Genomic DNA, 42,069 nt, shown 5'->3' with positions numbered 1-42,069 from the left:
ATGGCAAAACCTTTGGTATTTGAAAATGATTGGCAATGGAAGCAGCTTGGCGACGCGCTGGATGGACTGCACAAAAAAGGGCTGCTGTCCGACTATACTTGGGCTGAAAAAGCATACAAACGGCAGCTTACGGGTGCTGAATTGGCGTACTTGAATATGGTTGTGCAGGCGCGACAGGCTGGTGTTGAAATCTAGCCAACTAGACCTAATAATGGGAAGAGCCGCCTGCAGGCGGCTCTTCTACATTGGTTCGCTTAAATAAAACAGATACTGCAAGCGACGATAACAAGCAGAATGAAAAGAACCAGAATAACACCTGTGGAAGTAAAACCAGCACCGCCAAAACCAGCACCGCCCACTCCTAAACCGCCCATGACCAACACTCCTCTGAATGGGATTGAGTACCGTTTTTAGCCTTCCCGGTAACTCTCATTCTCAAATATTCGATTACAGAGAAAATGTATGGACTGGTGACATGTGGCAATTGACATGTAATTATATATATATACCCATCGGCTGCAGATCCATATCCGGCCGCGGCGCATCGAAAACAGGCGGATTATATCCACTGGCTGGCGAACGAGCTACGGAAAGCGTCCGGGAAGCCGATTACATAGCTTAGCTCAAAAAGTTGGAGGGGATTATTTTTACTGATATTCATAATAAACAAAGCCATTTCCAGCTATCCTTACGTAATCTTCGGGGATACGAATAGAGACTAGATAGTCACCGCTGTCAATAACTCCTGTATAATTAGCCGAATATGACGCTTTTCCAACTTTAGTAAATGTTATTGTTTTTTCTTTGAATTCAGGCGAATCTTCGGATGTTAAGCTAACTTTAACCTTAAGAGGTAAGCTGGAGGGACTATCTATTGAATCTAGTATTAGACCAAAATGAAGATTGATTGTTGGTTTGTTTAAGGAAAGAACAAATTGATCACCTGAACTTGTCTCCGCAAGCCCACCACCTTTGATATTAAATTTGAAATTGTCACTGTGTTGTGCAAGAGTTGTCCCAGATGTAAAAAATATCAGTAAGAAAGCGAGAAGAAGGATAGAGGTTAGTGATTTGAAAACATTTTTCATAAAATAAACCTCCCACATTATGGATTTATAGGTATAATTTAAAACTAACTTATACAGTGGATTTTGTTAATAGTCCTTATTCCCTAAATTGAAAAATACTTTCTCTCAAATAACTACAAAATATCACTTTGTTATGGATTAAATGTCGTTTTTGATCGTTATATGGCTATTTACTGGTTAGACTAGTGGGGGATTTATCTATGTAAACTGGCACGCGCCGCGGAACGGATATCCGCGACCGACCATCCCGGCAGCTTGTGCCGGTAGGTTTCGGCCCGTTCCGCGGCGGGCCATCGTCAGGCCATCGTCAGGCCATCGTCAGGCGGGGTTATTAGAACAAAATTCACATTTTTCATCTGGCAGTGGACCGTCCATAGTAACAATGTTTCCATTTTCTTCTTTGAGGCAGTCAGAACATACATTTCTCAAGATATCTCCGCCATGCGTCATCGAGTGCAAAGTTACAAGGTATACATTATTCTCCATATCCATCTTCCTCGTTTAAAGCCCATCGGCCTATTTTCGTTTCCTATGCACCTGCAGCCGAATCATATTCATCGCGGCCATCCAATCCGACGCACGCTGCTCCGATCCGTCTGGGTAGATCACCTTCACATAGCCGTTCGGATACTTCAACGAGTTTGCTACCGCCCGGAGTTTGAAGCCGTAGCGTGCTGCCAATTCTTTTGCGCGAGCTTTACTCATGATTATTCCTCCTTGAAAGGGGCCGAATCCCCCGAGCTATTTTCGGTCCTCCAGGATCGCCGCCGCAAGCTTGAAGCCATAGCTCACACCCGCGGCATACTGCTGGCCAGCTTCGTCCTGACGGTCGATGGATTCTGCGCCCCAGAAGACTTGAAGGAACTTTAGAACATCTACAGGGTTTCGCTTCTCTTCAGCCATGGTTTCCCTCCTTGTATTTACTTATTTCTGAAAGTCCGAACTAATACCACTACCGAGAGCGCCAATGCCGCCAAAGCAACAATCCAGAATAGTGCGTCCATCGCCGTTCCCTCCGTTCATTTATTTTATTTTTCGCCTGTGTTAAGATTGGGGGAGAAGGTCGGTTCGGGCCGACCTTCTCCGAGGAACCTATTTACGTTTGCCCCGACGGCTGCGTTTGGTTCCTTTTTTCTTTGTCTTACGACCGTCGTTAAGTATAAGAACCTGTGTTATGAATTGCATGATGGCCGTAAGAAGAAGCACCCAATCTTTCATTTTCTCACCCTTTCAGAAAGCTGATCTTTAACTTTCTATCCTCATTATATACTGATATCAGTATACTGTCAATAAATTTTATACTGTTATCAGTATATTCGTTGTGATAAAATGAAGTTAAAAGGGGGCGTAATTTGTGGACAAGAAAGGGAAAGCATCAACACGAGCTAAAGACAAATACAATGCAGCTAATTATGATTCTTTTCTATTGAGAGTCAAAAAGGGCGAGACCCAAGTTATAGATGCGGCGGCGGAGAGATCAGGCAAGAGTCGGAATGCGTTTATCATGGAAGCCATTGAGGAAAAGATAGAACGCGAAAATAAGCAACAGGATTTATCCGATTGAAATAGTGAAAAGAGTCCTTGACCAGTTTAATTAGCTGGCGGGACTCTTTTCACTATTTCAAATCCCCATAGGGCAATTCTTTAACAATCTTTTTCATGGACTCAGTTGCCGCAATATAATGTTCTGTCGACTTTTTTAAATGGTCTGTTTCTTTTACATTATCGAGATGTTGATCCATTTCTTCCATGGATCCGATGAAATTACTAATGGAGTCATCAAGCAATTTGTGAAAAGACTGGTACTCCTCCGGCGCTTTAAGTTCGCGTATAAACTTTAAGAAGTCTTTATATTTTGGAATTCCACCATCATGTATATCTTTTAATGATTTAATATCATTTTTGTTAGTTGGATCAAATTGGCTAATGGCAATACCATATTGACTGATTGTTTCTAATCTACCTGTGAAGCCTGTTGAATTTAATTTTTCAACATACACCTTTTTAGCATCCTTTAGTTTATCCGATGTTGTAATATTTTCCTGAGTTGATGAAGTTGTAGGGCTGCTTTCACTGCATCCGGTTGCAATTGCTACAAAAAACGTGAATAGAAGAGCTAACTTTTTCATCTTACTGTAGCACCTTTTTCATCTCCATCGGCTGGAGTACTTGTTGTTATTGTAAGTTACAGATAATGATACCATCTATAGGAATGGGGTTACAATAGCGGCTCCTTTTTATAATTTACTATGATGGATCAATACAGTATATTAGACCTAGAAGAGATAACCCTAAAAGATGGGATAAGGGGAGAGGTTATGAGTTTCGTTTTTTATATGGTTTTTGGAGTACTTGAAATATTTGCTTTATTTGCTTTAATGCTAAAAACCTTCAGGTTCCCTTACTTTTTATACTTCAAGGAGATAAGCGTTATTGCGACAGTAGTTACTTTTTTGTCATATTTAATCAGAGTTTATTTCGAAATATTCCAAGTATACGATATTTTACTTCATATGGTTCTCTATATACTTTTTTTTCGATACATCTTTAAAATTAAGTATTGGAGAGCAATTATCATATCATTCACTTATTATGGTTACACAGTTTTAGTAATTTTAGTGTTTATGTTCTACACTTCGACAAATATCGTTACGAAAGAGGTATTGGAAGAACCAAATGGGATTTATGCATACATAATACAGTTTACTTCTGCTTTTATAGCTTTCTTAGTCGCGTACATAATTCATAAAATGAATACTGGGTTTAGTTTCATTAGTATACCACCTCATGATTTTATGGTGAAAAACCGACTTAAGAAGCATGATTTAATCGTTATTTTCTCAGTTCTAATTATAGCGATCATAGTGTTTTTGACTCTGTTTTTTATTTTTAGAAGTGCGAATTATATAAGTGTTCCATTATTGATATTATCGTATCTTGTGCTTGTTTATTTAGCGTATAGAAGGGATATGACCTTGTGAACGACCCGATTGAAATAGCAGCAAGCAAATTGGCACATTTGTCCAAAAAGTGGAACCCGGAAATTACGGATCATGTTGAGGACATTAGATATGGCGTGGCCCTCCGAATTAATTACTATTCAGTTGTATTGGGTTGCTTGATTATTGGATTTGTTACCGGGAAAGTGCTAGAAACTATAGTTTCGATGATTAGTTTCATCCTTCTCAGGAGATTTACAGGCGGGTTGCATATGCCCACATTAACATTGTGTTTTTTTGTTAGTTCAGCTTTATTGAGCGGCATTCCGCACATTTCTTTGGCTCAAAACATATCGATCGTGCTTAATATCGTATCACTGGTTCTTGTTTTGTTTTTTTCTGAAAGAAGGCAGCAACATAACTTAATGGGGGCTTGCATGCTGATCGGCTCCAACTTCATTCTGAATTCTGATGTAATCTCGATGTCTTTTTTTGCCCAGTCTGTGCTGCTTATTCGATTTGGGAAGGAGGTGAAACAGCCATGAAAAAGATTATCGCAAACCTTATTGCCTCCTCCGCAAAAGAGGTCCAAACAAAGGAGGGCAAGGAAGTGATCGGGATTCCACAAGCTCCTAAAAAGAGTAATTAGGTCGGTGTTTTGCCTCAATGCAAAAGACAACGATGACAATCCCATTTTACTGCGTTGATGCGAACGGGAACGAGGGCTGGGTAGAAGGATTAGATGCGACTTTCTTTGCGGTGCAATCAAAGACGCTCTACCTTTATAACCCTCAAGGGGTATTTATTTGCTTCGCCAGGTTCACGCACGAAACGCTGGTTAAAATGATGTTGCCATACGGATTCGAGGAACTTGACAACTATAATTCTTGCAAGATGAACAGAATTATTGGGATTGATCGAAAAGAACGCATCGCGCATTTCGACAATAACTTACAAACAACTATCTCTGTTAGAAACCTTAGAAAAGTAAAACACATACCTAACATTTGACTAAAAATCCCGTATTAACGGGATTTTTTTGTTTTTGTGCAATGTCAAAATTCGACAAAATCATATTTTTATATAACGATTTTGTATCGTAATCGTTTATTTTCGACTCTATCTAAATGTGCTATATTGTCCATAAAGCTTTTTAAAATACTTATTTTAGGAAATGAAGGAGGGGCAAAGCCAATGAATCTAAGAGCAGCTGAGAAGAAACTGGAGTCAAAATTTGCCGAGTTAAAAGCTCAATGGTCAAAACAAGGTCCTTATCGAACTATAGTCTCGATCAAGGGGCGGAAGATAGGTTTGGAGTATTACGCGACTTTTACCCCTCTTGAGCTTCATGCATTCAACTTCTTGAGGAAGCAACATCTTTTTGATACCTGGTTTTTCGAAATAAAAATGATAATGAAGGCAGACTTTGAGATGTTATTAAGTTCAATAAATGACGAATTAAGAATCGAAAGTTTCGATTCCAAAATGTCAGAGGATTACGATGTTCAAACAACGATTATTGAGCTGGATAAAGATTTTGAAAAGCTAATTGTTGATGAACAAGTTATCCTAACATAAAACAGAATAGCTGAGCTGAAACTGGGACGGGAAAGAGAACTACAACGCCCTATCGGGACGATGCAAAGTTGCTGTTTGAAAACAGCGGTTTTGTGTCGTCCCTTTTTTATTACCTTGTCAGGAGTTTGTACTAACCGTATTCTTCAAAAGACAGGAGACGATATCCATGCTATCTCAAAATGGAATGCTTACTATTGGAGAAGCTTCAAAATATATAAACATGTCGGAAAACCAACTTTATGATATGTGCTGCATGAAGCAAATAACACATGTCAGAGTGCGGGTAAAAAGTTCCGCAGATTTTAAAATTCTCTTCCGTCGAAAAAATTTAGAAAATTGGTTAATGCGGGAATCCGGAGAAAAGTAATACTCTTTTTCGCCGTATTAGCACAACGGGGAAAGGTCAATCGTCATCAATTCGTCAGCAATATTGATGATAACCATAAAAGTAGTGAATGTGATAGCGATAAAGCCCTTATAGATAGAGGCTTTTCAATAAAATCGGGGCCCGTCTCACGACGAGCCCCTTTCATGGGAGAGGAGAAACCGGACGAAGAGCTTATGGGGAACGTAAGTCTTCTCCACGGTTGTCTACGACATTTTCGGATGTCGATGATATAAGGATGATCCTTTTTGCAGAAAGATATACATCCGCTGGTAAAATTTTTTTGGATTTTTTGTGCAAAAGATTCCGTTTGTGATACGATATCAATATTAAGTTGGCGGAAAGAAGGCTATACAGCATGAGAGTCATTTCGGGAAGTGCCAAAGGGCGGCCGCTGAAGGCGGTACCGGGCATGGCGACCCGGCCCACGACGGACAAAGTGAAAGAAGCGGTATTCAGCATGATCGGCCCTTATTTCGACGGCGGACAAGTGCTGGATTTGTTTGCGGGCACAGGCGGGCTGAGCATCGAAGCGTTGAGCCGGGGGATGGACCGCGCCGTGCTCACGGACGTGGACAAAAAAGCCATCGACACGATTCGTCACAACCTTCAGGCGACTGGGTTAACGGATCGGGCCGAAGTGTACCGCAATGATGCGATGCGCGCGCTCAAAGCGCTTTCCAAGCGGGAAGCGCGTTTTGATCTGGTGTTTTTGGACCCGCCATACAAGCTGAAAGTGATTGGAGAGCTGTTGGAGGAGCTCCAGCAGTGCGGAATGCTGGCCGACGGAGCGCGGATCGTGGTCGAGCATGACGCGGAGGACCGCCATGAGGGGGACTTCGGGAAGCTCGAATGGTTGCGGCGGTCCGAGTATGGGGATACTGCCATTACGATTTACCGTACCCGCTCTGAGGGGAAAGAGACTTAAACTCGACAATAGAGGGAGCTGACTATACCCATGAATCCAATGATCGAGATTGGCGATCAACCCGGGCTGCGGGTGGCCGTGTATCCCGGCAGCTTTGACCCAGTGACGAACGGGCATCTGGATATTATTCATCGCGCGGCTAAGGTGTTCGATAAGCTGATCGTCGCCGTGCTCAACAATACAAGCAAAAATCCGCTGTTTTCAGTAGAGGAGCGGACGGAACTGCTGCGGCAGGCGACCAAAGACATGCCGAACGTCGAGATTGACAGCTTCCGGGATTTGCTCATTAATTATATGAAGCAAAAAAACGCGCACCTCATCGTCAGAGGACTGCGCGCGGTTTCCGATTTCGAATATGAGCTGCAGCTGGCCTCGACCAACCGCAAGCTGTGTGAAGACATCGAGACGTTCTTTATGACGTCGACGCCGAAATACTCGTATTTAAGCTCCAGCATTGTGAAAGAAATCGCCCGTTTCCACGGGCCCGTGGTCGATCTGGTCCCTCCGGAAGTGGAGCGGGCATTACGCGGCAAATACGGCAGCGGAAGCTTGTAGCTCGGAACGAAGGCTTACCGCCGATGGCGGCTGCGATGGAAGAGAAAGGCGGCAAATACCGAGAGCACGAGCAGGACAAGCAGCATCGTGCCGAACTGCAGCATCATCGGGCTGACCAAAGGCCACAGGCTGTCGCGCTCGAAGGACCAGCCGCTGCGGACCGCGGCATAGTGCGCAAGCACGGGCTGCTCACCGCCCAGCGAATCGGTGAGCGGCTTCCAGGCTAAGCAGGTGAGCACAAAAGCAATCCCGCCATGCTCAAGCCGGGAACGCAGAAAGCGCAGGTAACGCAAGTCGGAAGCCGCAGTCAAGCTCTTGACTTGGGCGTGCGTGGACAAGCCTCCCCATGAGAGCAGCAGACTGAGCAGCGCATACAGCAAGGCCGAAGAAGCGGCTTCTGTATATTGCGACAAAGCGTACGCTCCGAGATGCGGCTCGAAGAAGCCGGCCAGCAGCGCTTGGGCAAGCGTTAGAGCGTTGTCGCGGTTAAGGCCGAGCGCGGAGGCAAGGGAAGCGGCTACGGAGACGAGTCCAGAAAGCGAGACGGCGTGAAGCAGTACGGAGAACATCATGATGCACCCGCCGATCAGGAAAAGCTGCTGAACGCTTGACGTCACCGAATCTCCCAGCAGCTTGCCGAACGTCCGGCCGTCGTGCGTCCGGGCTTCTTGAAATGCGTCGAAGCTCCGGCTGAGCCATCCTGCGCCTCCCTTGTCCCGCGATTTCATTTTCGGCAGTGAATAAGGTCCCGGGGCGCTGCGAAAACGGTGGAGCACGGCCAGGAGCAGCGTAGAGGCATAATGAATGACCGCAAGCGCAAGTCCGGCTGTCGCGTTTTGCAGGAAGCCGACGCCGACCACGCTCACGAGGAAAACCGGGCTCAGCAGGTGGGAGGCAGCGAGTAGGCGCTCTCCTTCGTCACGGGTAAGCGTGCCGTCCTTACGAAGCTGGCTCACAGCTGCGGCACCGGCCGGCATGCCCGCCGTGAAGCCGAGCGCCACGATCCAGCCGGCGACTCCCGGAAGCCTGAACAACAGGCGCAGCAGCGGCTCAAGCAGTACGCCAAGTCCGTGCAATACGCCCATTCCGCGCAGCAGCTCAGTTATGATCAGAAAGGGCAGCAGGGCCGGGAAGACCAGCTTCCACCAGAGCTGCAGCCCCTGGAGCGAGGAGCGAAACGCTTCGTCGGGAAATGCGATGATGCTGACGACGAGAGCAAGCGCCGCGGCGCTTAGCAGCAGCGTCGTAAAGCGCGGGGAGAAGAGAACCTGTAACCGTTGCATCCGAATCATCACTCCAGCTTAGGTTAGTGGTACATGTTTACGCTTTGTCCGCATGGAATAGACCTGACAGGCGTACGCTACCTATAGAGATACGACATTTGCGAACGGCTGGGGGGACAGCTACCAATGGGAGAGGCTAGAGACATGAAACGCGCGTCACGCGTCGTTTTATCCGTTTTTATAGCGATAGCGCTTTTGTATGTTGTTTATTTTATGCCTTTGCCGCTCTATATTTTTAAACCGGGGACGGCTGAGGACATTCATCCGATGGTTCACGCCAAGCAGGTTTCGGAGGAAAAAGGCAAGTTTATGCTGACTACGGTGCAGGTGGCCGACGCGACCGTGTTCGGCTATTTGATGTCTTACGTCCGGCCTTACGAAGAGCTGCGGTTGAAGCGGGATTTGCTCCGCAACAACGAGACCGAGGCGGAATATTCGCGGCGTCAGGAAGTGGTTATGCTCACTTCGCAGGCAGATGCGGTTCAGGCGGTGTATAACCGGCTGAAAATGCCTTACCATATCAGCAAGGACGGCGTCGTCATCCAGCAGGTATATCCGGATGTTCCGGCGCATGACGTGCTTCAGGCCGGCGATACCCTCGTGAAAATCGACGATAAACCGATTCAAACGATGGAAGAGGTCCGAGGCGGCATAAAAGGCAAGAAAGCGGGAGAAACCGTCTTGGTCAGCTACAAGCGCAAAGGCGAGATCCGGACCAAGGATATCGCTTTGGCCGCGCTGCCTGTCGACAAAAAAGCACAACCTGCGGATGCTGCACCTGCTGCTTCGCAGGTCGGGCTGGGAGTCGTATTGGCGGAATTGCACAGTGTGAAGGCCGAGTCGGAGGAACAGCAGGTAACCATTAAAGCGGGAGACATTGGAGGGCCGTCGGCGGGCTTGATGTTTTCACTGGAAATCTATAACCGGCTGGCGCCAGGCGATATTACGAAAGGCTACAAGGTGGCGGGAACCGGAGAGATCGATCGGGAAGGCCATGTCGGTGTTATCGGAGGCATTCAGCATAAAATCGTAGCGGCCGACCGGGCGGGCGCCGAAATTTTTTTCAGCCCCGCAGATTATAAAGCTCCGACCGGGCAGACGATCCCCAATTATTCGGACGCGAAGAAGCGTGCCGACGAGCTGGGGACCAAGATGACCGTCGTTCCGGTGGCCACGATGGACGAGGCTTTGGACTATTTGGCGAAGCTGCCGGCGAAAACGGGAAGTTAGGTATTAATCCGTCACAACAACCGGCGGTTCGTAGAAATCCGCGAACCAATCGCGGGGAGCAGGCGTTTCATATCCGAGCGCATAGACAGAGGTAGCGCGAATATCCATCGCGAGTAGCGGCGAAAGCGTGTCCGTTACTTTGGTGACGACGGGCACCTTCGCCGTTGTTTTCATTCGTCGGAGCAGTTCCCGCCCTTTCGGACGAAAGCCAAGCACGCGCAGGTACGGTACGCCTTGGCCCAGCGTTTCGGAGGAGAGCTCCTCCTTGGTATGATTCAGCATAATACGCAGCAAGGTGCGCTGCAGCTTCGTCCGCGTATAGCGCTTCGTTTTGAGCCGGTCCAGCAGCGAAGCGACGCAGCCCTCGCCAAGAGCCGCCGTCTCGATCAGCGCCTGCCGGATGCGGTGCTCCAGCCCTTCCGTAACCTCATGGAACGCCGCCAGTTGCTCCGGGGGATGATTCATGAGCTGCAGCAGCAGCGGCCTCGCGAAGCGCTCCCAATCAACCGGCGCGCGTCCGGCCTGCCATTCCCGCTCCAAAATATCCAGCGTCGCCGCAGGCGCATAAGGGCGGAGGGCATTCAATGTACGTTCCTCAAAGAGCAGCTTGCGCAGAGCGGTAGCGCTTGCAATCCGTCCGTCCGTAATGTCGGTCTGATTGTATTCAGCTTTCGTCCTTGCGATCGTTTGCGGCCGAATGCCGCTTCGAAGCCGCCGCAGGGCGATTAGATAATGCAGTCCGAGCGTATTGTTCGGCTTGGCGAGCTCGCTTTCGTCCGCGCCCGGTACAAGCTGCGCTACGGCGCGGCTATAGGCGGTCGGATACGGTACGCCGGCTTTCAACTCTTGCTGCAGCAGCTCCCGCAGCGGAGCGGGCTCGTCCTGCAAGACATCGGCTGCCGCTTCGAGCCAGCCGATGTCGCCGCTCTCGCTGCCGAAGCAGAGGCTGTCGACGAGCCCGGTAGCGTCGAGCGCGGAGACGGCGCCGAAGGCGAACCATTCTGCCGGCTGGGCGCTATAGGCGACCGGCAGCTCCAGAACGAGGTCGGCTCCCATGCGGAGCGCCATCTCGGCCCGCGCCCATTTGTTCACGACCGCCGGTTCGCCGCGCTGAAGAAAGTTCCCGCTCATGATGCAAATCGCGCTGTCCGCTCCCGTTACCTTTTTCGATTGTTGGTAATGATAATAGTGACCGTTGTGCAGCGGATTGTATTCGACGACAAGACCGACGGTTGACATGCGTATGATTCCTCCCGTTCGGGGTTTCAGGCTTCTTTTGCCATTAACGATTATGTGAATCACTATAGCATGAACATAGCATGAACTGAAAATGTTGACAAAACGGAACCGAAGTCGATATAATAATCTTTGTTTGTTTGGGGTGATACTCATGTTTATACATTTGAAAGATTTGGCATCCAAAGGCATGATCCGGATCGAAGGCACGGAAGATTTGACAGGTATCCTGCCGAAGTCCGGAAGTCTGATCGGGCACGGCCCGCTGCAGGTGCGTTTGGAAGCTCGGAACACGGCCGGCACGGCCGAAGTCACCGGCGAACTGGACATCGACGTGGAGCAATCGTGCTCGCGCTGCTTGTCCCCGGTCGGACAGCATTTGACGATTCCGTTTCATGAGACGTTTGTGAAGGGTGAAAATCAAGAGCTGGAAGAGTCCGAGGATGAGGACCAGGACGAGGAAGACGTGCTGTATGTCTCCGAGGATCGGTTTGAGCTGAAGCCCTTTTTGGCGGAAAGCGTCCTGATGGCGCTGCCGTTCATCCCGCTGTGCAGTGAAGATTGTCAAGGACTGTGTCCCGTGTGCGGAACGAACCGGAACGAGAAGGCTTGCGAATGCAAGACGGAGAAGGTAGACCCGCGTTTGGCCGGACTTGCGGATTTTTTTAAAGACCGATCGTAACCAGGAACGCAGGCTGAATTCGTTGAAGGAGGTGGGAAATATGGCAGTACCTCAAAGGAGAACATCCAAAACGCGCCGCGATATGCGTCGTACTCATTTTAAATTGGAAGTACCAGGCATGGTAAAGTGTGACAATTGCGGTGAATTGAAATTGGCTCACCGGGTTTGCAAGGTTTGCGGTCAATACAAGAAAAGAGAGATTATTAGCCAATAATCTTCCTGCAGACAAAAGAGATAGTACTCCACCTTCGGGTGCAGTGCTATTTTTTTTGTTTGCTTGCGCTTCCCTTTTCTAACAGAATCCAGTATACTTTGCTTTGTGACTTGGTCATAAGAGATAGTGACATGTCATATGCATCAGGGGGGGGACCTCCCTAGTTCAAGCTAAAAAAGGTGGTGCTCGTTATCGAACGCCTTCCGAAACGACAGCGCCAGCAGCAGTTGGCCAAAGCGATCGAAGAAAACCCTTTTATTACGGATGAAGAGCTGACGAAGCTGTTTCAAGTCAGCATCCAGACGATCCGTCTGGACCGGCTCGAGCTCGGCATTCCCGAGCTGCGGGAGCGGATGAAGCTGATGGCGGAACAATCGTACGATCAGGTGCGTTCGCTTCCGCTGCATGAAGTCATCGGGGATGTCATCGATCTGCAGCTCGACAAGAGCGGCATTTCCATGTTCGAAATTCGAGAAGAGCATGTGTTCTCCCGGACGAAAATCGCCCGGGGTCATCATATATTTTCTCAGGCCAATTCCTTGGCCGTCGCGCTGATCAACGATAAGGTGGCGCTGACCGCCGCTGCGGACATCCGCTTCGTACGGCCGGTCAAACTGCAGGAGAAGTGCATTGCCAAGGCTTATGTCCGTTCGATCTCCAAAGGTAAGGCGAAGGTCGAAGTTTTTACATACGTCGGAGACGAAGTGGTATTCCAAGGAAATTTCATCATTTATCATGCGAGCAAAGATCGGCATGAAGGAGGAGAGCTTCATGCGGATAGCGATTGACGCGATGGGCGGAGACCATGCGCCGCAGGCAGCGGTGGATGGCGCGATCGCGGCGGCCGAAGAATGGCTGGATACGACGATTGTGCTGGTTGGAGATACAAGCGTGCTGGAGCCGTTGCTTCAAGGCAAGAAGCTTGCGAATCTGGAGCTGAGACACGCAAGCGAGATGATCGAAGCGGATGACGAGCCGGTTAAAGCGGTGCGACGCAAAAAAGACGCTTCGATGGTCGTCGCCGGCCGTATGGTGAAGGAGCAGGAAGTAGGCGCTATGATCTCGGCGGGCAATACGGGAGCATTGATGACCACGGGTCTCCTGGTTGTCGGCCGAATCAAAGGGATCGAACGCCCGGCGCTTGCGCCGATGCTGCCGACCGTTGACGGGGAAGGCATTCTTGCGCTTGACCTCGGAGCAAATATGGACGCGACGGCGGAGCATCTGGTGCAGTACGCCATCATGGGCAGCTTGTATCGAAGCAAAGTGCACGGAGTGGCCGAGCCGCGCGTCGGTCTTCTTAACGTGGGCACGGAAGCGATGAAAGGCAACGAGCTGACGAAGGCGGCTTTTCCGCTGCTTGAGCAGGCCCCAATCCGCTTCATAGGCAACGTGGAGTCGCGCGACGTGCTTCGGAAGCCTTGCGACGTCATCGTATGCGACGGCTTCGCGGGGAATATTATGCTTAAATCGATGGAAGGAGCGGCCTCGGTCATCTTTTCCGTCTTAAAAGAACAATTTATGCGTACATGGTACACGAAGCTTGCGGCCGCGGCGGTGAAGAAGGGCCTCAGCCACTTCCGCAAAAAAATGGATTACACCGAGCACGGCGCAGCGCCTTTGCTGGGCATTAACGGTCTGGTGCTCAAAAGCCACGGCTCGTCCAACGGCGTAGCTTTTAAAAATGCAGTGCGTCAAGCCAGAATCGTTTTGAAAAACGATTTGGTCCGCAGCATCTCTGCGGAAATCAGCAACGGGAGCGAGTAATGATGAATAGTAGCCTAAAGCCTGTAGGCATTCTCGGAACGGGAAAATATGTGCCTGAGAAGGTACTGACCAATTTCGAGCTGGAGCAAATGGTGGACACAAACGACGAATGGATCGTCACCCGTACCGGTATCCGCGAACGCCGCATCGCTTCCGCGGAGCAAGCGTCGTCGGACTTGGCCTATGAAGCCTCGAAAATCGCGCTGCAGAACGCAGGCATCGCGCCGGAAGAGCTCGATTTAATTATTGTGGCGACCGTTACCCCGGATATGGCGTTTCCATCGACGGCATGTATTTTGCAGGACAAGCTGGGGGCCAAAAAAGCGGCCGCCTTCGATCTGTCTGCGGCTTGTTCGGGATTTATCTACAGCTTGGCCAACGCCGCGAATTTCATCGCCACCGGAACATATAAATATGCGCTTGTCGTAGGCGCGGAATGCTTGTCTAAAATTACGGACTACACCGATCGTAACACCTGTATTTTGTTCGGCGACGGCGCAGGCGCGGTCGTGCTCGGAGAGGTGCCGGAAGGCCGCGGGTTTAAGTCGTTCGAGCTTGGCGCGGACGGTGCGGGCGGACCGCTGCTGAATGTCGCTGCGGGCGGTTCCCGCTGTCCGGCATCGCCGCAGAGTCTGGAAGGCAAGCAGCATTTCATCTACATGGCCGGCAGCGAAGTATTCAAATTCGCGGTACGCATCATGGGAAGCGCCGCGGAAGAGGCGCTGCGCAAGGCGGGAATCGACAAGTCCGAGGTGGATTTGCTTGTACCGCATCAGGCGAATATCCGCATCATTCAATCTGCGCTGCAGAAGCTGAATTTGAGCGAGGACAAATGCATGATCAACTTGCACAAATATGGCAATGTGTCGGCAGGATCGATTCCGATCGCTCTCGCAGAGGCGGCGGAGTCCGGACGGATTAAAGAGGGCGACTGCGTGGTGCTTGTCGGTTTCGGCGGGGGCTTGACTTGGGGCGCTTCCGTCTTGGTATGGTAAATGATCCGGGATAGGCATTGAATCTCGATAGCTTTGTGCAGGACCGGCCGTTTCGGTCCGTCCGCACGGCTTGCAGTTGGTAATAAAGGAGAATCGGATATGGGGAAAATCGCATTCGTATTCCCAGGTCAAGGGGCCCAGGCGGTAGGGATGGGGAAAGACGTTTATGAAGCGGATGCCGCTGCGCGGGGCATTTTCGAATCGGCCGACAAGGCGCTTGGCTTCCCTCTCAGCCGCATCGTCTTCGATGGTCCGGAGGAAGAGCTGAAGCTTACCGCGAATACGCAGCCTGCGCTGCTTACAACCAGCATAGCTTACCTTGAGCTGTTTCGCGCGCGTCATGGCCTTCAGCCGGATTATGCCGCTGGGCACAGCCTTGGCGAGTACAGTGCGCTTGTAGCTGCGGGCGTGCTAAGCTTTGAAGACGCGGTCCGTACGGTACGCGCACGCGGCGAGTTTATGGAGCAGGCGCTGCAGAGCGGACAAGGTGCTATGGCAGCCGTGCTCGGGGCCGAGCGCGAAGCGCTGCGGCAGCTGTGCTCGGATGTCAGCGGGCAAGGAACCGTCGTCGAGCTTGCGAACCTTAACTGCCCGGGACAGATCGTGGTTTCCGGCAGCAAAGAAGGAGTGCAGGCCATCGCCGAACGCGGCAAAGAAGCCGGCGCGAAACGCGTGATTCCGCTTGAGGTTAGCGGGCCGTTTCATTCCTCGTTGATGAAACCCGCTTCCGAGCGTCTCGGCGGCGTGCTGGAGTCCGTTGCAATGAAAGCGGCGGCCGTTCCGGTCGTTGCCAACGTGACGGCGCTGCCAGTGCAGGAGCCGGCGGAAATAAAGCAGCTGTTGATCGATCAGGTGCATTCCTCCGTGCTGTGGGAAGATAGCGTTGCATGGCTGCTCGGGCAAGGTGTGGACACGTTTGTCGAAATCGGCAGCGGCACCGTCCTGGCAGGTCTGATCAAGAAGATCGACCGCAGTGTGAAAGTGTATTCCATCAACAGTCTGGAAGCTATCGAGAAATTTCAGCTGGAAACGACGGAATAAACGATTATTCATGGGAGGGATTAGCGCATGCTAACGGGTAAGGTAGCATTGGTTACCGGCGCCTCTCGCGGCATCGGCCGGGCCATCGCCATCGGACTCGCGGAAGCGGGAGCCGATGTGGTCGTCAACTACGCGGGCAGCGAAGCGGCGGCGGCGGAAGTTGTACAGGCCATCGAAGCGCTGGGCCGCAAGTCGTTTAAGGCGAAGGCGAACGTCGGTTCCATGCAGGAAGTCGAAGAGATGTTCAAGCTTGTCCTGGAAGCGTTCGGCCGGATCGATATTTTGGTCAACAACGCGGGAATTACGCGGGATAACCTGATTATGCGCATGAAGGAAGAGGAGTTCGATCAAGTGATTGAGACGAATCTGAAAGGCGTATTCAACTGCGTAAAAGCGGCTACGCGCCCGATGATGAAGCAGCGTTCGGGACGGATTATCAATATCTCGTCCGTCGTCGGAGCGACGGGGAACGCCGGGCAGATCAACTATGCGGCTGCCAAAGCGGGCGTCATCGGGATGACCAAAACGGCGGCGAAGGAGCTTGCTTCGCGCGGCATCAATGTGAACTGCGTGGCGCCGGGCTTCATCGAGACCGATATGACCGACAAGCTGTCGGAAGATCAGCGCTCGCAGCTCATGACACAAATTCCGCTCGCGCGTCTGGGGAAGCCGGAGGACATTGCCAAAGCGGTGGTATATTTAGCGTCCGGCGATTCGTCCTATATGACGGGACAAACGCTTCACGTCGACGGCGGCATGTATATGTAGCCTGGCTTGCGGCAACAATGGGCGGAGGTGCGGGCAGAAGCATACGCACTGCCAGAGTTGCCGCAAAATAGAATTTTTTGGCGAAAATTGTTTTTTTCGCACTCAGCGAGGCTGACTATGGCATTTTGTCCATAAGTTAAGTATAATACCAAAGAGGAGGTGAACCGGATGTCCGAAGTTTTGGATCGCGTAAAACGCATCGTTGTGGACCGCCTCGGCGTTGACGAAGCGGAAGTGACCCTTGAGGCTTCTTTTAAAGATGATTTAGGTGCCGATTCTCTCGATGTCGTGGAATTGGTTATGGAATTGGAAGATGAGTTTGATATGGAAATCTCTGATGAAGATGCAGAGAAGATCACTACTGTAGGTCAAGTAGTTGAGTACATAAAATCTCATACGTAAACGCATAAGTCCCGTTTTTCTTGGATAAACGGGACTTATCTCCATTCCGTGCCTAATTGCGCGCAGTAGCGAGCTTGACTCCTTGCGAATGAAGTACATAACGAAGGTTATTTACAATAGAGGTGAATTACAGCATGAAACAAAGAGTCGTTATTACGGGTCTCGGCGTGATGTCCGCGCTTGGACGCGATCTTGAAACGTTCTGGGGGAATCTGATGTCCGGAAAGTCCGGTGTCAGCGCGATTGAGTCGTTTGACGTCAGCGAATACCCGACACGGATCGCCGCCGAGGTTAAAGATTTTAATCCGGAAGATTATTTTGATAAAAAAGAAGCCCGCCGCATGGACCGCTTCGTGCAATTTGCCGTGGCCGCTTCATTGACGGCCTTGAAGGATGCAGGGCTGAATGTCAAAGAAGATACCGATCCGGAACGGGTCGGTGTTTATGTCGGTTCGGGGATCGGCGGCCTGTCGACTTGGGAAGAGCAGCATAAAATTTTGCTCGAAAAGGGACCGAAGCGGGTCAGCCCGTTCTTTATTCCGATGATGATCGCCAATATGGCGGCAGGGCAAATCTCGATGAACACGGGAGCTAAAGGACCGAACAGCACGGCCGTTACCGCCTGTGCGACAGGTACGCACTCCATTGGAGACGCCTTCAAGACGATCCTTCGCGGAGATGCGGACGTCATGATCTGTGGCGGGGCGGAAGCAACGATCAGCCCTACGGGCGTTGCAGGCTTTTGCGCGCTGCGCGCCATGTCGACCCGCAACGACGAGCCGGAAAAAGCGAGCCGTCCGTTCGATACGGATCGCGACGGGTTTGTCATGGGCGAAGGCGCCGGCATTCTCATTCTGGAATCGCTGGAGCATGCCCAGAAGCGCGGAGCCCGCATTTACGGCGAAGTGATCGGCTACGGCATGAGCGGTGACGCACATCATATGACCGATCCGGACCCGGACGGCGCTGCCCGCTGCATGGTTAAAGCCGTGAAAGACGCCGGCATTCCGTTTGAAGCGATCGATTATATCAATGCGCACGGCACTTCGACGCCGGCCGGCGATAAATCGGAGACGACCGCGATTAAGCAGGCGTTCGGCGAGCACGCTTACAAGCTGGCCGTCAGCTCGACCAAGTCGATGACCGGTCACTTACTTGGCGCAGCGGGAGGCGTAGAAGCGCTCATCTGCGCACTGGCCTTAAAGCATGGCATGATCCCGCCGACGATCAATCTCGATAATCAGGATCCCGAATGCGATCTGGATTACGTGCCGAATACGCCGCGCCCGTTCGATCTGCGTACCGTAATGTCGAACTCGTTCGGCTTCGGCGGCCATAACGCAACGGTCATTCTGCAAAAGTACGAGGCTTAAGAGCATAGATTTCACGGGGCCGGCTAAACTATAACATTGTTTCGTGGAGTTGGCTGCACGTATTCAATCTCCACGAAACAAATTGCTTACACGAAGGTGATTAGATATGCATCGCAACTTAAAACAGCTGCAAGCGGACCTCGGAATCTCGTTCCGGCGTCCCGACCTTCTAAGACAGGCATTTACGCATTCTTCCTACGTGAATGAGCATCGCATCGGCCAACACAAGGATAACGAGCGGCTGGAGTTTCTCGGCGACGCTGTCCTGGAGCTGACCGTATCGGAATATTTGTTCGACAAGTATCCGGACCGCACGGAAGGCGAATTGACCAAATTGCGTGCTTCCATCGTCTGTGAACCCTCGCTCGTCGGCTTCGCCGAGCAGCTCGACTTCGGATCTTATGTGCTGCTCGGCAAAGGAGAGGAGCTGACCGGCGGTAGAACCCGTCCGGCACTGCTCGCAGATGTGTTCGAATCGTTTATCGGCGCGCTTTACTTGGATCAAGGCTTGGAGACGGTGCGCGCTTTTCTGAGCCGTCATATGTTTCCAGGCTTGCCCCAGCAGGGGCGCCTGTTAACGGCGGATTACAAAACGATTCTACAGGAGCATACCCAGCAGCATAATATGGGGCCCTTGGAATACAAAATCGTAGACGAACGCGGACCTGCGCACGAGCGGGAGTTCGTGGCGGAAGTATATCTTCATGAGGAAATGCTCGGTCGGGGACTCGGCCGCTCCAAGAAGGAAGCGGAGCAGCATGCGGCTGCCGAAGCGCTCACGAAGCTGGAGGTCAAGGTGGATCAGCCATAAAGCAAGTTCGCAGAAGGTGACGGCCGTACAGCGGGCCGTCGCTCTTTTTTTTTTCAGGTGGGCGGGACCGTTATCAAAAACCGATATCGTTCCGGTCAAACGACAGCAAGTCAATTGCAGCCAGCGTGTAGATCGCCGGACTGTTGTAAGGGGACGGTATCTACTATAGGTCCGGAATATGGTACAATAGCCGTAAGAGGTGAGCCAAGTTGTTTTTGAAACGTATCGAGCTCTCGGGCTTCAAATCGTTTGCGGATCGGACCGAGCTGGAATTCGTACAAGGAGTTACGGCAGTAGTCGGGCCGAACGGCAGCGGAAAAAGCAACATCTCCGACGGCATCCGCTGGGTGCTTGGCGAACAAAGCGCCAAGTCGCTGCGCGGGGGCAAGATGGAAGATATTATTTTCGCCGGAAGCGATGCCCGCAAAGCCGTCAATTATGGCGAAGTGTCGCTGACGCTCGATAACGCGAGCCAGTTGCTGCCGTTGGATTACAGCGAAGTGACGGTCACCCGGCGCGTGCACCGCAGCGGGGAAAGCGAATATATGATCAACAAGCAGCCCTGCCGGCTCAAAGATATTACCGAGCTCTTTATGGATACGGGAATCGGGAAGGAAGCTTACTCGATTATCGGGCAGGGTCGCATCGAAGAAATTTTGAGCACGAAATCGGAAGACCGCCGAGGTATTTTTGAAGAAGCTTCGGGGATCGTCAAATATAAATCGCGCAAGCGCGAAACGGAAAAGAAGCTGCAGGAAACGGAGCAAAATTTGCTGCGTATCCACGATCTGGTGTCGGAGCTGGAAGACCAGTTGGAGCCGCTGCGCGTGCAGTCGGAGAAGGCGGTGCGCTTCAAAGAGCTGAAAGAAGAGCTCAAATCCAGCGAGATTGCGATGTATGTCCATCAGATCGAGCAAATTTACGCAAGCTGGACGGATACGAACGCACAGCTTGAGAAGCTTCGCGAATCGCAGCGTGAATTGTCCGGCGTGATCAGCAAGCAGGACGCCGAGCTGGAGAAGGAGCGCTGGGAAACGCGGCGGCTGGAGGAAGAGATTGAAGGATTGCAGCAGCACCTGCTTCAGCTCAGTGAGGAGTTTGAGAAATGCGAAGGCCAGGGCGAGGTGCTGAAGGAACGAAAAAAAAATTACGCTTCCAATAAAAACCAGATTCGCCTTGCCGTCGTCCAGCAGGAGCAGCGTGTGCTTGATAAAGAGGCTGAAATTGCCCAACTGCGCGAAAAAATAGCTGCCATCGGAGCGGAGCTTGCGGAGACGCAGGCCAAGCTGAAGGCCGAGGAAGATCGGCTGCTCGGCGTGACGGGAGGCATCAGCAGCGCGGAGGAAGAGCGGCTGAAGGGCGAATTGCTCGAAGTGCTGAACGATTCCGCCAATGCCCGCAATGAAGCGCGGTATGCAGAACAGCAGCTGGAAGCGCTTGGCCGCCGGCTGGACCGGCTCGACGACGAGCACCGCAAGTGGCGAGAGCAGCAGGAGAGCATCGCGGAGCGCAAGGAGGCTCTGGAGAAGAGGCTCGACGAAGCCGTAGCCGCGATCGCGGAATTGCGGAATCAATATCTGGAGCTCAGCCAAGGATTGAAATCGAAGCAGACGCTTTCGGAAGAGGCGCAGGCCGCCGTCCGCAAGTGGGAGCAAAAGATCGATTCCATGGTATCGCGGCGCGATACGATGCGTGAGATGGCAAACGACTATGACGGCTTTATGCACGGCGTCAAGGAAGTGCTGAAGGCGAAGGACCGCGGCGATCTGCACGGCATTCGCGGCGCAGTGGCCGAGCTCGTCAAGGTGCCTGCTCATGTGGAGGTCGCCATGGAGACGGCACTGGGCGGCGCGCTTCAGCACATCGTCGTGGATAATGAGGCGAACGGCAGGGATGCGATCGCCTTTCTGAAGCTCCGCCAGCTCGGCCGGGCGACGTTCTTGCCGCTGGACGTTATTCGCAGCCGATCCATTCCGGAAAACGAACAGCGCCAAATCCAAGGGATGGAAGGCTTTGTCGGCATCGCCGTCGATTTGGTGCAATTTGAAGATACGTACCGGCAAATTGCCGGCAGCTTGCTCGGCAATGTCATTATTGCGAATACGCTGGAGGTTGCCAACCGGATCGCGGCCCGGGTGCAGTACCGGTACCGCGTCGTCACGCTGGAGGGCGATGTCGTGAACCCTGGCGGCTCGATGAGCGGGGGGAGCCAGCAGAAGAAAACGACCAGTCTTCTGAGCCGTCAACGGCAAATTGAAGATATGGATAAGGACATTTCACTGTCCGAAACCCAGTTGAAAAGCTTCCGGGCCAAAGCGGAGGAGCTGCGCCGCGAAATTGGCGAAACGACGCGTAAGCTGGACGAGCTGCGGGTGGAAGGCGAAAACCGGCGGATCGAGGAGCAGCAAGTTCGCGCTTCGCTTGAGCCGTTGGAGCATGAGGCGAAGCAGGTGGCCCAGCAGCTTGCGCTGTATGGCGCCGACGGTGAAACGCTGGCGGCCGAGCGCAGCGATCTTGAGCGCCGGCGGACGGAGGCTCTTGAGGCGCAGGAGCGGTTGCAGCGGCAGGAGAACGAGCTGCAGCAGGCGATCCGCGATGCCGAAATCCGCCGCAAGGCGAGCGAGTCGGAGAAAGAGGAGCTGCAAACGCAGCTCACGGACCTGAAGGTGAAGGTCGCGGCGCAATCGCAGGAGAAGCAGTCGCTGCACGAGCAGGAGCGCCGTTCCCGCAATGAGCTGGGGACGATCAAGAACGAACTGGAAGCGAACTGCGAGCTAGAGCGGCAGCTCGACTCCGACATGGCGAATCACGAGCAGGAATCTGTGCAGCAGATCGAGCAGCTGAACGATTTGAAGTTGAAGAAGCAGCAGTGTGCGGAGCAGTTGGACATGAAGCGCGCGGAGCGGGCGCAATGGGTGGCCAAGCTCGAAGCCGAGGAAAGCAAAACCAAGGAGCAGCGCTCCCAGCTCAGGCAGATCGAAGAACAGCTCCATCAGACGGAGGTTCGCGTGAACCGCTTGGACGTGGAGCTGGAGAACTTGCTCCAAAAGCTCTCCGAAGATTACGAACTCAGCTATGAGCTGGCGAAAGAGCGTTATCCCATACCGGAGGATGTTCCGGGCACGCAAAATAAAGTTCGCGAGCTGAAGCGCGAAATCGCCATTCTTGGGGAAGTCAACCTTGGGGCGATTGAAGAGTACCAGCGTGTTAACGAGCGATACTTGTTTTTGGCGGAGCAGAAGAACGACCTGGTGGAGGCCAAAACGGCGCTTTACCTCGTGATCCGCGAGATGGACGAGGAGATGGGAAGACGGTTCCGCTCCACGTTCGAAGCGATACGCTCGCATTTCGTCGTCGTCTTCGGGAAGCTGTTTGGCGGCGGCCGGGCCGACCTGATTTTATCGGAGCCGGACAATTTGCTTGATACGGGTATTGAGATCGTAGCGCAGCCCCCGGGCAAGAAGCTGCAAAATTTGCAACTGCTCTCCGGCGGCGAACGGGCATTGACCGCCATTGCGCTGCTGTTCTCGATTATCCGGGTCAAGCCTGTGCCGTTCTGCGTGCTTGACGAGGTTGAAGCGGCGCTCGACGAGGCGAACGTGACGCGCTTTGCCGAATATTTGCGCGAATTTTCGATGCAGACGCAGTTTATCGTCGTGACGCACCGCAAAGGCACGATGGAGGAAGCTGACGTGCTCTACGGTGTGACGATGGAAGAAGGCGGCGTATCGAAGCTCGTATCCGTCCGTCTGGAAGAAGACGAGGCCATTATGGAAGCCGGCTGATGCCGATATATTGAGATTGAGGTAGGTGCCCCGTGAGCTTTTTTAAACGACTGAAAGAAGCGATTTCGACCAAAGCCGAAGCGGTGACGAATAAATTCAAGGAAGGCTTGGCCAAAACGAGAGACGTGTTCGTCGAGCGGGTGGAGGACCTGTTCTCCCGCCGCAAAAAAATCGACGAGGATTTTTACGAGGAGCTGGAGGAAATCCTGATCGGCGCCGATGTGGGCGTGAACACGGTGCTGAAGCTGATCGAGGATTTGCGGGCCGAAGTCCGCAAACGCAAAATCGAGAACCCGAGCGAGCTGCAGCCGATTTTGTCCGAGATGCTAATTGCGCTGCTCAAAGGGCAGGAGCAAACCGGGCTGCGCATGGCCGAATCCGGCCTCACGGTCATTTTGTTCGTAGGCGTCAACGGCGTCGGCAAAACGACGACGATCGGCAAAATGGCTCATATGCTGAAATCCCAAGGCAAAAAAGTGCTGCTTGCCGCCGGAGATACATTCCGTGCCGGAGCGATCGAGCAGTTGGAAGAGTGGGGGCGCCGCGTAGGCGTCGACGTGATCAAGCAGCAGGCGGGCTCAGACCCGGCGGCGGTCATGTACGACGCGCTGCATGCGGCCAAATCGCGCGGCGTGGACGTGCTGCTCTGCGATACGGCGGGTCGGCTGCAGAACAAAGTCAACCTGATGGAAGAGCTGAATAAAATTTACCGTGTCATCCGCCGCGAGGTGCCGGAAGCGCCGCACGAGGTGCTGCTGGTGCTCGATGCAACGACCGGTCAGAACGCTTTGCAGCAGGCGAAGTTGTTCGACGAGAAATCTGGTCTGAGCGGCTTGGTGCTGACCAAGCTGGACGGAACGGCAAAAGGCGGCATTGTCGTCGCGATCCGTCAGGAGCTGGAGCTGCCGGTCAAATTCGTCGGCCTCGGCGAGAAGATGGACGATCTGCAAGCGTTCGACTCCGATCAGTTCGTGCATGCGCTGTTCAGCAAATGGATTGCCGAGTCGGAAAAGGAAGAGGAAAAAACCGGTCAGTAAACTGGCTTTTTGCCTGACAAGGAGAAAAGCTTGACATCCCCTTTCGATTTCAGTATGATAAGTGAGGTTGATTTGCTGTAAAGTGTTTTACCTTAACGGGGGTGAGGCACGAATGACGGAGGAAAATGTCCTTCAAAAGACGAATCGGATTAATCTGCTGTTCGATTTCTATGAGCGGCTGTTGACAGAAAAGCAGCAAATGTTTTTGAAGCATTATTTTCACGACGATTATTCGCTTGGCGAGATCGCATCGGAATTCAGCATCAGCCGTCAAGCGGTTTACGAACATATTAAACGGGCCGAATCCGTGCTTGAGGAATACGAAGGCAAGCTGCGGCTTTTGGAGAAGCATGAAGAACGGCAACGGCTCCTGCGGCAGCTGGAGTCGCTTAGCGGCGGTCTGCCGGAGCCTCAACGTATGGAGATTCAGGCCGTCATGGAAAAGCTTAACGAACTGGACTAACATAATTCCCTCCGGAAGGTGGTGACGACCTGTGGCATTCGAAGGACTATCCAGCCGGCTGCAAAATGTATTCAGTAAGCTAAGAGGAAAAGGCAAGCTGACCGAGGACGATGTGAACGAAGCGCTGCGGGAAGTACGGCTTGCGCTCCTTGAGGCGGATGTCAACTTTAAGGTCGTCAAAGAATTCATCGCCAAGGTGAAGGAACGGGCGATCGGACAAGAAGTGCTGCAAAGCTTTACCCCGGCGATGGTTGTCATTGATATTGTAAATAAAGAGCTGACGGCCTTGATGGGCGGGACGCAGAGCAAGCTGGCGCGGGCGAACAAGCCGCCGACGGTCATTATGATGGTCGGTCTGCAGGGCGCAGGGAAAACGACGACGACCGGCAAGCTTGCGAAGCTGCTTCTCCAGCAGAACCACCGGCCGCTGCTTGCGGCGGCGGACATCTACCGTCCGGCTGCGATCAAACAGCTGCAAGTGCTTGGCGAGCAGTTGAAGGTTCCGGTGTTTTCACTGGGCGACAAAGTAAGCCCGGTCGACATTGCGAAGCAGGCGCTGCAGCATGCGAAGGATCATAATAACGATTATTTGATCGTCGATACGGCGGGCCGACTTCACATTGACGAAAGCCTGATGGAAGAATTGAAGCAAATTGTCGAAGCGGTCAGCCCCGACGAGATTTTGCTGGTGGTTGACGCGATGACCGGACAAGACGCGGTCAACGTAGCTGAAAGCTTCCATAAGCAACTTGAGCTGACGGGTGTCGTGCTGACGAAGCTTGACGGCGATACGCGCGGGGGGGCGGCGATTTCGGTCAAAGCCGTTACCGGCTGCCCGATCAAGTTTGCTGCCATGGGCGAGAAGATGGATGCGCTCGAACCGTTCCACCCGGAACGGATGGCTTCGCGGATTCTCGGTATGGGCGATATGCTCACGCTGATCGAGAAAGCGCAAGCGAGCATCGACGCCGACAAGGCGAAGGAAATGGAACGCAAGATGCGTACCGCGGAATTCACGTTCGACGACTTCCTGGAGCAGATGGAGCAGGTCAAGAAGCTAGGTCCGCTGGACCAATTGCTTGACATGCTGCCGGGCGCAGGCAAGATCAAGGGCATGAAGGACGTCAAGGTTGACGATAAGCAAATGGCTCGTGTTGCCGCGATCGTCAAATCGATGACCAAGGAAGAACGGCAAAACCCGGATCTGCTCAATCCGAGCCGGCGCAAGCGTCTGGCTGCGGGCAGTGGCAATTCCGTGCAGGATGTCAACCGGTTTATCAAGCAGTTCGAAGATATGCGCAAGATGATGAAGCAGTTCTCCGGCATGATGGGGCCCAAAGGGTCCAAGCAGCTGAAGAACCTCAAGAAGCTCGGACGCGGGATGAAATTCCCGTTTTGAGATATACGATGTTTAATTCTATTGGGGAGGTGATATACATGGCAACTCGCATTCGTCTGAAGCGTATAGGCGCTCACAAAGCTCCTTTCTACCGCGTGGTGGTTTCGGATTCCCGTTCCCCGCGTGACGGTCGTTTCATTGAAGAGATTGGCACATACAATCCGATTGCTCAACCAGCCGTTGTGAATATTGACGAGGAAAAAGCACTGAAATGGCTCCAAAACGGTGCGCAAGCTTCCGATACGGTTCGCAGCCTGTTCAGCAAAGCTGGCATTATGACAAAATTTCACGAGTCTAAACTGCAGAAGTAATCTGTAAGATTCGGAGGGTACGATGAAGGATCTTATTACCGTTATCGCCAAGGCGTTGGTGGATCATCCTGAAGAAGTACGCGTGAATACGGTCGAGGACGACCGCAGCATTACGTTTGAGCTGTCGGTACACCCCAACGATGTCGGCAAGGTAATCGGCAAGCAAGGACGGATTGCCAAGGCGCTCCGCACCGTAGTCACATCCGCTGCAGTGAAAGAATCGAAACGCGTTTCGGTTGAAATCGTGTCATAAGGGAAACATGAGAGTTAGGAGCTGCTCCTAACTCTTTTCTCTTCCTATAAGCTCCTATTCCAAACCCGGGAGGATCCTATGAGCGAAAAGTTGTATACGGTTGGAAAAATTGTAAATACGCATGGCATCCGCGGCGAGCTTAAGATCGTCCCGGAAACGCATTTTCCGGACGAGCGCTTTGCCAAAGCCAGCAAGCTCGTATTTGTTCATCCCGAGCAAGGGACGCAGCTCCCCGTTACGGTAGAAGCGGCCCGTGAGCAAAAAAACATGTTCATCATCAAATTCCAAGGCTTCACGAACATCAACGAAGTGGAAAAATATAAAGGCTGGCTGTTAAAAGTTGAAGAACAATACTTGTCTGAGCTTCCCGAAGACGAGTATTACTACCACGAAATTATCGGCTGTACCGTCGTCACGGAGGAAGGCGAAGAGCTGGGGACGATCTCGGAAGTTTTGTCGCCTGGGGCGAATGACGTATGGGTCGTTACGCGTCCGGCAGGTAAACCGCTGCTGCTCCCTTATATCGACGATGTCGTGCTGAACGTCGACGTAAACGCGAAGAAGGTTACAGTCCGTCTGATGGAAGGCTTGCTTGACCTATGAAAATCGATGTGCTGACGCTTTTTCCAGCGATGTTCGACGGGGTCTTTACTTCGAGTATTTTGGGGAAGGCACGGGAAAAAGGTTTAGTTGAGCTAAATACGGTCAATTTCCGGGATTATGCCAACAACAAGCACAATACAGTGGACGACTATCCGTACGGAGGCGGCGGCGGAATGGTGTTGAAGCCGGAACCTCTGTTCGCCGCGGTTGAAGATGTAACCTCCGGTCTGGAATCAAAGCCCCGTGTGATCCTGATGTGTCCTCAAGGCGAGCCGTTCTCACAGAAAAAAGCCGAGGAACTTGCGGCGGAGCGGCATTTGATCTTCCTCTGCGGACACTACGAGGGCTATGACGAGCGAATCCGCGAGCATTTGGTGACGGACGAGCTGTCCATCGGCGATTATGTGCTGACCGGGGGAGAGCTGCCGGCAATGGTCGTGATCGACAGCGTCGTACGTTTGCTTCCCGGCGTGCTGGGGAACGAAACGTCGGCGGTGACGGATTCGTTCAGCACCGGCCTGCTGGAATACCCTCATTATACCCGTCCCGCGAATTTCCGCGGCTGGGAGGTTCCCGACGTGCTGATCTCCGGCCACCATGGGAATATCGAGGAGTGGCGCAGAAAGCAGTCGCTGGAGCGCACATGGAGAAAACGTCCGGATTTGCTGGAGGGGATCGAGCTTACGCCTAAAGAACGCCGCTGGCTTGACGAATGGGAAGCGCAGGAGCGTTCAGAGCGGGATGTCCCCGGTAAGCCGGAATGAAGGGTCTCAGGAAAAAACCGTTTTGCGTCATGCGCAGAAGCATGAGCCAAGACGGTTTTTTAAATTTGGAGGCTGGAATATATTTTTGTTGTAACGGGAATAATGTGACTCTGGAAGACATCGCCAAGCAACTGGCATGAACGGATCGATTTGCAAAAATGGAACGATCCTTCATCTTTCGGCAAAGAACTGGTTGTGTTTCCCTTGAATTTATGCTAACATATATAACGTTGTGGAAATTTGCTTGAATACGGTGGTCCTCTGCGCGTGACATCGAAGAACCGACATCTAATACTAGCAGCGGCATGAACACCTGTGTGGAAGGAGGGAGTCATCCATGAACTTGATCCAAGAGATTACGAAGGAACAACTGCGCAGCGACATTCCGAGCTTTCGTCCTGGCGACACTTTGAAAGTGTACGTTAAGGTTATCGAGGGTTCGCGCGAGCGTGTCCAGCTGTTCGAGGGCGTTGTTATTAAGCGCCGCGGCGGCGGAATCAGCGAAACGTTCACAGTAAGAAAAATTTCTTACGGTGTCGGCGTTGAGAGAACGTTCCCGATTCATACTCCGAAGATCGATAAGATTGAAGTGGCTCGCCGTGGTAAAGTCCGTCGCGCGAAGCTCTACTATCTTCGCGGTCTGCGCGGTAAGGCAGCAAGAATTAAAGAGATTCGTTAACGAAAACAAAGGGGCTTGCACACCAAGTCCCTTTTCGTTTTTTACCCACTCTGGCGAAAGGGCAGGGAAGCTAATGGAGCAGGATCAAACCGTAGAAAAAACGAATCCCGTCAAAAACGAAGCTTGGGAATGGATCAAAGCGCTGCTAATTGCGGCGGCCCTCGTGTTTTTTATACGCTGGCTCGTTTTCGCCCCGTTCATTGTGGAAGGGCCTTCCATGGAGCCGAATTTCTATACGGGAGAGCGGCTCATCGTCAATAAGTTTATTTACAAGTTCGGGAAGCCGGAGCACGGGGAAGTCGTCGTGTTTCATGCGTCCAAAGATAAAGATTACATAAAGCGCGTCATTGCCTTGCCGGGCCAGAAGGTCAAAGTCGAAGGCGACAAGGTGTATGTGGACAACCAATTGGTGGACGAAACCTATCTGAAGCCGGCACTGGATAAAGCCGCCTCAGAAGGGAGACCCTATAACACAAGAAATTTCCCGGAGCAAACAGTCCCCGAGGGCAGCGTATTCGTGATGGGCGACAACCGTTCGAACAGCTCAGATAGCCGTGACCCGTCTGTAGGCTTTGTCAATTATGATAAAATTGTCGGACGTGCCGACTTGATATTCTGGCCGTTCAATAAAATCAGCCTGGTTCATTTCAACAGTCCGAACCGGCAGTAGGTAAACAGATTGAGGTGACTCAGATGACGATCCAATGGTTTCCGGGTCACATGACACGGGCAAGGCGGCAAATCCAAGAGAAGCTGAAGCTGATTGATATGGCGATCGAGCTTTTGGATGCGCGGGTACCGTTATCCAGCCGAAACCCGATGATCGATGAAATTTTGCAAAATAAACCGCGTTTAGTTCTGCTGAACAAACACGATTTGGCGGACCCGGAGGTTACCCGGCGGTGGATGGAGTTTTTCGCGGAACAAGGGTTGAAAGCGATCCCGATCGATTCCGTAGGCGGCAATCCGGTGAAAGAGATTATGCAGCGCAGCAAGGAGCTGCTGTCGGAAAAAATTCAGGCGCAGCTGCGCAAAGGGATGAATCCGAGAGCGATCCGCGCATTGATCGTCGGGATTCCGAATGTCGGAAAATCGACCCTGATCAACCGGATGGCCGGACGTAAAATTGCCGCAACCGGAGACAAGCCGGGGGTAACCAAAGGTCAGCAGTGGATTAAGGTCGGCACGGAGATGGAGCTGCTCGATACGCCAGGGATTTTGTGGCCGAAGTTCGAAGATCAGTCGGTCGGTTTTCGCTTGGCAGCGACCGGGGCGATCAAGGAAGAGATTTTGCAGGTGGAGGAAATTGCTCTGTTCGCCATGCGTTATTTGACCCAGCATTACGCACAAGCGGTCAAAGAACGTTTCGACGTAGAAGAGGTTCCGCAAGACCCGGCAGACACCGATGCGATTGTTGCTCTGATGGAAGCCGTAGGCCGTAAGCGTGGCGCGCTGATGAGCGGAGGACGGGTGGATCTGGAGAAGGCCTCGCTAGCCATTCTGCGCGAGCTGAGGGCAGGCAAGCTGGGACGCATTAGTCTCGAAGCGCCTGACGATGCAGCAACACCTGACAATGAATGAGCAACCTTCGAAAGCAGCACAACGTCTAACTGTCCATAAACGCCACAAAGCGCGCTGCGAGAGGCACGGCGCGCATCGGAAACGATATAGAATTTATCCTGCAAGAGCGAATTCGTGAAGGAACGAATCGCTCTTTTTTCATTTGAATTTTAGTCGAGCAAATACACGGGATCGTCAACAGTAACGGTTCCGGTCCGAATGACTCTGGCATATACCCCAAAGCAGGCATCCAGATGCTTGGCAATATGTTTTAGGAAGGTCGGGTTGACGGTATTGTGGTCCGGATCTACGTTCACCATACTGCATCGATGGCATTTTTTGTATATCTCCAGTTTCGTACCTCCGATTTGGACGGTTTTCCCGATCCAATCAAATTCCTCAAAGGGCTGCGGTTCGTCGTAACGAATGACGAAGTTGGGTCTGAACCTGCGCATGTCGGTTTCCACGCCAATGATTTTTTCCAGCTCGGCCAGAGAAACATCCGTGGCGATCAAAATGCTTGCTTCATCAACCCCCAGCAAGTCGTCATGCTCAGGCGAATACTTCCTGGGAGAAATTTCCCGCGGAGAAACGACGGCTCGAATTTCTTCAAACAGCTCCTCATCCCATTGAAATACCCGGCCGTCGGGGGCCGTTACCTGTATTGGCGGAAATTCGTTGTCCGGTCTGTCGGCGACGTATTTGCTGGAATAAGCGAGCAGCTTCGGAACAAATTTGGCGTTCAGCTTCTTGTTGGACCGGGAAGCATCGGTTGAACGCGTATGATCGATAAAAGCATACCCTCTGTCTCCGTATAATCCGTATCGCTCGATATTGACCGCAGTCAGGCGTTCCCCTTGAAAGGATTTAACGGGATAACGGTAAATAGCCTGAATGATACCAATGGATTTCAAAGCGAACCCCTCCCTGAAATGACTGTTTGTGGATATACGCTTCATGATGTCCAGACAAAGTCGTTAGTTTCGGGATCAAACCAATCCCCGCCAAGCATGACACGTTTCACTTGCAGACCCTCCGGCTCCAGCACGACAAGGTCCGCATCGTACCCGGCTTTTAAAAGTCCCTTGTTGTGCAGTTTTACGATTCCCGCCGGAATCGAGGTTGCATGCTTCACCGCCTCCGGCAACGATTTTCCGTGCGTCTGCACGAGATTTCGTACCGATTGCGCCAAAGGAATGGTGCTTCCGGCGATCGTGCCGTCGGCAAAGCGGGCAGCCCCTCGTTCGACGTGCACCTCCAGTCCGGCCAAATGGTAGACGCCGTCCGTCATTCCTGCGGCGCGCATGGAATCCGTAATTAAGCAGACACGATCCCGCTTTAGTCCTAAAATCAATTCCACTGCGGCCGGATGCAGATGATACCCGTCTACATTGATTTCGGTGCTAAGCTCGTCGTGCAGAAGCACGGCTCCTACAACCCCCGGTTCGCGATGATGGAACGGACGCATGGCATTGCAGCAGTGGACGGCATGGGAAATTCCCCAGCCGATTGCGGTCCGCACCTGATCGTAGGTAGCGTCGGAATGTCCGCAAGCGGCGATAATATTTTGCTCCAAGGCATAAGCGACAGCCTCTTGGGCTCCTTCCAGTTCAGGGGCGAGCGTCAGCATACGAATGAATCCGGGGAAGCGGGAAGTCCATTCGTGAAGCCATGCGGTCTGCGGGTTGCAGATCCATTGCGGATGCTGGGCGCCCGGCCATTTGGGACTGAGGAACGGCCCTTCGAGATGGACGCCTTGAATCACCTGGCCGATGCGCTCCGTTTGCTGTACGGAAAAAGCGGCGGCAAGCGCGCGATCAATGTCCGGCTTCGGGGCCGTCAAGGTGGTGGCGAGGATCGAGGTTGTGCCATGGGCGAGATAGTAGCGGAGCATCCGCATCAGGCTGTCGGCGCTGCCGTCCATGACATCCGCGCCAGCGCCTCCGTGAAGATGAATGTCGATCAAGCCGGGAATCAGATATGCCTTGCCGAAATCAAGCACCGGGGCGTCTGTAAAATCAGGCTGAGACATCACTTCCGCAGGCGCTGCTTCTTCGGGGAATACACCTGCGATCCTACCCTGCTCGATGACGGCATAACCGCTAAAAGGCTCCCTGCCGCTCCCGTCGAGGATCGTCCCTTTGAGCACCAGCCGACCGGTGCTCCGTTTGCGCTCCGTCATGTGCAACGCCTCCATTTGCTCTTGGTTTAGTCCTTCCTTTTTTGGCGCACCATGGTGTAGGTTTCTTCCAACTGCATGACGGCGTCGGTAAAGTTACGGCTGATCATGGACATGTATAAAACATCGATCACATGGGTTTGCGCCAAGCGCGAACCGATGTCGCCCCGTTTCATCCCCGCTTCGGTCGCCGTGACCCAAAGCCCGATATCCGCCAACTGATGAAGCGGATTGTTGCCAACCTGCGTGATGCTGATCACCGTGGCCCCGTGCTCCTTGGCCATCGCCGCCACTTCGAGCGTTTCCTTTGTTTTGCCGGAATAGGAGATGGCAACCAGCACATCGCCGGGCTGAAGCATGACGCCGGAAAGCAGCATGACTTGAGGATCGCTGTAAACAAAGCTCCACCGGTTCAGGCGAATCCACTTGAAAGAGGCGTCCATCGCGACGAAAGAAGAGCTGCCTACACCGAAAAAAGCGGTTTTTGAAGCGTTCAGCAGCGCGCTAACGGCCCGGTCGACCTGTTCGGCGGACAAGACCAGCGCCGTATCCTCGATGCATTGCTTCGCCCAATAAGTAAGCTGCCGGATGACTTGAGCGGGTTCCATGCCAGGACGAATGTCGTCAAAATGATCGTCATTCTTCGGAATGGCGGTCGCAGCGGAAAGCAGTGCGAACTTTAATTCGCGGTATCCGCTGAAGCCGGTGCGCTGGGCAAGCCGGGCGACCGTCGCTACGCTGGTTTCTGTGTCCTCGGCGAGCTTTTGCACGGAAATTTGACTAATTTGCTGTTGGTGTTTCAGGATATACTCGGCTACCCGTTTTTCAGCCGGATGCAGCGTATCGAGCATGCTTTGCAGCAATAAACCGGCATTGTTCATGACCTTCACCTGCTTGTGATTTATTTATTGACGTAATATAATTCCTCGCAATATAATAATATACGTAATAATGTTACATATCAATGTTTTTTTGTTTTTGTATCCATACAAGTTTGGAGGGATAAGCGATGAGATTAAAGTTTGAAGGGCAAACGGAGGAGCTGTCTGCCGGGATCGGGCTGATGGCGGAGGATCTGCGGTTTACGCTGTCGGATGACGGAATCCCGGTACGTGTGGAGCGGACGCCGAATGTGTTGGAGGTTCGTCTGGAACAAGGACAAGGAACGATCCGCTATGGAAAAAAGCATGAATTTTTTCGCGCATTAGGGTTGTTTATTCAGCATTACGGCGAGAAAGAATCGTTCCATATCGAGGAGCATCCCCAGTTCGATGCGATCGGGCCGCAGTTCGACTTGTCCCGCAATGCGGTATTGACGGTAGACAGCTTTAAAGAATGGATTCGCAAACTCGCACTGATGGGGCTCAACTCGATGATTCTTTACATGGAAGACGTGTACGAGCTGGAGGGCGAGCCTTATTTCGGCTACATGCGCGGAAGATATTCGTTCGCCGAATTGAAAGCGATTGACGACTACGCCGACATCTTTGGCATCGAAGCTTATCCCAGCATCCAGACTTACGCGCATCTGGAGGAGTTTTTGAAATGGGAGCAGGCGGCGCATTACCGGGACACGAGAGGCGTGCTGCTGTCCGATTACGAGCCGACGTACGAGCTGATTGAGAAAATGCTTGCAGCTGCCACCGCTCCGTTCCGCAGCAAAAAGGTGAATATCGGCATGGACGAAGCGGAGGAGTTGGGCAGGGGGAAATACCTGGACCGTTTCGGTTACAAGGACCGGTTTGACGTGATGATCCAGCACTTGTCCAAGGTGCGCCAAATCGCGCAAAAGCTCGGCTTGGAGCCATGCATGTACGGAGATATGTTCTTGAAGATGGCTTCCAAGGCCGAGGGCGATCATTACGTATTCGTGAAAAACGTGGAGCTTTCCGAGGAAATGGTGAGTTTGATTCCGAACGACGTACGGTTAGTGTACTGGGACTTTTTCCATACGGAAGAAAAGGACTACTCGTATTTGATTGATATTCATCGTCAGTTGGGCCGGGGTCAAAATCCGATTTTCCTTGGCGGCATCTGGACATGGAACTGCTTCGGGACGAACTACGGGCTTTCTTTGAAAACGTCCGACGCAGCTTTGAAAGCCTGCAAAAAAGAAGGTGTGAAGCAGGTGTATGTGGCCATGTGGGGCGATGATGGCATGGAAAACAACCACTTCAATGCGCTGCTGGGCATTCAGCTGTATGCGGAGCATGCTTACTCGGAGGAAGTGAGCACGGAACAATTGCATCAAAGAGTGAAGTTTTGTACGGGCATGGATGCGGAGGCATTCCTCAGTTTGAAATATTTGGATGAAACGCCGGGGAGCGTGCCGGACAATACGGAGCAGAGCAATCCGTCCAAGTTTTTGCTGTGGCAGGATGTGCTATTAGGATTGTTCGACAAGCAGATCGAGGGATTGGAGCTGTCGGAGCATTATGCACGCCTGGAACAAGTGATTCATGAACGACGCAATCCTGAGGTGGAGCTTGATTATTTGTTCGAGGTGCCAGAACAATTGTGCAGGGTGCTGGCGTTAAAAAGCCAGTTAGGCATCGACCTGAAGCAGGCTTACGACAACGGTCAACTGGAAAAGCTTAAAGATGCGGCCCTGCATGTGCTTCCCGAGCTTTCCCAACGCGTCAACGCGCTGCGGATCGCCCATCGGAACCAGTGGCACGCAATGTATAAGCCTTTTGGATGGGAAGTGCTCGATATCCGCTATGGCGGCGTTCTGACAAGGCTGGAGAGCGCAAGTGCGCGACTGCTGGATTATGCGGAGGGCAGAGTCGATAAACTCGAGGAATTGGAACAGGAGCGGTTGGTGTTCGGTCAGCGCAATCGTTTTAACAACAAAGGCGCGGGCTGGAGCAGCTATTATTTTCGCATTGCTTCGCCGAATGTGTTTTTCCATGTGCTGCCGATCTTTTGACCGGAAAGAAGCGCAATTTATTTTCAAGAGACCGCCTCTGCGTTATGGCGCAAGAGGCTTTTCTAATTTTCAACCCTCGATGAACAACGGTTCGCTTATTAAAAACTATACATTTCAAATTAATAAAAACCTATTGCTCCAATGGGGAATATTTGATAATATCCTTTTTAATAAATAGTAATTACTATTTATGGGATGGAAGAGAAAATATCCCTGATAGATGAAGAGAGGAGTGAAGCTGTGCGAGAAGACGAAAATTAGTGAGGACGAAAAAGTTTGGCCGGTCTGCAAAACAGCCGGCGAGAGGATGAAGAGACATACGATAGGAGAACCGGGATGAAAACAAGAAAGTTTTTTGGCTTTGAAAAAGCATTTTTCGTCAGTTTTATTACGACGGCGATTCCTGTCATTATTCAGGTGCTTATGCTGTCGTCGCGGAATTTGGCGGATGTCCTTATGGTCGGGACGTTGGGACAAACCGAAGTGGCTGCGGTCGGTATTGTCAGCAAAGCGATGATGATTTCGATTGTGCTGCTCGTCGGCCTCAGCAGCGGTTGCGGCGTTCTGGCTGCCCAATATTGGGGAGCGAACAATCTCTCCGGCGTTAAAGGAATTCTGGGTCTCAGTTTCGGTATGGCGTTTGTGCTTGTCGTGCTGCCGGTTCTGTTCTTCTTTACCGCCAATCCGGCGGTCGTTATGGGGCTGGCCACTTCCGATAGCCATCTTGCCGAAATCGCATCGAAGTATTTGGGCGTCATTTCGTTAAGCGTCATTTTTTTAGCGATCGTCAATGTGTTTGGCGTCGGTCTTCGAGCGATCGGACAAGCTTCCACAGCGATGTACTTCAGCATCGGAGGCGTCGCCTTGAATGTGCTGCTGAACTACCTGCTTATTTTTGGAAAAGCCGGGTTTCCCCAGTTAGGCATCATGGGGGCTGCCTATGCTACGCTGATCAGCAGTGTGGCGGAGGCCTTGCTGCTCACCGCAATGATTTACTTCAGAAAACACCCCCTGGCGTTCGTTCCGAACGATTTCATCCGGTATATCAGCAAAGATCGTTTAGTACAGTTTGTTCGAATATCCGTGCTGGCTACCGTCAACGGCTTCATCTGGTCTACGGGTATCTTCTTGTATCACGTCATTTACGGAAAGATCAGCACCGAAGCGTTGGCTGTTATGTCGATGATGGCGACCGTCGATTCTTTCAGTGCCGCTTTTGAACAAGGTTGCGCAACGGCGACGGCCGTGCTTCTGGGGCAAACTCTTGGACAACAGCGCTTTAGTGCGGTAATTGAGCAGGCTAAAGGAATGCTCATGATCAGTCTTTTGCTGTCGCTCGGGCTTGGTTCGCTGCTGCTGTTGTTTTACCGCCCGATTATCGGGCTGTACGGGGCGATCGACGACTCGTTAATCGATACGGCGTTCCAAGTGTATATGATCATGGCGTTCACTTTTTGGCTGAAAACAATCAATGCCGTCGGGATCAGCGGGGTACTGCGCAGCGGAGGAGACTTGCACGCGGGATTGGTGATTGATTTTACCGGACAATGGCTGATCGGCATTCCGCTTGCTTTAGTGGGCGCATTCGTCTTGAAGTGGAGCTTGCCGCAAATTTTTATTCTGGTCATCATAGAAGACCTTGTGAAGGCGTGCTTGACGCTTTACCGCATCCGGCAAGGCAAATGGGTTCGGAACCTTGTCACGGTTAAGACGCGTGAACAGACGTATTCGGCAATGTAATAATGAAAATTATTTTGAGGTGAAGCGATCGTGGAAATGATGGACAGATTAGTGAAGCTTTATGAGCTGCCTCCGTTGGAGGATTATATTAACGCACTGCGCGAGAAAGGCATTCTGGTTCGCCGTCCGAGAGCTTATGAAAAAAATCAGGTGCTGGAATGGGTGCAGAGCAATTTTAGCAAAGGCTGGATGAGCGAATGCGACGTCACGTTCTCCAATTCTCCAGTCAGCAGCTTTATTGCTACACGCGACGGCGACATTATCGGGTTTGCTTGCTACGAAGCGACATACCGGAATTTTTTCGGCCCGATCGGGGTGGGCGAAGCTTACCGGGGCGGACAGGTGGGCAAAGCGCTGCTGCTGCATTGCTTGCACGCGATGGCGGATATGGGCTACGCCTATGCCATTATCGGCGGTCCCAAGGAGGCGGCTCCATTCTACGCGCGGGTTGTGGGCGCTATCGATATCGAAGGGTCGAATCCGGGGATTTATGTCGACAGATTGCGTGGCAAAGATAGTTAAAAAAGGAGTGGACGGGAAGCGATGGTAAACCTTAATCATGCGGATTTGGTTGTCGCCGGCGGAGGCTTGTCGGGAAGCCGGGTGGTCATTCATGTATTGAACCGATTGCTGGAAGCAGGCAAGGAAGCGGGAGAAAAGCCGATCGAAATCGTGATGATTGACCGTTTCGGCGAATTCGGACGCGGGATTCCTTACGGGAAACAAAGCCCGTCCGGATTTTTGTTGATTGAACCGGCTGCCCAGTCGACGCCGAAAGAGTTTCGGGATTGGCTGTCGCTGCATTATAAGGAGCTGGTCCATGAAGGCGTGCACCATGAAGATCGATTGCTGCAGGCTTGGATATTTCGCTATAAAGAGCAGCTCGAGAGCGGGCAGGTAGACGAGCTTTATGTGCCCCGGAAGCTGTTCGGCTTCTACGTCGAGCGCTTGCTTCGCGAAACGGTGCAGTTGGCGGAAGAGCGGAATTTAGCCAAGGTTGGGTTCGTTACAGGAGAGGTGACGGATATCGAGCCGGAGGCATCCGGCTTTACGACCCGGCTGGCCGACGATTCAAGCTTTCATAGCCGGGCGTTCGTGCTGGCAACGGGATGCATTCCGCGCAGCAATAGCTACGGCTTGAGCGTGGATGAGGGGTACATCCACGATTTGTACGAGGATACCTATGCCGGTCTGGAACAGGCGGTTGCTAAGCGCGCCAAAGCGTTCGACCGGAAGCTGGACATCTTGATCGCAGGCTCGAACGCTTCGGCAATTGAGGCGCTCTATTTTCTATCGAACCGTGCGGAGCTGCTCTCTGCTGTGCGCAGCATCAATGTCGTTTCCTCCAGCGGATATTTGCCGGGCGGCGTCTTCGAAGGCGAAGAGAACGAAGCTCTGACATCAGGCGGCCAACGTCCGTCGGCACTCGAGTACATCGAGATCGCTGCCCGCTTTGTAACGGAAGGGCTGGTCACCGCCACACAGGCAAAAATTATCCATATGGACAGCCGGGCGGACCGGCGGTTGTATATCGAAGCGGACGGACAGGAGGGGAATTTCGAGCTGGCGGCGGATATCGTGGTGAACTGCACCGGTGCGGGACGCGTGAACCGGACGGATTCCCCGTTGATCCGCAATTTGCGGGCGCGCGAAAATCATTTTACAATGAACGCTTCCTTGCGGGGGTTCCAATTGCAGCCGAATGGTTACGAGCTTGAGGGAGTGGATAACGGCTTTGTCATCGGACCTTTATTGAACCAGGACGCCCTTGAAACCCACGTTGAAAGTATTCTGGCTGTGTACCGGGTAGCGGAGGGATTAGGCAACGTCTTGTACCAACGATTATCCGAGACGTCGATGGCATCGAAGGGCTAACGGTTGAAAACAAAGCTTGCCGGACGATCCGACCCGAGGACCTCGTGCTTTCGGAGAGGAAGCGAACGCCTCTCCTTGCTATTTTCCTCTTGGAAGGGAGAGTTACGATGATCATCTATCAATTGCCATCTCAGGAACGGCAGCTCGCGCTCACGTTCGACGACGGTCCGAATCCGGTCTATACTCCGCAAATTTTGGATTTGTTTAAGAAGCACCAAGCTTATGCCACTTTTTTCGTCATCGGCTCCTATGCCAAGCAATACCCGGACCTCCTTCGCCGGATTGTTGAAGAGGGGCACGAAATAGGGAACCATACGTACAGCCATCCTGCTTTGCCCAAATGCGATAGGCAGGATGTTTATAACGAGCTGGAAACGACGAACGGAATTATTCAAGAAATTACGGGAATACAGCCTTCCTTGTTTCGCCCTCCTTATGGCGAATTCAATAAGCATACCGTCGAGGCGGCGGATCGGTTCGGGCTTCATACGGTGATCTGGCCGGATCATCAAAACACGAAGGACTGGAGTCTCCCGGGCGCTGACACGATTGTGGAGCGGGTGCTGGAAACTTTGCAAACGGGCGATATTATTTTATTTCACGACGGCAGTGGGGACGATGCGGGCGAGGACCGCAGCCAGACGGTCCAGGCCATCGAAATACTGCTCCCGCATTTGATTGGCAATAACTACAAATTGGTAACCGTATCCCAGATGATGCGTAGTTATAATGAAGCGATGATATTGCGCGTCTAGGAGTCTGTTTTGAGAAATATGTATAATTATACTAAAAAATGTATTTATATAAAAAGTCTGGCTTCCTTTCTCTTGAATCCTGGTCCGTCAATTTATTGCATAGTTCTTGGACTTGATTATGGTTCTCCATAATCGGGTCCTTTTTGTTTTTTGGGGAGCTGTAATGGACAGGCACTGAAAATTTTTGGTTGGGAAAAAGAAACAAAACGGTTGCGTGCGACGTCCTTTATTTATAGTTATGGCTGCTGAGAGGTGGAGAAAATGAACGGAATGAACGGATGGAAAGTGAGGATGCGGATGGCCGTTGCCGCCGCTTTGTTCGGCATCGGATTGCTCAGTGCTTGCAATCACGAGGCGGGAAGTGATTTTGCCGCCGGAAAACGGACTTGGGGCCAGCCGCATGATATTAGGGCGGAAGATATTGCGAGCCTGATCATTACCGATTCGTCGGGCAATACAAGTTCGATCGTTTCCCGGGATGCGATCGGACAGTTTCTCGAAGCGATACAGAAAGCGACTGCGGAGGCGGCCAAGCTGGACATTGGGCCCCCCGACATGTCGATCGCTCTGAGCTTGAAGGATGGCAGAGAGCATCCGCTGTACTTTTGGCTTGCGCAAAATAACGACCGTTTGTTCGTGGATCTGGGTCGTTCCGAAGTGTACTATACGTTGACGGCAGAAGGGAAAAATGTGATTTTACATTTATTGGACGAAACGAGAAAAAGCTTGAATTCGCGGTTCTATGCGTAAAGGGATAGGCAGGTCCCGAATCCTGCTGTATAATGGAACATCATGGCGAATGACAAGGTCGAATCTTGGTGCAGGAAATGCGGGTGAGGAAATGCTGGAATACGAACAGGAGCTCTGGGGTCGAGGAAGAACGCTTGTGGCCGGAGTTGACGAGGTCGGACGAGGCTGTTTATTCGGCGATGTGGTGGCTGCGGCGGTTATTTTGCCAAAAGGTTTGGTGCTCGAAGGCGTCGACGATTCGAAGAAGTTAAGCGAGAAGAAGCGGGAAGCGTTATATGATGTGATCCGGCAGGAGGCGCTGTCCATCGGAATCGGAGTGGCGGACGTCGACACGATCGAACGGATCAATATTAAGCAGGCGGCACGGCTCGCGATGAAGCGTGCGGTCGAACAGCTGGACCCCATTCCCGATTCGCTGCTTGTCGATGCCGAGAAAGTCGATGTGGACGTGGAGCAGCTTGCCGTTATACACGGTGATGCTTTAAGCCAGTCGATTGCGGCCGCTTCCATTATTGCGAAGGTGACTCGGGACCGCATGTGCTTGCAATGGGATATGGAATTTCCGGAGTACGGCATTGCGATACATAAAGGATATGCGACAAAAATGCATCGGGAGCGTGTGGCGGAATATGGTCCGTCGCTGATGCATCGTAAAACGTTTCTAAGAAACATCGTTTACGAACAGCAGGTGCTGTTCTAGCAGGTACAAGTCTGCGCTGAAAAAAGCCCGGCGGTTAGCCGATATATATCATGAACCGGAAATGCAGCCGGCAGGGAGACGTGCAAACGTAGCCTAAGCCGGCTTTATTTGTATAGATGGAAGGAGCGGATGCGATGAATATCAGCGGATTGATCCGGGGATTGGCGGGCGACGCGCAACTAGCGGAGCCTAAGGCCTTGGAGCTCAAGGTCGGGCAAGTGGTGAAGGGCATGGTGCTTCAGGTTGGACCGGAGAAGGATGCTGTAGTCAATATCGGAGGGGTGCAGGTACGGGCTCAGCTCGAAGCACCGCTGAAACCGGGGGAAGTGACAATGCTTCAAGTGCAGCCGGAATCGCCGAACGGACAGGTGGTCCTTAAGCCGCTGCAGTCGAACGTGCAACTATCGGACGGATCTCTTACGGATATCGTGAAAACGATGGGACTTCCTGATTCTCCGGCAAACCGGCAGTTGGTGCAGCTTCTGAATCAGGCCGGAGTTACCTTGACGAAGGAGAATGTGCAGGCGTTTGCGAAGCTGCAGGCTCAAATGCCTCCGAATATGCCGCAAGAAGCATGGCTTCCGTCGGCTGTCATCGCGTTTCAAAAAGGACTGCCGCTAACTCCGGAGACGGTCTCTTCGGTGCGGCAGGCGGTGCAGGGTCCACCGTTTCATGAGGTTTTGGATCAGCTCGGACAGCTTGCAGGACGCGAGCTGGAAGGGAACACTTCGCTGTCGCCGCAAAGTCGCGAGCTGCTGCAAAACGTGCGGCAGCTTGTTCAACAGCTTCGCGATACGGCGAGCTTGCTGATCGGGGCGAAACCCAACGGCGGAGAGGGGACGCCAGCAGCGGCGCAGCCGGGAGCGGGCGCTGGCGCGGGAGCGCAGGCAGCGGTGCAGCCGGGAGCGGGCGCTGGCGCGGGAGCGCAGGCAGCGGTGCAGCCGGGAGCGGGCGCAGGCGCGGGAGCGCAGGCAGCGGCGCAGCCGGGGGCGAGCGCAGGCGCGGGAGCGCA

The 42,069-nt window shown here is 52.3% G+C and carries 45 protein-coding genes and 2 pseudogenes; 37 read left to right on the top strand and 10 right to left on the bottom strand.

From position 1 onward, the window contains the following. Window positions 1–195: pseudogene (locus BLO51_RS29375) on the top strand (glycoside hydrolase family 73 protein); the annotation flags it as partial. Window positions 196–254: 59 nt separating this feature from the next. Here the strand turns inward: BLO51_RS29375 and BLO51_RS29865 are convergent. From BLO51_RS29865 to BLO51_RS29370, 4 genes are all read right to left on the bottom strand, one after another. Beyond that, entirely contained in the window at window positions 255–374 is a 120-nt protein-coding gene (locus BLO51_RS29865) for a sporulation protein YjcZ (RefSeq protein WP_217266767.1), read from the bottom strand. A gap of 273 nt (window positions 375–647) precedes the next feature. Continuing rightward, window positions 648–1,088 (bottom strand): hypothetical protein, encoded by a 441-nt coding sequence (locus BLO51_RS21330; protein ID WP_090675055.1) that lies wholly within the window; start codon window positions 1,086–1,088, stop codon window positions 648–650. 516 nt (window positions 1,089–1,604) lie between these two features. Continuing rightward, complete coding sequence (locus BLO51_RS21325) at window positions 1,605–1,793, bottom strand: hypothetical protein (protein WP_090675054.1); 189 nt, start codon at window positions 1,791–1,793, stop codon at window positions 1,605–1,607. Between the two features lie 36 nt (window positions 1,794–1,829). Next, on the bottom strand, window positions 1,830–1,991 hold the full coding sequence (locus BLO51_RS29370; RefSeq protein WP_167670277.1) for a hypothetical protein: 162 nt from the start codon (window positions 1,989–1,991) through the stop codon (window positions 1,830–1,832). 451 nt (window positions 1,992–2,442) lie between these two features. Between BLO51_RS29370 and BLO51_RS21320 the strand changes: the two genes are divergently transcribed. Then, window positions 2,443–2,652: a type II toxin -antitoxin system TacA 1-like antitoxin gene (locus tag BLO51_RS21320; protein ID WP_090675052.1), complete on the top strand. Its 210-nt coding sequence runs from the start codon at window positions 2,443–2,445 to the stop codon at window positions 2,650–2,652. A gap of 52 nt (window positions 2,653–2,704) precedes the next feature. On the opposite strand, the gene BLO51_RS21315 is transcribed toward BLO51_RS21320, so the two are convergent. Further along, entirely contained in the window at window positions 2,705–3,217 is a 513-nt protein-coding gene (locus BLO51_RS21315) for a hypothetical protein (RefSeq protein WP_090675051.1), read from the bottom strand. A gap of 848 nt (window positions 3,218–4,065) precedes the next feature. Here BLO51_RS21315 and BLO51_RS21305 point away from each other — a divergent pair. From BLO51_RS21305 to coaD, 5 genes are all read left to right on the top strand, one after another. Beyond that, window positions 4,066–4,572 (top strand): accessory gene regulator B family protein, encoded by a 507-nt coding sequence (locus BLO51_RS21305; RefSeq protein WP_090675047.1) that lies wholly within the window; start codon window positions 4,066–4,068, stop codon window positions 4,570–4,572. Between the two features lie 649 nt (window positions 4,573–5,221). After that, entirely contained in the window at window positions 5,222–5,605 is a 384-nt protein-coding gene (locus BLO51_RS21295) for a hypothetical protein (RefSeq protein WP_090675044.1), read from the top strand. Window positions 5,606–5,771: 166 nt separating this feature from the next. Next, window positions 5,772–5,972 carry a helix-turn-helix domain-containing protein gene (locus tag BLO51_RS21290; RefSeq protein ID WP_090675042.1) on the top strand — a complete coding sequence of 67 codons (201 nt, stop codon included), beginning with the start codon at window positions 5,772–5,774 and terminating at the stop codon, window positions 5,970–5,972. A 376-nt stretch (window positions 5,973–6,348) separates the two neighbouring features. Further along, the gene (rsmD, locus tag BLO51_RS21285; RefSeq protein ID WP_090675040.1) at window positions 6,349–6,918 is read left to right on the top strand and encodes a 16S rRNA (guanine(966)-N(2))-methyltransferase RsmD; all 570 of its coding nucleotides are present in this window, start codon (window positions 6,349–6,351) and stop codon (window positions 6,916–6,918) included. Window positions 6,919–6,948: 30 nt separating this feature from the next. Further along, a complete protein-coding gene (coaD, locus tag BLO51_RS21280; RefSeq protein WP_174551291.1) occupies window positions 6,949–7,473 on the top strand; it encodes a pantetheine-phosphate adenylyltransferase in 525 nt (174 codons plus the stop codon). A 14-nt stretch (window positions 7,474–7,487) separates the two neighbouring features. On the opposite strand, the gene BLO51_RS21275 is transcribed toward coaD, so the two are convergent. Then, window positions 7,488–8,756: a nucleoside recognition domain-containing protein gene (locus BLO51_RS21275; RefSeq protein WP_090675039.1), complete on the bottom strand. Its 1,269-nt coding sequence runs from the start codon at window positions 8,754–8,756 to the stop codon at window positions 7,488–7,490. Between the two features lie 144 nt (window positions 8,757–8,900). Here BLO51_RS21275 and BLO51_RS21270 point away from each other — a divergent pair, with 144 nt between their 5' ends. Then, complete coding sequence (locus BLO51_RS21270) at window positions 8,901–9,986, top strand: SepM family pheromone-processing serine protease (RefSeq protein WP_245719762.1); 1,086 nt, start codon at window positions 8,901–8,903, stop codon at window positions 9,984–9,986. Between the two features lie 3 nt (window positions 9,987–9,989). Here the strand turns inward: BLO51_RS21270 and BLO51_RS21265 are convergent, their stop codons facing one another. Further along, window positions 9,990–11,225, bottom strand: a complete 1,236-nt coding sequence (locus tag BLO51_RS21265) for a nucleotidyltransferase (RefSeq protein ID WP_090675035.1) — start codon at window positions 11,223–11,225, stop codon at window positions 9,990–9,992. A gap of 151 nt (window positions 11,226–11,376) precedes the next feature. Here BLO51_RS21265 and BLO51_RS21260 point away from each other — a divergent pair, with 151 nt between their 5' ends. The 21 genes from BLO51_RS21260 to ylqF all read left to right on the top strand — a co-directional run bounded on the left by BLO51_RS21260 (window position 11,377) and on the right by ylqF (window position 30,150). After that, window positions 11,377–11,904 (top strand): YceD family protein, encoded by a 528-nt coding sequence (locus tag BLO51_RS21260; protein ID WP_090675034.1) that lies wholly within the window; start codon window positions 11,377–11,379, stop codon window positions 11,902–11,904. Between the two features lie 40 nt (window positions 11,905–11,944). Then, window positions 11,945–12,118 (top strand): 50S ribosomal protein L32, encoded by a 174-nt coding sequence (gene rpmF / locus BLO51_RS21255; RefSeq protein ID WP_090675032.1) that lies wholly within the window; start codon window positions 11,945–11,947, stop codon window positions 12,116–12,118. 179 nt (window positions 12,119–12,297) lie between these two features. Continuing rightward, window positions 12,298–12,906 (top strand): transcription factor FapR, encoded by a 609-nt coding sequence (fapR, locus tag BLO51_RS21250; RefSeq protein ID WP_010501116.1) that lies wholly within the window; start codon window positions 12,298–12,300, stop codon window positions 12,904–12,906. Beyond that, window positions 12,890–13,885: a phosphate acyltransferase PlsX gene (plsX, locus tag BLO51_RS21245; RefSeq protein ID WP_090675030.1), complete on the top strand. Its 996-nt coding sequence runs from the start codon at window positions 12,890–12,892 to the stop codon at window positions 13,883–13,885. The genes fapR and plsX overlap by 17 nt, the downstream gene beginning before the upstream one ends. A 2-nt stretch (window positions 13,886–13,887) precedes the next feature. Continuing rightward, window positions 13,888–14,880 (top strand): beta-ketoacyl-ACP synthase III, encoded by a 993-nt coding sequence (locus BLO51_RS21240; RefSeq protein ID WP_090675028.1) that lies wholly within the window; start codon window positions 13,888–13,890, stop codon window positions 14,878–14,880. Between the two features lie 99 nt (window positions 14,881–14,979). Continuing rightward, window positions 14,980–15,921, top strand: coding sequence for an ACP S-malonyltransferase (gene fabD, locus BLO51_RS21235; RefSeq protein ID WP_090675027.1), 942 nt, complete (start codon window positions 14,980–14,982; stop codon window positions 15,919–15,921). 27 nt (window positions 15,922–15,948) lie between these two features. Continuing rightward, window positions 15,949–16,689: a 3-oxoacyl-[acyl-carrier-protein] reductase gene (fabG, locus tag BLO51_RS21230; RefSeq protein WP_090675025.1), complete on the top strand. Its 741-nt coding sequence runs from the start codon at window positions 15,949–15,951 to the stop codon at window positions 16,687–16,689. Between the two features lie 168 nt (window positions 16,690–16,857). Then, the gene (acpP, locus tag BLO51_RS21225; protein WP_090675023.1) at window positions 16,858–17,091 is read left to right on the top strand and encodes an acyl carrier protein; all 234 of its coding nucleotides are present in this window, start codon (window positions 16,858–16,860) and stop codon (window positions 17,089–17,091) included. A 134-nt stretch (window positions 17,092–17,225) separates the two neighbouring features. Continuing rightward, window positions 17,226–18,464: a beta-ketoacyl-ACP synthase II gene (gene fabF / locus BLO51_RS21220; RefSeq protein WP_090675022.1), complete on the top strand. Its 1,239-nt coding sequence runs from the start codon at window positions 17,226–17,228 to the stop codon at window positions 18,462–18,464. 106 nt (window positions 18,465–18,570) lie between these two features. Further along, window positions 18,571–19,275: a ribonuclease III gene (gene rnc / locus BLO51_RS21215; protein WP_090675020.1), complete on the top strand. Its 705-nt coding sequence runs from the start codon at window positions 18,571–18,573 to the stop codon at window positions 19,273–19,275. Window positions 19,276–19,484: 209 nt separating this feature from the next. Then, window positions 19,485–23,060 (top strand): chromosome segregation protein SMC, encoded by a 3,576-nt coding sequence (gene smc, locus BLO51_RS21210; RefSeq protein WP_090675018.1) that lies wholly within the window; start codon window positions 19,485–19,487, stop codon window positions 23,058–23,060. A gap of 32 nt (window positions 23,061–23,092) precedes the next feature. After that, window positions 23,093–24,097 (top strand): signal recognition particle-docking protein FtsY, encoded by a 1,005-nt coding sequence (gene ftsY, locus BLO51_RS21205; protein WP_090675017.1) that lies wholly within the window; start codon window positions 23,093–23,095, stop codon window positions 24,095–24,097. A 112-nt stretch (window positions 24,098–24,209) separates the two neighbouring features. Then, the gene (locus tag BLO51_RS21200; protein WP_090675016.1) at window positions 24,210–24,560 is read left to right on the top strand and encodes a putative DNA-binding protein; all 351 of its coding nucleotides are present in this window, start codon (window positions 24,210–24,212) and stop codon (window positions 24,558–24,560) included. Window positions 24,561–24,591: 31 nt separating this feature from the next. Then, window positions 24,592–25,959 carry a signal recognition particle protein gene (ffh, locus tag BLO51_RS21195; protein ID WP_090675014.1) on the top strand — a complete coding sequence of 456 codons (1,368 nt, stop codon included), beginning with the start codon at window positions 24,592–24,594 and terminating at the stop codon, window positions 25,957–25,959. A gap of 38 nt (window positions 25,960–25,997) precedes the next feature. Continuing rightward, complete coding sequence (gene rpsP, locus BLO51_RS21190; protein WP_090675013.1) at window positions 25,998–26,270, top strand: 30S ribosomal protein S16; 273 nt, start codon at window positions 25,998–26,000, stop codon at window positions 26,268–26,270. Window positions 26,271–26,292: 22 nt separating this feature from the next. Next, window positions 26,293–26,523, top strand: a complete 231-nt coding sequence (locus BLO51_RS21185; RefSeq protein WP_090675012.1) for a KH domain-containing protein — start codon at window positions 26,293–26,295, stop codon at window positions 26,521–26,523. 78 nt (window positions 26,524–26,601) lie between these two features. After that, complete coding sequence (gene rimM, locus BLO51_RS21180) at window positions 26,602–27,126, top strand: ribosome maturation factor RimM (RefSeq protein ID WP_090675010.1); 525 nt, start codon at window positions 26,602–26,604, stop codon at window positions 27,124–27,126. Then, the gene (gene trmD, locus BLO51_RS21175) at window positions 27,123–27,890 is read left to right on the top strand and encodes a tRNA (guanosine(37)-N1)-methyltransferase TrmD (RefSeq protein WP_090675008.1); all 768 of its coding nucleotides are present in this window, start codon (window positions 27,123–27,125) and stop codon (window positions 27,888–27,890) included. The genes rimM and trmD overlap by 4 nt, the downstream gene beginning before the upstream one ends. A 337-nt stretch (window positions 27,891–28,227) precedes the next feature. Beyond that, a complete protein-coding gene (gene rplS, locus BLO51_RS21170; RefSeq protein ID WP_090675007.1) occupies window positions 28,228–28,569 on the top strand; it encodes a 50S ribosomal protein L19 in 342 nt (113 codons plus the stop codon). A 73-nt stretch (window positions 28,570–28,642) separates the two neighbouring features. After that, window positions 28,643–29,239 carry a signal peptidase I gene (gene lepB / locus BLO51_RS21165; protein WP_090675005.1) on the top strand — a complete coding sequence of 199 codons (597 nt, stop codon included), beginning with the start codon at window positions 28,643–28,645 and terminating at the stop codon, window positions 29,237–29,239. A gap of 23 nt (window positions 29,240–29,262) precedes the next feature. Beyond that, on the top strand, window positions 29,263–30,150 hold the full coding sequence (ylqF, locus tag BLO51_RS21160; RefSeq protein ID WP_090675003.1) for a ribosome biogenesis GTPase YlqF: 888 nt from the start codon (window positions 29,263–29,265) through the stop codon (window positions 30,148–30,150). Window positions 30,151–30,299: 149 nt separating this feature from the next. Here the strand turns inward: ylqF and BLO51_RS21155 are convergent, their stop codons facing one another. The 3 genes from BLO51_RS21155 to BLO51_RS21145 are packed head-to-tail and all read right to left on the bottom strand — an operon-like array spanning window position 30,300 to window position 33,189. Further along, window positions 30,300–31,043, bottom strand: coding sequence for an MOSC domain-containing protein (locus BLO51_RS21155; RefSeq protein ID WP_167670276.1), 744 nt, complete (start codon window positions 31,041–31,043; stop codon window positions 30,300–30,302). A gap of 41 nt (window positions 31,044–31,084) precedes the next feature. Further along, on the bottom strand, window positions 31,085–32,311 hold the full coding sequence (nagA, locus tag BLO51_RS21150; RefSeq protein ID WP_167670275.1) for an N-acetylglucosamine-6-phosphate deacetylase: 1,227 nt from the start codon (window positions 32,309–32,311) through the stop codon (window positions 31,085–31,087). Between the two features lie 26 nt (window positions 32,312–32,337). Then, window positions 32,338–33,189: a MurR/RpiR family transcriptional regulator gene (locus tag BLO51_RS21145; protein WP_090674999.1), complete on the bottom strand. Its 852-nt coding sequence runs from the start codon at window positions 33,187–33,189 to the stop codon at window positions 32,338–32,340. A 128-nt stretch (window positions 33,190–33,317) separates the two neighbouring features. On the opposite strand from BLO51_RS21145, the gene BLO51_RS21140 reads away from it, so the two are divergent. From BLO51_RS21140 to BLO51_RS29365, 8 genes and pseudogenes are all read left to right on the top strand, one after another. Next, window positions 33,318–35,237, top strand: a complete 1,920-nt coding sequence (locus BLO51_RS21140; RefSeq protein WP_090674997.1) for a beta-N-acetylhexosaminidase — start codon at window positions 33,318–33,320, stop codon at window positions 35,235–35,237. Window positions 35,238–35,573: 336 nt separating this feature from the next. After that, on the top strand, window positions 35,574–36,977 hold the full coding sequence (locus tag BLO51_RS21135; RefSeq protein WP_090674995.1) for an MATE family efflux transporter: 1,404 nt from the start codon (window positions 35,574–35,576) through the stop codon (window positions 36,975–36,977). A 36-nt stretch (window positions 36,978–37,013) separates the two neighbouring features. After that, on the top strand, window positions 37,014–37,499 hold the full coding sequence (locus tag BLO51_RS21130) for a GNAT family N-acetyltransferase (protein ID WP_090675060.1): 486 nt from the start codon (window positions 37,014–37,016) through the stop codon (window positions 37,497–37,499). A 21-nt stretch (window positions 37,500–37,520) separates the two neighbouring features. After that, window positions 37,521–38,852, top strand: a complete 1,332-nt coding sequence (locus BLO51_RS21125; RefSeq protein WP_090674994.1) for an FAD/NAD(P)-binding protein — start codon at window positions 37,521–37,523, stop codon at window positions 38,850–38,852. A gap of 89 nt (window positions 38,853–38,941) precedes the next feature. Further along, a complete protein-coding gene (locus BLO51_RS21120) occupies window positions 38,942–39,607 on the top strand; it encodes a polysaccharide deacetylase family protein (RefSeq protein ID WP_217266766.1) in 666 nt (221 codons plus the stop codon). A 270-nt stretch (window positions 39,608–39,877) separates the two neighbouring features. Beyond that, the gene (locus BLO51_RS21115; protein WP_143006936.1) at window positions 39,878–40,357 is read left to right on the top strand and encodes a YhfM domain-containing protein; all 480 of its coding nucleotides are present in this window, start codon (window positions 39,878–39,880) and stop codon (window positions 40,355–40,357) included. 49 nt (window positions 40,358–40,406) lie between these two features. Beyond that, a complete protein-coding gene (locus tag BLO51_RS21110) occupies window positions 40,407–41,057 on the top strand; it encodes a ribonuclease HII (protein ID WP_090674989.1) in 651 nt (216 codons plus the stop codon). A gap of 134 nt (window positions 41,058–41,191) precedes the next feature. After that, window positions 41,192–42,069, top strand: a pseudogene (locus BLO51_RS29365) (hypothetical protein); the annotation flags it as partial.

It is taken from the genome of Paenibacillus tianmuensis, from assembly GCF_900100345.1.
Lineage (GTDB): Bacteria > Bacillota > Bacilli > Paenibacillales > NBRC-103111 > Paenibacillus_G > Paenibacillus_G tianmuensis.
Note: the sequence above shows the minus strand (reverse complement) of the source record. Positions and strands in the feature narration are given on the sequence as shown.

Bases quoted from the DNA above. Each gene is read 5' to 3' on its own strand.
- nagA (WP_167670275.1), bottom strand. From the start codon at position 32,311: ATGACGGAGCGCAAACGGAGCACCGGTCGGCTGGTGCTCAAAGGGACG.
- BLO51_RS21130 (WP_090675060.1), top strand. From the start codon at position 37,014: ATGATGGACAGATTAGTGAAGCTTTATGAGCTGCCTCCGTTGGAGGAT.
- trmD (WP_090675008.1), top strand. From the start codon at position 27,123: ATGAAAATCGATGTGCTGACGCTTTTTCCAGCGATGTTCGACGGGGTC.
- plsX (WP_090675030.1), top strand. From the start codon at position 12,890: ATGCGGATAGCGATTGACGCGATGGGCGGAGACCATGCGCCGCAGGCA.
- lepB (WP_090675005.1), top strand. From the start codon at position 28,643: ATGGAGCAGGATCAAACCGTAGAAAAAACGAATCCCGTCAAAAACGAA.
- BLO51_RS21290 (WP_090675042.1), top strand. From the start codon at position 5,772: ATGCTATCTCAAAATGGAATGCTTACTATTGGAGAAGCTTCAAAATAT.
- BLO51_RS21110 (WP_090674989.1), top strand. From the start codon at position 40,407: ATGACAAGGTCGAATCTTGGTGCAGGAAATGCGGGTGAGGAAATGCTG.
- rnc (WP_090675020.1), top strand. From the start codon at position 18,571: ATGCATCGCAACTTAAAACAGCTGCAAGCGGACCTCGGAATCTCGTTC.
- BLO51_RS21145 (WP_090674999.1), bottom strand. From the start codon at position 33,189: ATGAACAATGCCGGTTTATTGCTGCAAAGCATGCTCGATACGCTGCAT.
- BLO51_RS29865 (WP_217266767.1), bottom strand. From the start codon at position 374: ATGGGCGGTTTAGGAGTGGGCGGTGCTGGTTTTGGCGGTGCTGGTTTT.
- BLO51_RS21295 (WP_090675044.1), top strand. From the start codon at position 5,222: ATGAATCTAAGAGCAGCTGAGAAGAAACTGGAGTCAAAATTTGCCGAG.
- rpmF (WP_090675032.1), top strand. From the start codon at position 11,945: ATGGCAGTACCTCAAAGGAGAACATCCAAAACGCGCCGCGATATGCGT.
- BLO51_RS21325 (WP_090675054.1), bottom strand. From the start codon at position 1,793: ATGAGTAAAGCTCGCGCAAAAGAATTGGCAGCACGCTACGGCTTCAAA.
- BLO51_RS21265 (WP_090675035.1), bottom strand. From the start codon at position 11,225: ATGTCAACCGTCGGTCTTGTCGTCGAATACAATCCGCTGCACAACGGT.
- BLO51_RS21140 (WP_090674997.1), top strand. From the start codon at position 33,318: ATGAGATTAAAGTTTGAAGGGCAAACGGAGGAGCTGTCTGCCGGGATC.
- fabD (WP_090675027.1), top strand. From the start codon at position 14,980: ATGGGGAAAATCGCATTCGTATTCCCAGGTCAAGGGGCCCAGGCGGTA.
- fabG (WP_090675025.1), top strand. From the start codon at position 15,949: ATGCTAACGGGTAAGGTAGCATTGGTTACCGGCGCCTCTCGCGGCATC.
- rpsP (WP_090675013.1), top strand. From the start codon at position 25,998: ATGGCAACTCGCATTCGTCTGAAGCGTATAGGCGCTCACAAAGCTCCT.
- rplS (WP_090675007.1), top strand. From the start codon at position 28,228: ATGAACTTGATCCAAGAGATTACGAAGGAACAACTGCGCAGCGACATT.
- BLO51_RS21270 (WP_245719762.1), top strand. From the start codon at position 8,901: ATGAAACGCGCGTCACGCGTCGTTTTATCCGTTTTTATAGCGATAGCG.
- rimM (WP_090675010.1), top strand. From the start codon at position 26,602: ATGAGCGAAAAGTTGTATACGGTTGGAAAAATTGTAAATACGCATGGC.
- fabF (WP_090675022.1), top strand. From the start codon at position 17,226: ATGAAACAAAGAGTCGTTATTACGGGTCTCGGCGTGATGTCCGCGCTT.
- BLO51_RS21135 (WP_090674995.1), top strand. From the start codon at position 35,574: ATGAAAACAAGAAAGTTTTTTGGCTTTGAAAAAGCATTTTTCGTCAGT.
- BLO51_RS21315 (WP_090675051.1), bottom strand. From the start codon at position 3,217: ATGAAAAAGTTAGCTCTTCTATTCACGTTTTTTGTAGCAATTGCAACC.
- BLO51_RS21275 (WP_090675039.1), bottom strand. From the start codon at position 8,756: ATGCAACGGTTACAGGTTCTCTTCTCCCCGCGCTTTACGACGCTGCTG.
- BLO51_RS21125 (WP_090674994.1), top strand. From the start codon at position 37,521: ATGGTAAACCTTAATCATGCGGATTTGGTTGTCGCCGGCGGAGGCTTG.
- BLO51_RS21200 (WP_090675016.1), top strand. From the start codon at position 24,210: ATGACGGAGGAAAATGTCCTTCAAAAGACGAATCGGATTAATCTGCTG.
- BLO51_RS29370 (WP_167670277.1), bottom strand. From the start codon at position 1,991: ATGGCTGAAGAGAAGCGAAACCCTGTAGATGTTCTAAAGTTCCTTCAA.
- BLO51_RS21240 (WP_090675028.1), top strand. From the start codon at position 13,888: ATGAATAGTAGCCTAAAGCCTGTAGGCATTCTCGGAACGGGAAAATAT.
- BLO51_RS21115 (WP_143006936.1), top strand. From the start codon at position 39,878: ATGAACGGATGGAAAGTGAGGATGCGGATGGCCGTTGCCGCCGCTTTG.
- rsmD (WP_090675040.1), top strand. From the start codon at position 6,349: ATGAGAGTCATTTCGGGAAGTGCCAAAGGGCGGCCGCTGAAGGCGGTA.
- BLO51_RS21330 (WP_090675055.1), bottom strand. From the start codon at position 1,088: ATGAAAAATGTTTTCAAATCACTAACCTCTATCCTTCTTCTCGCTTTC.
- coaD (WP_174551291.1), top strand. From the start codon at position 6,949: ATGAATCCAATGATCGAGATTGGCGATCAACCCGGGCTGCGGGTGGCC.
- ylqF (WP_090675003.1), top strand. From the start codon at position 29,263: ATGACGATCCAATGGTTTCCGGGTCACATGACACGGGCAAGGCGGCAA.
- BLO51_RS21185 (WP_090675012.1), top strand. From the start codon at position 26,293: ATGAAGGATCTTATTACCGTTATCGCCAAGGCGTTGGTGGATCATCCT.
- BLO51_RS21260 (WP_090675034.1), top strand. From the start codon at position 11,377: ATGTTTATACATTTGAAAGATTTGGCATCCAAAGGCATGATCCGGATC.
- acpP (WP_090675023.1), top strand. From the start codon at position 16,858: ATGTCCGAAGTTTTGGATCGCGTAAAACGCATCGTTGTGGACCGCCTC.